Raw genomic sequence first — 57,671 nt, 5'->3', positions numbered from 1 at the left:
CTGCGTGAATAAGCACGGTCTGCCCTTGTTGCAAACCACCGCGATCATAAAGGCCGCCCCATGCAGTAATCAACACCAAAGGCAAGGCAGCGGCTTCTGCGAACGACAGGTTGTTAGGCATCAAGCTGACCCAACGTTCATCAAGCACGTTATATTCGGCATAATTGCCCTGCTCCCGACCCAAACCGCCATGACAAAACCAGACTTTATCGCCCAGTTTAAACTTGCTTGCCAATAATCCGGTCTCAACCACTATTCCAGCACCATCACAACCCAACACCGTAGGTAAAGGCAGGTCGTAAAAAATGCCATTCCGCCTGATTTTGGTGTCAACAGGATTAATCCCAGCCGCAGCGAGCTTAACCTTGATGTGCGTGGGTTTTGTTATTTGGGGTTCAGGAATATCCTGATATTGGAGGACATCGGGACTGCCTGTCGCTGTCATGACGATTGCTTTCATGGTGTGTTGCCTGTCTGCTGTGTTGAATTTAACATTAGGAAGATTACGCTAAACATCACTCACCCATTGCTGCCGATAATCTTGATAAGTATGCTGTTTTATAAGCCTTATCTGTTCGCCATTGGTCATATAAATATCAGGCAGATTATACCCATTAAACTGATTGGCTTTAACCAAGCTGTAAGCACCAAGGTTTTTAAAAACAAGCTTATCACCTATTAACACTGGTTGATTAAAGCGGTATTCTCCAAAAATATCACCTGCCAGGCACGTACTGCCTGCCAATATAACCGGATATGTTCCCTCTGGATCATGTTCGGCTAATTCCGGTTGGCGTTGATATTCAAATACTTGGGGATTGTGATTGACGGAGGTATCTAATATTGCAATTGCTTTACCATCGCTGTTAAAGCAATCAAGTACAGTAGCCAGTAAATAACCCGCCTTACCTACAATGGCATTGCCGGGTTCGATAATGACATCTACATCAAATTTCTGTTTTAACTGGGTCGCCTGCTCGATAAAGCCGCTGTTATCAGCAATTTGATCGAACAAATAGCCGCCGCCCAGATTCAGCCAATCAAGGTTAGCTAACTGATTACCCATTAGCTGTCGTAGCTTATCCATAGTTTGCAGCAGTGGCGCATAATCCGGCGCAGAAAAAACAGTATGAAAATGCAAGCCTTTAATTTTATTTACAATATCAGAGTTTAGAACCTCACTAATATCTGCGCCCAATTTTGAATATTGCCTACAAGGGTCGTAACGATCATCCTCCGTAAATGAGAGTTTCGGATTAATCCTAAGACCAATTGATGCTTGCTTTGGGTCAACGCTTGCTAATCGCCGGAATTGGCTAAGGGAATTTGCACTGATGTGTGTGCAAAGTGAAGTCAATTCAGCCATTTCATCTGACCTGATTCCCGGTGTCGTAAGATGAATGCTGCCCTGCCCTGCCAGGATTTCATCAGCCAGTAGGGCTTCAAACAATGAACTCACCGAAAAACCATCGATATAAGGTTTTGCCAGTTTCATAACCGCTGATAAAGGTAAAGATTTTATGGAATACAATACCTTACAACCACTACGTTCCCGAAGCATTGCCAATGCCTTCAAAGCCTTAAGCACCTCAGCTTCATCCACCACAAACGCAGGTGAACTAGGAACGCTGTCTTTTAAAGCCTGAATATTCATTATTAAAACGTATCGCCTTATACAACATGAAAACTGCGCTGGATAATACACGGAATTGGTGTGAAAGCGAGTGGGAATAACATTTGACGGATAGTTTCACAAGGTCTCTAGCTTTGAAAAATAGCGGCTTGTTCAGCTATAGTTAATAATCATGGGGTAAATTGACAACCAGTAACCACTGCTTAGTATCTTGTTTTGGGCTACACTAAACTTGAGATAAGGCTGTTTATCCCCAAGAAAACAAATAACCCTTTGATTTTTCATTTACTTACTACTTAGAGAACGCACCATGATAAACAAAAAATTATTAGCGATAAGCATAAGTTCAGTATTGTTAACGGCTTGTGTAACCGATCCTTACACAGGTCAATCCACTATCGGCAACACTGCCAAAGGAGCCGGTATCGGCGCTGTTTTAGGCGGCGCAACCGGCACGGCATTTGGTGGTAATGACCTTAAAAATGCTGGCTGGGGCGCGCTAGCAGGTGGTGCAGTCGGCGCAGCGGTCGGCGCGTATATGGATCATCAACAACAAGCCATGCAACAATCGCTGAAAGGTACGGGTATTGAAGTGCAACGGACGGCTGAAAACACCCTTAACCTAACCATGCCCAGCAGCATTACATTTGGCTTTAATTCTGCCCAATTAACGCCTGACGCACAAAATGCGCTGAATTCAGTAGCGAACGTATTGAATCAATATCCTGCCTCGACCATCAATGTCACAGGACATACAGACGACATCGGTAGCGATAGCTATAATCAGAAATTATCCGAGCAACGTGCATCTAGTGTTGCGGGTTATTTGTCTCAGCATAACGTGAATTCTAGCCGCCTCGCCCAGCAAGGTATGGGTGAACGTATGCCTAAATTCCCAAATACCGACGAAAACAATCGCGGACAAAATCGCCGTGTAGAATTGGCGATTGTCGCCAATAATAATGCCGGAGCAACTCAAGGTGGTCAGCAAGGCGCACCCCAACAACAAGGCTATCCTCAGCAGCAGGGATACCCACAGCAGCAACAGCAACAACCGCAGAGTTATCCCCAACAACAGCAACAGGGGTATCCACAGCAACAACAAAGCTATCCGCAACAACAAGGCTACCCTCAGCAGCAGGGCTATCCTCAGCAACAAAGTTATCCACAACAAGGGTATCCTCAGCAGAACTACCCACAACAGGGTTATCCACGCTAACGGCTAGTTTTGACATTAGGAGTGCGTAAATAATAACTTACGCACTCCTTACTATCCGCCGCTTTTCCACATCCAAAAATAATTGCTACATAACCTGATAGCTTCCGCATTTGAGGTTTCATCTTCTGCTTTCAAATCTGTCGTATACACAGCAAAATATTGCTTTACAGTGACCTGATTAAAGTCCCACAATATTCGTTTTTTATTCACTTTGGACATGGCAATCGAAACACTACAAGCTCCCGCAAGCCCCGCAAAATCTGAATCTGCGGTTGACAAAAACCCAGAATCACTAGCACCTCTCGACATCGAAGAATTTGATGCCTCTGCCGGTGAAGACGATTTAGCTTTGCCTCCAGAAAACGATCTGACAAATAACAAAGTAGCCGTCCGCCGTAAAATCGAATTGTACTGGGAAAAAAAACGCTTACAGGAGCAACTGGGCGATTTCGGTGAGATAGATTTTGATTTTTAAGGCTGTTTCTTCACTAGTCATTCAACAATTTCCACGGCAAAATCCAATATGACCGCCACCCAAGAAATCACCCTCTTCCATTCGCCCAATACCCGCTCCACTGGCGTACTCATCCTGCTCGAAGAACTCGGTGCTAAATACCAATTGCATGTCCTCAACATGAAAGCAGGCGAGCAACGCAAAGCGGAATACCTGGCGATTAATCCGATGGGGAAAGTGCCAGCAATAAAACATGGTGATGCTATCATTACCGAGCAAGTGGCGGTGTTCTTATATCTTGCTGATTTATATCCAGAAGCTGGTCTCGCGCCGCTAATTGGCGATCCCCTGCGTGGGCCTTACCTGCGCTGGATGGTGTTTTATGGCTCATGCTTTGAGCCAGCACTTATGGATCGTTCGCAAAATCGGAAACCTGCACCGCAATCAACGTCACCGTACGGTGATTTTGACACTATGTTCAAAACCCTGACCGGTCAACTCGGCAAAGGTGAGTATCTTTTAGGCGACAAGTTTACCGCTGCCGATGTGCTGTGGGGTACAGCACTGACCTGGGTAACACTATTTAAGCTGGTGCCGATCTCGCCAACCATCCAAGCTTACATTGACAGAGTTAATACACGCCCTTCTGTAGTGTGGGTAAGGGAGAAAAATGCGGAACTGGTCGCCACCCAGGGTTAATCCAGTAAAGCTCAAGCGTCATCTTATTGCTTTTTCTTCTGCCATAACTGGCGGATGTCATCGACCATCACATACAACGACGATATCAAGATGTGATAACCGCATTCAATCGGCTTAACTGCACTCTTTAAGCATAGATTTTGTTTTGTGCTAACCTTAATTACATTACTTTAAAGCCAATCTAACTCCACAATGGAGCAGTATAAACTGCCTTAATGATCCACACTGATGACCACCATCCCCATGTATTGCTCATAGACGACGACCAAACCTTGCATTTGTGGGCGCACCGTAATCTTTCTGAGACTGAATTTACGTTAACCTCTTGTTTTGGTGGCAAAGAAGGTATAGATGCCTTCATGGAATATGCGCCGACTATTGTCATCATCGACATAGAAATGCCTGAAATGGATGGCTTTGCAACCTGCGCGGCAATACGCAGCTTGCCGAATGGCAAAAATATCCCCGTGGTAATGATGACGGTAACGGAAGATGCCGAAAAAATAGCCCACGCGTATGCCTCGGGTGCGACCGATTTTGTAGTAAAACCCATCAATTGGAAGGTGCTGACCCAACGCTTGCGGTACATGGTAAAAGCCAGTCGCAATATTTATAAGCTCGAACAAAGCGAACTGCGGCTTACAAAAGCCAAAAAAATGGCACACTTAGGCTATTGGGAATGGCAAATCGACAGCAATATCTCGTATTGGTCGGATGAGTTTTACGACATGATCGGGCTTCGTAAGGAGCATTTCATCCCTGATAACCTCAGCTACAAAGATTATATCCTTGAGGCGGATAAAGCGTATGTCGTTGAGCAGTTACAGAATGTTATTAAAACCAAACAACCGACCACTTTTGAATGTCGTGTTGTTACCGCAACCAGTCAACAACGCTTCATCTCACAACACATTGAACCTGTTGAGGATCATAAAGGTAACTTAATCAGCCTGATAGGCACCGTTCAAGACATAACAGAACGTAAAGAACAAGAAAACAAAATCCGCCATCTGGCTTATTACGATGAAGTTACCCAGCTACCTAACCGAGTATTCTTCCTAAAGTTTTTAGCGAAAACCCTGGAGCTGTCACAACGGAACAACCGTAATTTTGCGGTTTTGTTTTTAGACCTAGACGGCTTTAAAGGCGTTAATGACACCTACGGACATCAAGCTGGTGACCAGCTTTTACTGGAAATATCCAAGCGTTTGACGGAAGGCTTACGATGCTCTGACTTAGCCTCACGGTATTTCGACCACTTTGACCACAAAGTTGATGTCGCCCGTTTAGGTGGTGATGAATTTACCATACTGCTCAATGAATTAACCCGTCCTGAAGATGCCGCCACCGTAGCAGAGCGGATTCAACGCTGGATTACTGAACCGGTGGCATTGGGAGATCGGCTGATTCATATCGGTGTAAGCATAGGCATTGCGGTGTACCCATACGATGGTGAAGATGCCGATACCTTGCTAAAAAACGCCGATATTGCCATGTATCATGCCAAAAAACTGGGCAAAGGTAATTACCAGTTTTTCCATGAAGCGATGGCGATCAAAGCCAAAAAACGGCTGGAAATGGAAACCTATATGCACCATGCCGTTGCCAAAAACGAGTTGCGCTTACATTATCAGCCGGTTGTCGATGTAACAACCGGTCAACTTATTGGCGCAGAAGCACTACTCCGTTGGGAAAGCCCACAACTGGGGTTTTTGCCACCCAATGATTTTATTTCCTTAGCAGAAGAAAACGGCATGATTAATCCATTTGGCGAATGGGCAATCCGCGAGACCTGCCGCCAATATCAAGTCTGGAAACAACAGGGCATGGGCGACTTGACCATTGCCATTAACCTGAGCAGCCTACAATTTAATCAATCTTCCTTTGTTGCTATGGTCGCCGGAATCATCAACGAATATGAGGTAAATCCCGCCTTTTTGACGTTTGAATTAACAGAAAGCATGATTATGGCTGACACCGACAATATGTTGGCTAAACTCAACGCATTGAAAAGCTTAGGTGTAAAGCTGGCGATAGATGATTTTGGCACGGGTTACTCATCGTTACGTTATCTCAATCGGTTTCCACTGGATTCATTAAAAATTGACCGATCTTTTGTAAAAGAATTACCCGTTAGTGCCGATGCTGTCGCCATAGTAAGTGCGATTTTGGCATTAGCCAAAGCACTTAATTTAAGTACGATTGCGGAAGGTGTTGAAACCAGTCAACAAAACACCTTTCTGCAAAACACTACTTGCGATGCCGTGCAAGGCTTTTATTTCTCAAAGCCCATGCCAGTCGAAGAATTTCAGAACTATTGGCTGCAACAAAACAACCCTGTTCCATAAACCGAATATGTTTGGAATCAATAGCATTAATGCTTATTTTCGTCACGCTACATTACGTACCAAGCTGACATTAGCGATTGGTTCTGCTGCTATTCTTGCATTAATTTTCGTCACCAGCGCACTGTCCATCAGGGAATACTTCAGTCGCAGGCAGCAAACAGAACAAGATCTATCGTCTCTTGCCAGTATCGTCGCTTGGAATAGTAAAGCCGCATTAGCTTTTAAAAACCTTGATTCGGCGAATGAATCACTGCAATCTTTGAAAAATCAACCTAGCGTTGTCTCAGCTACGTTGTATGACGGCGACGGAAACCTAATTGCTGCTTACATCACCGCTAACGCCGCAAAAGAACATGAAAAAACATCAACTTTGCAAGCTATTCAACTGGTTAAGGATGATGTATCCATAAAATTACCTAAGCCATCTTTGTTGGAATCCTTAAAGAAAAGCTTTGGCAACGCTTCACGAAAACCTATGCAAGCCGGTTATTCTGAAGTGACTGTCTATGACCAACAAGATCATCTGCACGTATTTCGACCCATTTTTATGGACAATGAGCTTATTGGCATATTGCATTTAATGGACAATCTCAGCCGATTAAAGAGCTTTTTAAGCAGTTTTTTCCTGATAACAGGCCTTATTGTGTTTTTTACGTTACTGGTCGTTTTGTATATTTCAACCCGTTTGCAGCATATTTTTTCAGATCCCTTGCTGGATTTGATGCAAGCCATGCGTTCGGTCGCCCGTGACAAAACCTTCACCAGCCGTGTCATTAAAACGACTAATGATGAATTCGGGCAATTAGTCGATGTTTACAATGAAATGCTAGGTGAAATTCATAACAGGGACGAATTACTGGCATGGCAGCGCGAAATGCTAACGGTACAAGTGCAAGAACGCACGGCTGAATTATCAAATAAGAACATTGAATTACAACGTGCTGCTGCTGATGCTTGGGATGCAAAAGAAGAAGCCGAAGCCGCCAACCGGGCAAAATCTCAGTTTCTAGCCAATATGAGCCATGAAATCAGAACGCCGATGAATGCCGTCCTCGGCATGGCGGATTTTTTATGTCATAGCGACTTAGGAGATGAACAACGCCGTTCTGTTGAAGTCATGAAGCAATCTTCAACGCTATTGCTCTGTGTTATCAACGATATTCTGGATTTCTCCAAGATAGAATCTGGAAAATTGGTATTGTCCTTACAAAACTTTGTGTGTCATGATTTATTCCGTGATAGCTTTGAAATATTACAACTTGAAGCAAAATCAAAAGACTTGACGTATCGGCTACAAATCAACACCGAGCTACCGGAAGTGCTGACTGGCGATTCACTCAGGTTAAGCCAGATTTTGGTGAACTTACTCAGCAATGCCATTAAATTTACCGCTCAGGGCGAGGTGACTCTAAGCGTATCCAGTAAACCGCTCACAGGATCTAATGTGCGCTTGTACTGCGAGGTAACAGATACGGGAATCGGCATTAATCCAGATAAGCTCAACCTAATTTTTGATGCTTTTTCCCAAGCCGACAACACAATGACCCGCGTTTACCGAGGTACGGGGTTAGGGCTTGCCATCTCTAAGCAGTTAATCCAGTTGATGCAAGGGCAAATTGGCGTTAACAGCCAACCCGGTATCGGTTCAACGTTCTGGTTTTGGGTGGATTTGAAAAAATCGAAAGCATCACCAAAATCCTATAAAACAAATGCTAATTATCGCTTTAAAGCCAAACTGTTAGTGGCTGAGGATTATCCTGCCAACCAATTGGTCGTACAGCGGTTTCTGGAAGATCTCGGCTGTCAGGTACATTTAGTCAATAACGGCTTTGAAGCGCTAAAAGCATTGAAGAAACAGCACTTTGATCTTGTATTTATGGATTGCCAAATGCCTTTTATGGACGGATATCAAGCCACTGAGGAAATTCGTCTTAATGAGTTAAATTCAGCCTCCGGCAACCATATTCCGATTATCGCCTTAACTGCTCACGCATTACACGAGGATGAAGCCAAATGTAAAGACGCTGGCATGGATGAATGGGTCACCAAGCCTTTCACCCGTCAGGATTTAAGCAAAACACTACAGAAATGGTTACCTAAAAAATTGATTATTGCCGATCAACCCGCCCTAGAAACGGACATCAAAACCCTGGTAAAAGCCAGCAACTTGATAGAAGACACGACTGCAATCAATATGAAATTTTTTACGCAGCAGTTCAAATTGGATAATGTTGACGACTTGGCTTTTATTACTTCTCTAACGGAAGCATTTCAACAAAATGCCGCTCAAACACTCAGCAATCTACAACTCAGCATAGAAAATGAAGATGCCGAGCAAATCCGCAAACTGGCGCACGGCTTGAAATCTCTCAGCACTAACGTTGGTAGCGGCAAGCTCACTGAATTATGCAAGACGATGGAACAAGCCGGAAAACAAAATGATCTCAATGATACCCAAACACTACTTGAATCAATGAAGCAGGAGTATTTAAGGGTGCTGACAGAATTAAATGCGCTGTGTGCAAAAGCGTAAATCACTTTGCTAATTTCCGACAAACAAAAAGCCATTCTTGCCTTACTTGCGGACGGGCAATTTCATTCAGGCACAGTATTGGCTGAAGCCTTGCATATCAGCCGTTCAGCGATCTGGAAACAACTAAGTGGTTTAGCTGACCTGGGCTTGCAACATTCCGCCGTGAGCGGCAAAGGTTACCGACTGGAAAGACCATTGGAATTGCTGGATGAAAGCAAAATTTTGGCAACTATTGACGAACCGACTCGCGCACCAATAAGTTCTTTTGAAATTTTTGACCAAATCCCTTCCACCAACACGTATTTAGTGGAACGCGCCCTGGACAATGCACCTTCAGGCGCTATCTGCTTTGCCGAGCAACAAACCGCAGGTAAAGGACGGCGTGGACGGCACTGGGTTTCACCGTTCGGCAGCAATATTTATATGTCGATACTTTGGCGTTTCCAAACCAGTCCAATGGCGATTTCAGGCCTGAGCCTTGCCATTGGTGTCGCCGTTATCCGAACGCTTAAACTCCATTATGATGATGTTTTCCGTTTAAAATGGCCTAATGATATTTATTATCAAGATAAAAAACTCGGCGGTATTTTGGTTGAAGTCTCAGGTGAATCTGATGGCCCTTGCGCGGCAGTTATAGGCCTGGGTTTAAACATCTACTTACCGGAAACCGAGGCCGCAGAAATTACCCAGCAATGGACTGACCTGACTCAAATCACAGGACTACAACAACTCAACAGAAATGCGTTGGCAACAACCTTACTAAATCAGTTAATTCTCGTTATTGCTGAATTTGAAGACCTTGGTATCGCTGCTTATCTGGACGAATGGCGGCAATACGATTGCCTCAAAGACAAACCCGCAACGCTGTTCATCGGGCAACACAGCTATGAAGGCATTGTAAAAGGCATTGATAATAACGGGCTGTTGCTGCTTGAACTTGCTGACGGTAGGATTCAGGCTTTTGCTTCTGGTGAAGTCAGTTTTAGTAACAATAGCTTATGAATTTATTGATCGATATGGGCAATACTCGGCTCAAATGGGCGACGGTTAATAACCTCGATTTTATTCCAGGAAACCCTATTGCCAATACAGCGATTACTCGTAAAGCACTCATCATATTATGGCAAGCCATTCAACCACCCAATCAACTAGCTATTTCTTCTGTTGGTGCGAGTCAACTGTACGACTTAGTCATATCAGTAGCAAACCAGCTCTGGCCTGGAATAACCATTATCCGAGCAATATCTGAGGCGACAGCATTCGGTGTTTGTAATGCTTACCAAGAGCCGGGAAAGCTAGGCATTGACCGTTGGTTAAGCATGATTGCGGGCTTCCAACTCTATCCAAAAGCACTCTGCATAGTCGATTGCGGTACGGCTATAACCCTAGATGTCATCGATAATTCAGGGCAACATCTAGGTGGCTTGATTTGTCCAGGTCTGCGATTAATGAAAGAATCTCTTGCAAAAGGCACTGAAAATCTTCAACTAAGCGAAACCGCGTTCCCGTTTGGGCTGGCAACAAATACCGATGCCGCCATCCATAACGGCACTTTATCAGGTGCTTGTGGGCTTATCGAATTTGTATTAAAAACCCAACCTGACACTACGCAGTTACTGTTAACAGGCGGCGATGCAGAAGCGATTGCCGCCCACATTTCCAGGCTCGCTATTATCGACCCTGACTTGGTACTGCTTGGCCTTGCCTTAATGTTACATAAGCCATCATGAAAATACTTTGCCTGTTAGTCATTCTAGCAAATATTTTTTTGCTAACGTGGGAATACAAAAACGGCACTTTCTTGTCCCGTAAGAAAAACCCTGAACAACACGCCATCAAAGGAAAAGAACCAATTCTCTTGTTACACGAGCTGAAAAAAGAAACGCATTCTGTATTGCCAAACAAAAATCAGGTAAAGCGGGTGGATTTATACAAACCTGATAATAATCAAATCAGGGAAATGCAGGACAATATAGAACACACAAACACGGCAACAGCCAAGCAAGACGAATACCCCCAAGTCCAGTTACCTTAGAAGATTTATTTGACCTGTAAACATAAGGTATTGCGTCTCTTTTTATTCCATCACCAGTGCTAAACCCTGCTAGGATGAAAATTTTGAATAACGCAGGTAAATAGTCAGAAAAAACTGCGTTCCGAAAATCAAGGTTGCAATTAACAAATGAATGGGCTGTGCTACAGGCGGTACACCTAGCCTATCAAGGCAAACTCCTGCAATGATCGCCGTAACGATCAGCCCGATAAGCAGTAAACTTACCTTATAAATAAAGGTAGCCCTGTCAAATCGCTGGAAAATTTTCCAACATACCCATGCGTTCGTAAACAAAATAATCGACGAAAACGAACGATGCACATAAAAAATGATGGGGAAATCATCACGCCAGTATTGGCGATCAATATAAGCGTGGTCATTGGCAATCAGATCCACCGCCTCTCGGACTTGCGTCCCCATGACCACCTGCAATAAGGTCATCAACATAGCCACAACCAGCACTTTAGTGAATTTATCGGGTAACACGCTTATATCTAAATAACCCCAACACGCCTTTTGCGAACGTGCAAGAATGTAGATAAGCAAAGCAACGATGAATAAGGCCAGCAGCATGTGCAAAGTAATAATCACGGGCTTGAGATTACTGGCAACGACGGTTGAACCCAACCAACCCTGAAAACCGACCAGTCCAAAAACCGCCAATGATAAATAGAAAACAGCCTTATCACCTTTGAGATAAATGCGCGAACGCCAAGCCGTCAAAAAAATCAGAATACCAATAGTGACCCCTGCTAGGCGATTGAGGTATTCCGTCCAGGTTTTTATGGGATTGAACCGGGTATTCTCATAACCTATGGCATAACGCTCATGGTAATCAGGCGGTAACTGAGATTCTTCAGTCGGTGGAATCCACTGCCCAAAACAGGTCGGCCAGTCAGGACAGCCCATTCCGGCACCAGAAGCTCGGACGATTCCGCCAACCAATATCAAGAAATAGACTGCAATGATGGTTAGGATTGCTAAACGGCGAAAAGACTGGACTGCTTGTTGGTCAATCATGTGTTAAAAGGCAATAGCTTGAGTTGGGCTTGCGTATCATCTTGCAAACCGAGATTATCGTAGGTGGGTTCGGCGACCTGTAGAATAACCAGCATTTTGCAGCCCTGTTGATCTAACTGCGCCAGCAGCACTTTTCCTGCGACTTCTTGTTCTTCGCTGCCTCTATTGACTATGCTTGAGTTAGGTTCTGGTAATGCGGAAGTTTGACATTCTGCAAGAAACATCTCACGTTTAGACTTGCCAAGATAATGTGTACGGGCAACGATTTCCTGTCCGGTATAACACCCCTTGTTGAAGCTTATACCGCCTAATTTGTCGAGATTAAGCATTTGCGGAATAAATTCTTCCGAGGTTGCCTTCGTTACCCAAGGAATGCCGGAGACAATATCGAGATAACGCCATTCATCTGAACTGCCGACACGAAAACCTTGAGAATCAACTTGTTCTGACCAAAAATGTATTGCATTATCGGTATCTGCTATTAACAGTTTACGTCTCGTCGATCCAGAAAAATTGACCGAGATAATGTCTTTCTGTATCTCTGTTAAAAAAGCGTGATCAGGTTTCTCCGGCTCAGATATGCCCAACAGACAACGCTCATCGGTAACATCCGTAATCTTGACATCAGAACGCAATACATACATCTGCAACCGTTTTTTGACGGTTTCCAACAATTCTACTGGCAGTATCAAAAGAAACGCATCCGCTGTTTTCACCAGCAAAAACGTAGCAATCACCCTGCCCTTTGGATTACACATCGCCGCCAAACTACTTTTAGCTTCGTTGATGTCATTAATATTACAGGTAATTTGTCCCTGCAATAATTTAGCTGCATCCTTGCCCATCACCGACAATATGGCAAACTGGGTTAATGGGTAAATGCTATTCTCGCCAGAATTTGCTGCCTCTGCGAAAGCTATTTTAGTTTCATCACTCACTGAGTTCTGTTGACTCAGTAAAAATGTTTTCCAATTTTTGTTCATACAGCGTTATTTGTTAAGAGTAGAGTAAGCACAACTGATTAGATACAATACCAAAATTAAAGCCAACCACCTATTACCTGCGCGTCTACCACCGCATTCATATCCCCGTGGGGGCAAAATTGTTTGAATGGGTGATGGCAATCAGTAATCGCATCATCATAAATCAGGATAAACGGGTCGTTCTGGCGCAAACACCACCTGACAGTTCAGATGCTCATCACGATAGAATGGTTGGTGCTGACCGCGCGATTAGTCAATTCCGGCGGATTCATGCCCAAATGTTAACGAAGAATACCACTGGGGATGCTGATGTAATGAAGCACGATAATACTTTTTTATAATCAATAACTAATGCTAAACATTAAGTACGCTGGTTTGGTTATATACCAACCTTCTTGCCGGAACAACACACATCCTGGCTTAACTAGATTGGATAAATAGGTAACTATTTTGTCTGCTCAGTAATCATGGATTCCTGTGGATGTATCCTACTACCAATGCCGTGTGGCTTAATAACGCCAGTCAGCAACAATATACAAACAAAAAGAAATAGCAGCATAGACAAGCCAATCCGAACCGTTAATGCTTTAGCGGTCTTCTGAGACGATCCTTCATCCTTATGTGTAGCAAGAAGATACAGTGCTGACCCTAAGCTGAAAATTATCATCAGAAAAACGACAATAAGAATAATTTTGATCATTTTGAAAGGTACAGATTAGCCAACATTGACGGCTATTCTCGGTTATTCAGGTCGGATTTCCAATAGCTACCGATAAATAGACGCAAGTAAGAGGTACATATTCGGCAAATCACGCTTATTGTCGTGACTTTGTAGGATATTCATAGCACAACAACCAGCGGATGATGACTATCGCTAAAATCAGCATGTTTGCCACACTCAAGCCTACTGACAGTAACACATAACCTAATGATGTTATTGAGCCACCTGACATGATAGGTGAAAGTGCAGACGCTGCACCAGGAGGATGAAGGCAACGAAGTAGCAGCATAGCAAGAACACTACCGCTAACTGCAAAAGCCGATGCGAACACCATATCTGAAACCAAATGTGAGCAAGCAATACCGATGAGTATCGATACTAATTGTCCACCGACCAGCGGCCAAGGTTGTGCAAGCGGACTGTTGGGAGTAACAAATACAATTACGGCTGAAGCCCCCATAGAAGCGGTGAGCATCGGATAGGCACTGAATAAGCTGAATTGCTGCGACACCCAAGAAACAATGAGTATTACACTGAAACACGAAATCACAGAGAACAGCTTTCCTTTATGGCTTAAATTGACCGGATCAACCGGAACGAGGTTCATCGGGGTTATTGCTCAATGCGTAGAAATCAGGAAAGCATCGGCATAAATGTCCGCGATTGCTGCGCCTTTGAGAAAGACCTGTTTTTTCATTTGATTGACCATTTCAGGATGACCGCACAGAAATACGCGCCAATTTTTTAGGTCAGGAATGCCGGATAAAGCAAGTTCATTGACTCGACCAGCCGCAAAACCTTTAGGTACGTGACTGCCCGATAGACATGGGGTGTAATGGAAATTGGGGTGCTGCTCGGCAAGCTGGTGCATTTCGTCAATCCGGTACAAGTCTTCCACCTCACGGCTACCGTGGAAAAGATGGATAGGGCCGGTATGCCCATTAGCCAACGCGTCGGTCAGGATACCTGCCAATGGTGCCAAGCCAGTACCCGTCCCAACCAGCAGTAGACCTTGTTCACGCCGTTCTGGCAGATAAAAGCAATGCCCGTGCGGTTCCGAAACAGCAATTGAATCACCTACGTTGATTTCATCATGCAGCCATGCGCTGAATATGCCACCGGGCAAACGTCGGATATGGAATTCCAGCGTATTCGATTGTTCCGGGATGTTGGCGGTTGAATAGCTCCGGGTCAGGCCATCGCTGCGCTGCAAATTAACAAACTGTCCAGCATTAAATTCAAAGGCATCCTCAAACGCTATGATTAATAGAATAGTATTCCTGTTCAGCATTTTATTGACTACCACTGTACCCATTCGATAAAACTCCGACTGGTCGGGAAGCCTTATCTGCATGTCCTGCTCTGGGTAGCATTGACAGGCCAGAAAATAATTCTGTTTTATCAGGGTATTTTTTAAACCGGACTGGGCAGCCGGCGGCGGTGTTACATCGGTGCTGCGTACCATGCAGCTATGGCAGGTGCCTTTTTTACAGGCGAAGGACAGATTAATATTTTCCCGCAACAGTGCATCGAGAACAGTCTCTTCGGGTTGGCAGGCATAATTGATTTGGTCGATGGTTAACGTATACATAGTGCGTACCTTGTATGCAAGCCCCAAGGACGACCTGCTGACCGCCCTTGTGACTGATTATAGTAGTGCGGGGAGTCGCTATTTTTGCGAAAGCTTGTTTTGAGGACGTCCTGTCCAAACAAGCGGCAAAAACTTAACGCGACCGCCAATGCCTGCGGCTGCCCCAGCCGTCCTGCTACCCTCGTTCCATACCCAACAAGGGGTATGGAACATCGGTGCGCAATGACTCGACGCGATGTCGTAAAGCTGTGCATTTTCACGCCGCAAACAGCGCTTCGTGAAAACACACAGCACTATCGCTTCTGGGGACTAAAAATCTTCACTCCGCTAACGCTACGTTTCCAGGATTTTCAGCGGTTGATCGGCGGTGATAAGCCATCAAATACGGCTTATCACCAGACTGGATCGGCAGAAACAGGTATTTTCTTGTTTAACTTAGCGAGATCGAGCGTACAAATCCAACTCCCGCTTTGTTGGCGTTGGCGTTAAGAACAACCAACAAAACCTCCATTAAAATTAAGCATCAACCGCTTTTGGTTTGGCACGTCTGGACGTTGTACTGATTCTTTTCTTGCTCTTATCTACTTTTTTGGCGGTATCGTCAGCTTTGTATTTGGCAGAACCCGTGTCGGTATCAGCTCCGCTGCCAAGCTTTGAAATATTAAGTGCTTGTCCGACGACTCTGACTTTCTTCAATTCGTTAAACAATTCTTTGGGCATACCAGCGGGTAATTCCACCGTGCTGTAGTCTTCTTCAATTTTGATACGGGCAATATGGTCGCCGTCGATGCCAGTTTCATTGGCGATAGCTCCGACGATATTGCCAGGTTTTACGCCGTGGGCGTGACCGACTTCAATGCGGTAAGTTTCCATTTCAATGTTTGCACCACCAGCGCGACGCGGTTTGCGTTCTGTTTGTGGACGTTCAAAGCGATCCGGCCTGTCTGATCTTTCTGACCTATCTGATCTGGGCGGTCTGCTGTCCCTGCTCTCTCTATCGTCTCGGCTGTCTTTAGGTCGTTTGGGCAGGTTTTGCATTAATAAAGGCGTGTCACCTTGCACCAGCTTGGCTAAGGCAGAAGCAATATCCAGTGCGGTAACATTATGTTCTTGCTCGTATTGTTCAATAAGTTGGCTGAAAAAGCTCAATTCTTCGGCAGCTAAGGTATCAGTAATGTTTTGTTTAAAACGGGAGATGCGCTTATTGTTAATGACTTCTGTCGATGGCAAACCCATCTCTTCCACTTTTTGTTTGGTGGCTTTTTCGATGTTGAACAGCAGCTTGCGTTCTCTAGGTGCGATAAACAAAATTGCATCGCCTGTGCGTCCGGCACGACCTGTTCTGCCGATACGATGGATATAGGATTCGGTATCGTAAGGAATGTCGTAGTTGACGACGTGGGTAATGCGATCTACATCCAGTCCACGAGCGGCAACATCGGTGGCGATCAAAATATCCAGCTTGCCGTTTTTAAGGTGGTTGATCGCCCGCTCCCTCAGTGCTTGCGACATATCACCGTTGATGGGAGACGCTGAGTAACCACGAGCTTCCAGCTTTTCGGCGAGTTCTACCGTGGCTGTTTTTGTCCTGACGAATATAATCATGCCGTCAAAGGTTTCGGCTTCCAGGATGCGGGTCAGCGCATCCAGCTTATGTACGCCGCTGACCAACCAAAAACGCTGACGGATATTTTCTGCGGAAGCTGTCGTCACTTTAATGGTGACTTCTTCGGGTTCGTGCAGGTATTTCTGGGCTATTTTGCGAATAACCGATGGCATAGTTGCGGAAAACAGGGCGATTTGCTTCTTTTCTGGCAATTGATCCAAAATCCATTCGACATCGTCAATAAATCCCATCCTTAGCATTTCATCGGCTTCATCAAGCACCAGAACGCTAAGATTATTTAGCAGCAATGTGCCACGGCGCATGTGATCCATGACCCGACCCGGAGTGCCGACGACGACATGAGCGCCACGCTTGAGTGAGCGTAGCTGTGTGCTGTAATCCTGTCCGCCGTAAATAGGCAAGACGTGAAAGCCCTTTAGATGTGCGGCGTAACGTTGAAACGCTTCTGCCACCTGGATCGCCAGTTCCCGCGTTGGTGCTAATACTAGGGCTTGAGGATCTTTCTTTTTGAGATCAATACGAGACAATATGGGTAACGCAAAAGCGGCAGTTTTTCCTGTGCCGGTTTGAGCTTGCCCCAACACATCTTTGCCGAGTAGCATGTGTGGGATGACCCGCGCTTGTATCGGCGAAGGGGTTTCATAGCCGACATCATCCAGTACTTTAAGCACCGGTTCAATCAAATCTAAATCATGGAAGGAGGGTATAGGAAAGACATCGTTGGACATTAATTTACCTGTTGGTAGAGGGAGGATGCGCGGTAGCGCGATAAGCTATGATACACAGTCGAATCATTCAAGTGGGCTACGGTCGATTAGCCAAGGCTTGGCAAATTCAAGTCCATTTACCAGATTAACAGGGGGAAGGAGCAGAATTGATTGTCGGCACGAATAACCTAGCTCTAAAGCTATATCGGCATTATACAATAGTTTGGGTGATTTTTACTAACTTATGTCCACTAGTGCCAAAACAAACGCGGTTAGCATTTTGATAGGCTGATATGAAAGCTTAGTTTGTCGCATCAGCTACAGTTGTGTAGAAGAGAGCTGTCACGCATCGAATAAACCGCTCAAAGAATCAAAATGCTCTTTGGGGGGAGAAGTTTGTTATTGTGAGCCTTAAAAATCGCGTATATATCGGCAACGTAGTGCTATGGGAATTCTTGCCACGATAACTTCATCCAGCATAGAATGCAGTATTTAGTTTAATAATTGGAGATTTTATGTCAGATACAATTTGGTTTAGAACAGGTGAAGCCACGGTGTTTGCCAGTGATGGACAAGGTACAGATGCCATGCCGGAAATACTAATCGGCAGTGTCAAAGGTCCCGCAGGAAATGCGTTTGCCACCTTAATGGGACAAACAGAAGGGCATACTCGCATGTTTGCTATTCGTGCCTGTAATCAGCAAGTGCGGCCTGCTACGATAATTGTTCCCAAAGTCACGATCAAGTCTGCGGCTTACGTCAACTTGTTCGGTGGCCCGGTACAATCTGCTGTGGCTGATGCGGTGTTGGATAGTGTGATTGCTGGTGTTATCCAAAAAGAGCTAGCCAATGACTTGTGCATTATCGCCATGCTGTGGATTGCGCCGGAATGTGCCACCAACCCTGATTTGGACAGAAAAGACCTATACCGCACCAATTACGAAGCGATGAAGCTTGCTATCAGCCGTGCCATGAGCAACTCGCCCAGCATTGATGAGCTAATCGCTAATCGCCATAAAATCGTTCATGAAATGTACGATCCAGAAACCGGTGAATCGCAGTGGTGAGAAAAAACACAGGCGAAAGACTAAAGGCACAAGGCGAAAATCGCCTTGTTTTTGCTTTTGCCTTGCACCTTTAGCCTTTAGCCTTGTGCCTATGTCGCCTAGGTATGAAGCCTGCCCTGAATGCGACTTATTGTTGAAACCAGCCGCCCCTGAACATGGCGAGAAGGCGCACTGTCCGCGTTGCGGTTATTTATTGCAACGACCACGTAAGCACAGCATAGAGCGGACATTGGCATTATCACTCGCCGGACTCATATTAATAGTACCCGCTAACTTGTTACCGATGGTCGGTATCAAGATTTTCGGCAATAGCCACGACGGTACGTTGTGGTCGGGCGTATTGGCGTTGCTTAAAGAAGATATGTGGGCGGTGGCGGTCTTGGTTTTGATTTCCAGCGTTTTGCTGCCGTTGGTCAATTTGGGTTTGGCGTTTTTGATAAGCTTTCATTTGTTTATACAAAAAGCTAACTTTCACCTATTCCATTGGATGCGCTGGCTGCAACATCTTAATGAATGGGCGATGCTGGAAGTGTATGCGTTGGGGATTATCGTGGCTTGCGTTAAACTGGCGGGTATGGCGGAACTTAGATTTGGCTTCGGTTTGTATGCTTTTATTGCTTTGCTTATCGTTAATACCCTGCTGTCCAATGAGTTGGATAGCTATCTGTTTTGGCGGCGCATTGCTCAATTAAGCAAAAAGCCATGACCATCAAACCCCTAAATACCGCACAAAAACAAGGATTTATCCGTTGTCATGAGTGCGGCAATTTAATAAAATCACTCGCAGAAACCTTGTGTCCCGTTTGTGGACATTCTGTTACCTCACGTAAACCACACAGTGTGCAACATACTATCGCCTTAATTATCAGTGCTTTATGCTTGTACATTCCAGCTAATATTTTCCCCATTATGTCCGTAACCCAGCTTGGTGTAGCTGAAACCCATACCATCATCGGCGGAATTGTGGCATTAATCCACAGTGATATGCTCCCGATTGCTTTGCTGGTGCTGGTCGCCAGCATCCTCGTACCCTTGATGAAATTGCTGGGATTGAGCTTATTGTTGCTGTGCGTACATTACCAATGGCAGGTCAACGCCCGATTATTTACTCGCCTGTACCGTGTCATCGCTTTTGTCGGGCGTTGGTCTATGCTGGATATTTTCATGATTTCCATACTGGTTGCCTTGGTCGATTTGGGTGGTGTAGCGCAAGTTATCGCAGGACCTGCTGCCACGGCATTTGCGGCGGTCGTCGTGCTGACTATGTTTGCGGCAAAAAGTTTTGATCCACGGCTTATTTGGGACCATCAGTTCAGTTATGAATAACTCTAGCGAAGAAGTCGATGCAACAGACATCACCTTGAGCAAAAAGCCAGGACTGCCGCTGGTTTGGTTTTTGCCGATTATTGCTTTACTGGTCAGTGCCTGGCTGATCTACAAATCTGCCGCAGAAAAAGGTGAGATTATCACTGTCAACTTTCCAACGGCTGAAGGCTTGGAAGTCGATAAGACCAAAATACGCTATCTGGATGTAGAAATTGGCAAAGTCACTGCTATTTCAATCAACGATGACTTAAAAACCATCCAAGTCAGCGCCCAGATGAACAGCAATGCAACGGAATATCTCAAGGATGGCACCAGCTTTTGGGTGGTAAAGCCGCAGGTAGGACTGGGCGGCGTGTCTGGACTGGGTACATTGCTATCTGGAGCGTATATTGAACTAAGACCTGGCAATGGTAAACAGCAATTCCACTTTACCGGATTGACGATTCCGCCGATCATGAAAAGCCAAGTCGATGGCAGGCGATTTATATTGGAAACCAATAACTTGGGTTCTATGCGCCCTGGTACACCCATTAATTTTCATGGCATTCCAGTTGGCGAAGTATTGAGCCATAAACTCTCCGATGAAGCCAATGCCATCCGCTTGAGCATCTTCATTAATGCGCCTTACGATCAGTTCGTCAGAAAAAACACCCGATTTTGGATAGATAGCGGGGTGGACTTATCCGCCAGTGCAGATGGTTTCAAAATCAGGACTGGACCGTTAGTCTCGTTGCTTAGTGGTGGCATTGCTTTCCGTGCATCAGGCAAGGATAAGCTTACCGAAGTCGAACCTGAACATAGCCTGTTTCAGCTCTACGATACTTACGACGAATCCACCCAAATGACGTATACCAACACATTAAAATATGTGATGCACTTTAATGGTTCAGTGCGTGGCCTAACCGTAGGTGCGCCTGTGCAATTGCGCGGCATCCCGATTGGTAGAGTCATTGATATTAGCTTGGAGCTAGACAAGAAAACCGCAGAAATCCATGTGCCGGTCATCGTAGAACTCGAGCCAGACCGCATCGAATCCATTAATGACGATAACAAAGTCAGCGACAAAGACGTAATGGCGCAACTCATCAACAAAGGATTACGCGCCCAGTTGCAGACCGGTAGTTTAGTCACCGGTCAATTGCTGATCGACCTGGACTTTCATCCTGAAAGTAAAATACTCGCCAGCAACGATCATCACAGTGATTATCCCGAATTCCCGACTACGGCAAGTTCTTTTGAGGAATTTACCCATTCTGCCCAAACGATTATGGATAAGATCGCTAAATTACCGTTGGATAAATTGACTGTGGAAATGAACAAAACCTTGGTATCACTGCAAGATACCTCAAAAGCAGCAACCGGAATGCTTATCTCAGCAAATGGTACTTTAGTGACAGCTAAAGAAACACTGGGCAATGCTAGTGGCACGATTAAATCAGCTCAGGGGGTGCTGGGTAATCTGGAGCCTGGCTCGACAGGCTATTATGAATTCCACAAAATGCTCCAGGAATTCACCCAAGCGGCTCGTTCCATGAAGCAACTGACCGATTATCTGGAACAACACCCTGAATCCTTAATTCGCGGCAAAGACGAGGATAAAGATGATTAAATCAGTGTTCACAATTGTATTAGGTGTTTTATTATCAGGATGCGTTCGCGCGCCTACTGTGCAGTTCTATGTCCTTGAACCACTGAGCCAGTCAGCTCCATCAACCGTAGAAACCAGCAGGCAACGTACCATTGGGATTGGTCCAGTAACTGTTCCTATTCTATTGGAACATAACCAAATTATTACTCGATCCTCAAACAACACCGTACAAATCGCGGAATTTCAGCAATGGGCATCACCCTTACAAGATAACCTGCTGCAAGCCTTAACCCGTAATTTGTCCACTTTGCAGCCCAACAACATCATCCATACTTATCCTTGGAGCATACATGGCACGGTAGATTTACAAGTCATCATAGACATAATCCGCTTTGATACTACCCCTGGCGAATCAGCCAATCTGGAAGCCAATTGGACAATAAAAAACGAATCCAGTCATGACATCTTAAAAAATGGTCATTCGCTTATCAAGCATTCACTGTCTGATTCGTCTTATCCAGCAACAGTCCGCGCACTTAGTAGAATTCTAGGAGAATTTAGCCGGGAATTATCACTGGAATTGCTTAAGGCTGAAAATCATAGCTAATGACATAAACAATTTGTGTTTTGAAATTTCCAGCTACACTGATGATGTGTACGCGTTAATAAGCAACGCAAATTCATTTAAGTTTATCTTAATAAGCCCACCATGCCAGTTTTCGTAGCGCTTTGTCTTATTTTGGCCGTTATTGTGCAAACCAAAAGCCCATTACAGGGCGTGTTGGTTTCGCCTGTATTTATGTACGTGGGTTTGACGATTGCTATTGCAACGATAATCGGTAATTTTTTTAAAAAGCTGCCCGAAACAATCAGCTACGATCTTTTTGCTAGTAGTATCTTATTTGCGTGGTTTGCCTATTGGAAACCGTTGTTTGTTACCGATTCGCCAATATTCTTTTTCTTTCCCATTTATTTCACTTTAATCATTGCTTTTGCGACCTTATTTTTCATTGAACAGCGTCATAAAATTGATCGCGATAGCCTTCAACGTATGCAAGCTATTGCTGACTCAGGCGTAGTTGATCCCTGGCTAGTGATGATTTGCGTTACGGTCACGCTTTATTTTGAAAATCGCTTTATTCAATACCCAACGATGATGACCTTGTTGACGATGCGCTATGCTTTATCCGGTTGTCTTAAAAAGTAGGCGCAAGACTAAAAAACAGCAGACCTTGCGCCTTTAGCCTATTTTTCTTTCTTCAAATACGTCTCCGCAAAATTAGCGGCAGTTAACGGTTGATCGAAATAATAACCTTGGAATATTGAACAACCTTTCTCTTTTAGGAACGCCAGTTGCTCGGCAGTTTCCACGCCTTCTGCAATAACCTGAATATTCAAGTGTTTTGCCATGCTGATGATGGTTTCTACGATAACTGCATCGCTGGAATCGCTCAGGATGTCCCTAACAAAGCCTCTGTCGATTTTTAACACATCTAACGGTAGCTTTTTCAGGTACACCAAGGAAGAATAACCGGTTCCGAAATCATCCACGGCAATCGACACCCCCAGAGCTTTAAGGGCTTTCATTTTATCAACGGTGTCTTGAATATCGACAATCATGACACTTTCGGTCAACTCAATCCCCAAGCGGTTAGGCGCTATGCCAATGCTTTCAATCGCAAACTTGACTTGATTCACGAAATCTTGCTGCCTGAATTGCCGTGAGCTCACGTTGATAGATACGTACGGCAAGATTCCAAGCCCGGCATCTTCCCACATTTTAATCTGGCTACACGCTTCCAAAAGCACCCATTTGCCGATAGTCAGGATGAGATTGCTTTCTTCAGCAACGGGAATAAAATCGGCTGGCGACAACCGCCCTTTAAGCTTATCTTCCCAGCGAATTAAGGCTTCAGCACCCACCATATTGCCATTTGCATCCATTAACGGATGGTAACAAAGGATAAACCGTCCCTGGGCAATGGCTCCTCGTAGGTCATTTTCCAGACTTAAACGCAAATCCGCAGCAACCTGCATACTGGGCTGGAAAAAGTTAATGGCATTGCGTCCACTGGATTTTGACCGATACATGGCGGTATCCGCTTGCTGTAATACGGCATCGGGATTTTCCTGGTTCTCAGGGAACAGCGCGATGCCAATGCTGGTGCCAATTTGATGCTGATATTGACCCAATACAAACGGGGTATTGAGTTGCTCCCGAATTTTTTCAGCCACAACCATCGCATGGTCACCGGCTGCTGCTAATGTTTCCGAATTAGCATGTAATAACACCACAAACTCATCTCCGCCTAAGCGGGCTGGGGTGTCTTCTTCCCGAAGTACCAAAGCGAGACGACTACCGACTTGTATCAATAACTCATCGCCGACCAGATGACCTTGTGAATCATTCAAAATCTTAAAATGATCTAAATCAAGGTATAACACGGCACCGAACTGCTTGTGCCTTCTGGCAATGGCTATTTCCTGGTCAAATCGATCCAATAATAAGCGTCTATTAGGCAGGCTGGTTAATGGATCGTAAAAAGCCATGCTATGAATCTTGTCTTCCGCATCTTTCTTTTCGGTAATATCTGAGAACACAGACACATAATGGCTCACTTCGCCCAGGTCATTCCTAACTGCCGTCACCGTTTGCCACTCCGGGTAAATCTCGCCATTCTTACGACGATTCCAGATTTCACCCTCAAACTTATCGTTAGTTAATAGCTGCTCCCAATAATCTTGGAAAAACGTCAGGTCATGCCGCCCTGATTTCAAAAACCTGGGATTTTCCCCGATGACTTGCGGTGCCGAAAACCCCGTAATCTGAGTAAATGCCTTGTTAACTCGCAAAATATTGGCATCCTTATCGGTAATCATAATACCCTGTTGGCTTTCAAAGGTATTCGCAGCTAGGCGTAATTGCTCTTCTGAGTGCTTTTGCCGAGTGATGTCGATCATAAAACCGTACAACTCGGTAATCACCCCCGCCTCGACTACCATTGTTGCAACGTCACGCAACCAGACGATATGACCATCTGCGGCTATCATGCGATATTCCAAATCGGTGCTGTTATTTTTGGTGCTTAAACTGCCTCGCGCACAGGCATTTAACACAGTTTCCTTATCATCTTCATGGAGGTGTTTCTGCCAAAAATCAGGTTCATCCAGCCATTGTTTGACGGGGTAACCTAAAATGCTATCCGCTTCGGCACTGACAAACACAAACCTGAACGTCACCGGATCTGCCCGCCATACGACTGCCGATTGGGTTTGCACCAATTTCCTGAATTGCCGCTCCCGCGCAGCCAATTTGCGATTACTGCGTTTAAGTTCCAGCGTCCGTTTATCAACTTGAGTAGCAACAAATTCGGTATGCCCCGTCAACACCAGCAAACCGATACTCATGAGTCCGGTCAAAAACATCCCACCTACCAATAATTGCCACGGAGACCAAGAATAATATTCCGCCAGGAAACTTTTATTAGGTGCAACTTGCAAAAACCAATTTTGATTACCTAACGCTATGGTTTCCAGCTTGCTTAGGTTAAGTGGATCGACGATTGCTTCGTCATTATTCAGTCCAAAAATGGATTCAAACGTGGGCTTACTAACATCATCGGTCAATCTAACAATGATATGTTTGTAATTACCTCGGCGCATCGCATCATACAAGTAGGCTTTAATATCAAAAATCCCGACCACCACGCCTTTAACACATTCACAGGTATTAGGCCCCGTTTCGAAACGGGGCACAGCAACCAGATACTGTTGTTTGCCCATTAGGGTGACGATGTCCTGCTTGATATTTAGCGTATTAACTAGCTCGGGAATGGCATTAAAGTCAGTGGAATGGCTATTCTGATTAGCCTCAGCATATTGACTCACGAAACGATACGCTTGGTTTTGCCTTACCGCCTTTAACCATTCAATGCGAGCCAAATCAGGATGTTTTTTTAAATCGGTTTGTGCATTAAAGCGAAAATATGTTTCGTTTACGTTATTGAGGGTAAGCACATCCTTGAGGCGATCCAACACATTCAAATGGATAGAAAATTCATCATGCAAAGCATATTTAACGGCTTCCATTTGATTACTAATGAGCTTATTTAACCGCTCTAGCTCCTTCCCTTGAGCATAGAAATAACCCATTGCAACGACCATAAACACAACAATCAGCGGCAATCCCAAAGAAAGCAAACGCTGATGCCATATTCGATGTGATTTATTAAAAATAATAAAAAATAAGGGGGTAAACACCGCGATACCTGAACAGTCACCCAACCACCACATCAAAAAAGTGAAGCCAATGTCTTGTTCGGTAATAGTATTCGTTAACAGCAACCCCGCTGTGCTAATAGCTGTTGGCAAAAAAGAAGCTGTCGGACCCGCTAAAAAAAAGAACAATACGTTTAATCGTAAGGAAACCAGCTCATTAGGGAAGTCAGCGTAGCGTTTGACAAGAAGGCAACCTAGCCATGAACGTAAGACGCTGCTCAGTGGACTAAGGAAAAAAATCAATTGCTTGACTGGTGTATCAGCCGTATTGAACATTTCATAATGCAGTAACAAATCAGCTAGATAAATGCCCGGTAGCACTGCATTGCCCCACAATAACACCGCACCTAGCCCGATACCCGCAGGCGGCCATACTGCGGCCACATGACTTTGCGACCAAGCCAAGGGAAACGCTAACCGACCTGCTACGTAAAACAACACCGTAGTGAGTGCGATAGTTTGCCAATTTTTTAACCGGCTATTGAGCAAGGCAGCAATAAACATCATTAAATTAAACTTCTTAGCCCGTTAGTGGTTAATTTTTGAGTGAGTACGAATCAGTATGCAGCACTGTAAAAAGCCCTGCTAGCTCGATTATTGGGCGTACAGAATGTCAGCTTTTAGCCATAAAAATCCTGATTGGATTATATATGAAATAAGCCATTCCTAAGGTACTTTGTCTAATAATGTGATTGTGTTCGCTATTTTTGTTGCAGAATAGGTGCGTCAAAAGCCAGCATTAATTCATACCATAAGAACACTACGAAATAGCTGTTAACCCTGTAAAATAGCCAATTTTTTACCAAGAAATAACATGCGTACATCCCAGTTTCCACTTAATACTGTAAAAGAAATACCTGCCGATGCTGTCGTTATCAGCCACCAACTGATGCTACGAGCCGGATTAATCCGTAAACTCGCCGCAGGGCTTTATACTTGGCTTCCATTAGGTCTTCGTGTACTCAGGAAAGTTGAGGCGATAGTACGCGAAGAAATGGATAAGGCGGGTGCACTTGAAGTGCTAATGCCAGCCTTGCAACCTGCTGAATTATGGCAAGAAACCGGTCGTTGGGAAAAATACGGTCCAGAACTGGCGCGATTAAAAGACCGCCACGACCGCGATTTTTGCCTTGGCCCTACACACGAGGAGATTATTACCGATCTGGCACGTAACGAGATCAAAAGTTACAAGCAATTGCCCATCAATTATTACCAAATTCAAACTAAATTTCGTGATGAAATCCGTCCACGTTTTGGCGTGATGCGCTGCCGTGAATTCATCATGAAAGATGCGTATTCCTTCCACTTAAGCCAGGAATCACTTGATGAAACCTACGCCGTCATGCACCAAACCTATACCACGATATTTACCCGCTTTGGCTTGAAGTTTCGTGCCGTCATCGCGGATTCAGGTTCAATTGGCGGCGCGGTATCCCATGAGTTTCATGTCTTGGCTGAATCGGGCGAAGATGCCATTGCCTTTTCTGATGAAGGCGATTATGCCGCCAATGTCGAAAAAGCCGAAGCTGTCATGCCAGTTGGCAACCGTGATGCTGCCAGTGCAGAATTCACCAAGGCTAGCACACCCGATCAGCATAGCATTGAAGAAGTCAGTCAATTTTTAACCATTCCTGTCCAACAGTGCCTGAAAACACTGATTGTAAAAGGTGATGATGACACGCTGGTTGCTCTGTTACTGAGAGGAGACCACGAGCTGAATCCACTCAAAGTGGAAAAAATAGACGGTATTTTCGCGCCGCTCACCTTCGCAAATGATGCGGAAATCAACCAAAACTGCCATTGCAAACCGGGTTCTATTGGACCTATCAATTTAACCATGAAGATCATCGCTGACCGCAGTGTGACCTTAATGGCTAATTTTGTCTGTGGTGCTAATGAAGATGGACAACATTTCACCGGAGTCAACTGGGGACGTGACCTACCCTTCCCTGCACAAATTGAAGACCTTCGCACGGTAGTTGAAGGCGACATCAGCCCGGATGGCTTAGGTAAAATAGAAATTGCACGGGGAATTGAAGTCGGCCATATCTTTCAACTCGGCACAAAATATAGTGCTGCTATGAAAGCGGACGTTATCAACGAAAACGGTAAAAACCAGACGATGATAATGGGTTGTTACGGAATTGGCGTTTCCCGCGTGGTCGCATCAGCCATTGAGCAAAACCATGATGCACGAGGCATCTTATGGCCTGCCAGCCTTGCGCCTTTCCAAGTGGCTATCTGCCCCATGAACATGCACAAATCAGAACGCCTGAAAACCGCCGCCGAACAACTCTATCAGAATTTGTTAAAAGTGGGTATTGAGGTATTGTTTGATGACCGCAAGGTACGAGCCGGTTTCATGTTCTCTGATATGGAACTGATAGGTATTCCACACTGTATCATCATCAGCGATAAGGGTTTGGATACGGGTTTGGTGGAATATAAAGCGAGAACCGTAGAGCAAAATCAGGAAATTCCGTTTACTGACCTTATGGGGTTTTTGCAAGCTAAACTTGCTGAAAACGCGGTTTAATCTGTTTGTGAAGTTTGTAAGCTGAAATCCAGCCGATAAATCAGTGATTGATCTATCGGCTAGGTTTGTTTATGTGTTACTGCGACTTAGGTTGAGCTTTAATAGAAACATCCGCATTTGCTTGCAAGCTAGCTAGCATTGCATTAAATTCTGACTGACCAAATGCCTTGGCGAGATTCTTCTTAGCCAATTGCATCTGTTTCTTATCATCATCGCTAATAACACCCAAGGCGACTTTTTTCAGACTGACCACAACCTGTTCACCAGTAGGTAGCCCAACAGTAAAAGTCGTTGCTTTACCAGCAACTGGCTTTGCTGCTTTAAAAATCGCATCGCTAAGTTGTTCTGGTAAAGCGTTCTTGCTACGCGTCAAGCCAATTGACTCTTTTACAGCCAACTTAAGCTCGGCAGCTACTTTCTGGATAGTTTCTCCAGCTTGTACTCGTTGCTTGATCTTATTTGCCTGTTCAATCGTTTGCTTGCTGGCCTTATCGCTATTGAGTGCAGCAATCACATCTTGTTTGACGGCATTTAGCTCGCGTACTGCGGCTGGTTTGCGCTCGAGCAGCCGTAATACAACCAAACGATCCGCACCTAATTCAATCGGCGCACTATTATTGCCTTGCAATACTTCCTCAGAAAATGCAGCATCACGAATTTTTTGCTCTGCGGCGATTTTATCGCCTTTGTCTTTGGCAAATAATCCCGACTTGTTAACGGTAAGGCTAAGTGCTTCAGATACAGTCAACAAATTATCTGGATTTTCATAGCTCATTTGAGTCAGCTTTTCACCCGCTTCGTAAAAGGCATTTTCAGCCTGAGCCTTTTGATAGGCTTTGGTGACTTCGTTCTTAACGGTTTCAAAAGACTTAACGTCGCCAGCGACTAACTCGGTCACTTTGATCAAATGATAACCAAATGAAGACTTGACTGGTTTAGACACTTCACCTGCTTTTAAGGCACTTGCCACTTCTTCAAATGATTTTTCCATACTACCTACGATGAACAAACCTAAATCGCCGCCCTTTTTAGCGGTGAGTTTATCATCGGACACCTCCGCAGCTATTGCAGCAAAGTCTTTACTCTTCAAATCTTGTTGCGCTTTTACAGCTTTTGCCAACGCTGTTTTGTCATCGGTTTTTGCATTGACGGCAAACAGAATATGGCTGATTTTGCGCCGTTCTGGTGTGCTGTATTGTTCTTTTTGTTCTTCATAATAAGCACGGAGCTTATCGTCGGTCACTTCAATTTTTTTAGCAATGTCTCCCAACGAAAGTTCTACGTACTCTACAGAAACCTGCTCTGGTATTTTGTACTCAGCTTGATGCTGCTGGTAATAAGCTGCAATATCTTGGTCACTGGGTTGTGTCGTTATTTTTTCAACAGCGACGGTTACATAATCGACATCGCGTTGTTGATTTTGAATTTTGAAGAAATTATCAATCGCATATTGCGTCGCAAAACTGCTGTCAATGATACTACGCTGAAATTGCTCCATAATCAGCGCGCTTTTAATTTTGTTCACAAACTCAGCCGATGACATTCTTTGTGAAGTAAGCAGCGATTTATAGCGCTTGTCATCAAATTTGCCATCGGTTTGAAAATACGGCAAGGTTTCGATAAAGGCTCGTGTGCTAGAATCGGTTGCGACCAATCCTTCTGCATGTGCGTACTGCAATAACACTTCATCTTTAATTAGTTTATCCAACGATTGCTGCTTTAAAAGCTGCTCATCAACCGTCATGCCCTGAAAATTCTGGGCGTATTGTTCGTAAGCTTTGTTGACATCACGCTGATAAAAATCTTTATCACCAACGGATGCAACCGCCGCTTCCTTACCCGTATCTACGTAATTTTGAATACCCCATAACGCAAACGGTACACATATTACTATCAAGATGATCCAAGCAAAGGTGCCTTGCGCCTTTTCTCTAATTGTCGTCAGCATGAACTCAATCCCAAAGAAGCTATATTATCTAAGTAAGTACTGGTTTTATCAGCACTCCCCAGAAAACCCTATTAAAAAAAAAGCCCCGAACCTATCGGAACGGGGCTTTATATTTGGCGGAGCGGACGGGGCTCGAACCCGCGACCACCGGCGTGACAGGCCGGTATTCTAACCAACTGAACTACCGCTCCAAAGTCTGGTGGGTGCTGAGGGGTTCGAACCCCCGACCCTCGCCTTGTAAGGGCGATGCTCTCCCAGCTGAGCTAAGCACCCGACTAAAGACGACTATTTTATAGCATCTTTAAGAGTTTTACCAGCCTTAAATGACGGGATTTTTGCTGCTTGAATGGTTATCTCACGCCCTGTTTGAGGATTGCGTCCTAAACGTTCAGCCCTTTCTTTTACAAGATAAGTACCAAAACCAACCAACGTTACAGAGTCGCCTCTGCTTAATGCACCAGTTACTGAACTGATAAAACCTTCCAAAGCACGGCCAGAATCAGCCTTCGATAATCCTGAAGACTCTGCAATAGCATCAATAAGTTCCGATTTATTCATTTATTCCCCCTTAGGAAAGTGAGTATTTAGTTAGGAAAGTGTACGTAGTTTTTATGTTGCAAGAACAGTGTTTTGATTCTTATAGTGGCTCAATCGATTACATAAGAATAAACCCAGGGTATTTATAACAACTGCCTTCGCACAGTGTCAAGCATTAAAGATCAGTGTATCTTGCATCCTGACCATTTAATACCCACACGCACTGTTTCAGTGCGCTATTACACCAGGACTAGGTTTGATTTTGACCGTGTCAGTTTCGCCTTTAGCTTGCTCGTCACTGGCGATTTTCACCAACGGACTAGGCATATACTGCAAGGCTACTTCCAGCACTTCATCTATCCATTGCACCGGTTTTATAAGCAAATTCTGCTTAATATTTTCGGGTATCTCAACCAAATCTTTTTCATTTTCAGCAGGGATTAAAACTGTAGTAATGCCGCCCCGATGGGCAGCCAACAGCTTTTCCTTTAACCCACCAATCGGTAATACTTGGCCGCGTAAGGTGATTTCCCCCGTCATGGCGACATTAGCGCGAACCGGAATTTTGGTAAGCGCCGAAACAATTGCCGTACACATGGCAATCCCCGCGCTAGGGCCATCTTTCGGTGTCGCCCCTTCCGGTACGTGAATATGAATATCATTCTTTTGAAAGATTTCGTTATCCAGCCCCAGTATGTCGGAACGACTCCTGACCACTGTCATAGCGGCCTCGATAGATTCCTTCATCACGTCGCCTAACTTGCCGGTGGCCGACTGTTTGCCCTTACCTGGGGTAACCGCCGTCTCTATAGTCAACATCTCCCCGCCCACTTCAGTCCAGGCCAATCCGGTGACTTGTCCAATTTGATCCTGCTCTTCGGCAAGACCATAATGATAGCGTTTGACTCCCAAGTAGTTATTCAGGTTTTCGGGTGTGATAACTGTTTTTTCCTGACTAGGCGCAAGCAACAAATTTTTCACGACTTTGCGGCATATTTTTGAAATATCGCGCTCAAGACTACGTACCCCAGCCTCGCGGGAGTAATAACGGATCATATCCCTGACTGCTGTTTCAGTAATTTCAATTTCGCGCTCTTTCAAGCCATTATTTTTTATCTGCTTTTGAATTAGGTACTTGAGTGCTATGTTTATTTTTTCATCTTCAGTATAACCGGCAATCCTTATTACTTCCATCCTGTCCAACAAGGCAGGCGGGATGTTCATGGTATTGGCTGTAGCAACAAACATCACATCAGACAAATCAAAATCGACTTCCAGATAATGATCAGAGAAAGTGTGATTTTGCTCTGGATCAAGCACTTCCAGTAAGGCTGATGCAGGATCGCCACGGAAATCAGCCGCCATCTTGTCAATTTCATCCAGCAAAAATAAGGGATTTCGGGTTTTGACTTTTGCCATGCTCTGCAAGATTTTGCCTGGCATGGAGCCAATATACGTGCGCCGATGACCGCGAATTTCCGCTTCATCTCGAACGCCACCCAAGGCCATCCGCACATACTTACGGTTAGTCGCTCTGGCGATGGATTCGCCTAACGAGGTTTTGCCAACCCCAGGCGGCCCAACTAAACATAATATCGGTCCTTTAAGCTGTTTAACGCGTTGTTGCACCGCAAGATACTCCAAGATGCGTTCTTTAACCTTTTCCAGTCCGTAATGCTCAGATTCAAGAATTTGCTCGGCATCTTTCAGCACCCGTGTGACCTTGGTTTTTTTCTTCCACGGCACATTCACCATCCAGTCGATGTAATTCCTTACAACCGTGGCTTCGGCGGACATCGGCGACATCAACTTAAGTTTATTTAGCTCTGTGTTGGCTTTGGTTTTCGCTTCTTTAGACATGCCAGCTTCTTCGATCTTGTTTTCCAAGTCTTCGATCTCGTTAGGCACATCGTCCATATCACCCAATTCCTTTTGGATGGCTTTCATCTGTTCGTTGAGATAATACTCCCGTTGGTTTTTTTCCATTTGCTGCTTTACGCGCACCCGGATTTTCTTTTCCATTTCCAGAATATCAACTTCACCTTCCATGAGTGCCATCAGCACTTCCAGGCGTTGCTCAATGTCGGCGGTTTCGAGTATCACTTGTTTTTCGTGGATTTTGATGGCGATGTGTGCCGCCATCGTATCAGCAAGTCGGCTAGGGTCATCAACGCCACTCAATACATTCAGCACTTCGGGCGGAATTTTGTTATTGAATTTAACGTACTGATCGAAGGTATTCATGACCGTGCGCTTTAAGGCATCCAGCTTTTGCTCGGAAATAAGCAGAATGTCATTAATTTTTGACACGGTAGCTGATATAAAGCCATCGGTTTCTTTATAGCTCAGGACTTGGCTACGTTCGCTACCTTCTACCAACACCTTAACGGTACCATCCGGCAGTTTCAATAGCTGTAAGATATTAGCTAAAGTGCCAACTTCATACAAATCGGTAAAATCTGGCTCATCGACTCCGGCTTCTTTCTGCGCGACCAGCAAAATTTGCTTGTTTTCCAGCATGGCGGCATTCAATGCGTCGATGGATTTCTGCCTGCCAACAAACAAAGGAATGACCATGTGGGGATACACGACCACATCCCTTAGCGGCAATACGGGAACTAAAATTTCTGATTCTTTCATCTTCTGTGCTTCCATTAATGGAACAAAACGTGCGTTAGCTGTGATTATGGGGATGTTATTTCAAATAGCAACAATGAAATTGTATTAGCGAGATGGGCGTAGCAATATTTTTACATTTTTCGCGGATTGCAGGTCGGCAAAAACAAAAAAGGAGCTTTAAACTGCAAAGCTCCTTATCTGAGTTCCTGATGAACCGCTGCGTTTAAGCCTTTATTTTTTCCGTCTCGTAAACCAGATACGGCTCGGCTTCGCCCATAATAACGCCTTCATCGACCACGACCTTGCTGATATTATCGGCAGATGGCAGTTCGTACATGGTGTTGAGGAGGACATTCTCGACAATGGTTCTTAACCCCCTGGCACCGGTTTTCCGTTCCATGGATTTACGTGCTATAGCACCAAGTGAGTCTTCTCTAAACTCTAACTCTGCACCTTCCATCTCAAACAAATGTTGATATTGCTTGATTAAGGCATTTTTGGGTTCGGTTAAGATTTTGATTAAAGCGGCTTCATCCAGTTCATCTAATGTAGCAACCACAGGTAATCGACCCACAAATTCAGGGATCAAACCATATTTAATCAGGTCTTCCGACTCAACATCAGCGAAAAGTTGCCCGACATTTTTGCTTTCATCTTTCGTTTTAACATCGGCAGAGAAACCAATGCCGCCTTTTTCGGAACGTGCCTTGATGACTTTATCCAAGCCAGCAAACGCGCCACCGACGATAAACAGGATATTAGCGGTGTTGACTTGCAAAAACTCTTGTTGTGGATGTTTACGTCCGCCTTGCGGTGGCACTGAAGCAATCGTGCCTTCGATCAGCTTTAATAAGGCCTGTTGTACGCCTTCGCCAGACACGTCGCGGGTAATGGAGGGATTGTCAGATTTGCGTGATATTTTGTCGATTTCATCAATATACACGATGCCCGTTTCGGCTTTTTCGACATCGTAATCGCATTTTTGCAAAATCTTTTGGATAATGTTTTCGACATCTTCACCAACATAGCCAGCTTCGGTCAACGTCGTCGCATCAGCGATGGTAAATGGCACATCCAGCAGCCTAGCCAAAGTTTCAGCCAATAAGGTCTTGCCAGATCCGGTTGGACCAATCAGCAAAATATTGCTTTTTGCCAGTTCTACCCCGTCTTTTTTGGTCTTATTCCGTAGCCTTTTATAATGATTGTAAACAGCCACTGCCAGAATTTTCTTAGCGCGTTCTTGCCCTATCACGTAGCTATCAAGCTCTTCTTTGATTTGCTTGGGCTTGGGCAGCTCGCCGCCGTAAAAGGAAGATGACTTATCCAGCAATTCATCTTTGATGATGTCGTTGCATAAATCAACGCATTCGTCACAGATGTAAACTGACGGCCCTGCGATCAGCTTTCTGACTTCTTGCTGGCTTTTGCCGCAAAATGAACAATAAAGCAGCTTGTCGTCGTCCTTGCTGTGTTTGTCATTACTCATAGTTTTGGACTCCTGAAAAGGCCCATACCAATATGATTATCATCTTTCACTAAAATCACTAAATCCGAATGTTTTGTCACTGTTGTATATTGCTTAAACGGGTGCAATAGTTCTATTCGACAAAACTTTATCAATTAAACCGTAGCTGACCGCATCTTCGGGGCTTAAAAAATTATCCCTGTCGGTATCAATTGCCACTTTTTCTACTGGCTGCCCAGTATGATGCGATAAAACCTTGTTCAATTTGTCTCTGATTAGCAATATTTCCCGCGCATGAATGTCAATATCTGACGCTTGCCCCTGAAAACCACCCAAAGGCTGGTGGATCATCATGCGTGAATGCGGTAAGCAATAACGCTTACCTTTAGCGCCACCGGTCAATAGCAAAGCACCCATACTGGCTGCTTGACCAATACACATGGTACTGACATCGGGCTTGATGAACTGCATGGTGTCGTAAATTGACATACCCGCAGTTACCGAGCCACCTGGCGAATTGATATATAGATGTATATCTTTGTCGGGATTTTCCGACTCCAGAAACAGCAACTGCGCTACCACCAGATTAGCCATATAGTCTTCAACCTGACCGATCAGGAAGATGACGCGTTCTTTTAACAGTCTGGAGTAAATATCAAAACTGCGTTCACCGCGCGCGGTTTGCTCTATGACAATCGGCACTAAGGTACCGGCAGCTTGCGGCGATATAATCTGGTTTATGTTGTTGTGTTTGTTATACATTAATTATGTGTTTAGCGTTGATTTGCATCCATAATATCACTAAAACCTACGGTTTCATCAGATATTTTTGACTGTGAAACCAGCCATTCGACGGTCTGATCCTCTAACACCATTTGCTGAACACTCTGCAAACGGCTCTTATCCGAGTAGTACCATGATACATAAGCCTCCGGTTGTTCGTAGCTTTTCGCCATATCTTCTATTGTCGTGCGTACTTTTTCGTCGTCAACTTTAATTTCTTTAATATGGATGATTTCACCCAAAATCAACCCTAAAGCTACGCGCCGCTGCGCCTGATCTTTAAACATTTCCTTAGGCAACTGCAAATCTGCCTGTTTTAATTTATTTCTTTTGGCAGATTCAAGATACGGCTTCATTAATGTTTGAATTTCTTCGTCGATCAAGATGTTAGGAACAGGCGGCTGGATTTTTTCGTACAAGGCCTCCAATACCGAATTTTTCAATTTGCCATGTAGCGCTTGGGTAAGTTCTCGCTGCATATTGGTTTTTATATCGTCACGAAAGGTAGCCAATAAGCCATCTTGAGTGCCATAAGCCTTGATGAACTCTTCATCAACCGCTGGCAATATTGGCTCTTCTACCTTAAAAGTCTCAACGTCAAAATCGGCGGCTTTGCCAGCCAGTTTTGCATTGCTGTAATCTTCTGGGAAGGTGACCAAAAAGGTTTTGCCATCGTCTTTTTTAAGACCCATCAGATTATCTTCAAAGCCAGGAATCATTTGCTTTGCGCCGATTTCCACTTGAAAATCTTGCACCCTGCCTTCGGTAAAATTTTCGCCTTCACACACACCTGAAAAAGCTATCGTAATGCGATCTTTACTCTGGGAAGCCCGTTCAACTTCATTCCAGGTTTTTTTCTGTGTCTGCAATTTTTCGATCATCGCATCAACATCGCTTTCCTCTACCGACGCAGAAGTGCGCGTTATTGCCAAACCTTCAATGCCTTCCAAGGAAATCTCAGGATAAACCTCAAACTCGGCGATATATTTGAAGCCTTCGGTTTCATCCAAATCATGAATTTTGGGTTGACCAGCAGGATTTAACTTTTGGTCACGCAAAGCATCATAATAGGTGGATTGAATTAAATCCCCAGCCACTTCACCGCGTACCTTTTCGCCATACATTTTGTTGACGACGTGCTGCGGCACTTTGCCTGGGCGGAAACCATCAATCTTGACCTGACGAGACAAAGTTTTTAAACGCTCGGCCATTTTTTCCTGAACGACAGCTTCAGGTACGATAACAGTCATTTTTCTGCTTAATTCGGATGTCTTCTCGACAGAAACTTGCATGGGTTTACCTCAACAAACGGTTTGGATTTTTACGGGAATGCCGAAACTCGGCGTATTTATTATAGACAAGCAAAGCTCAGACTAGCTTACTTAAGCAATTAGTGGTGCGAATGGGGAGACTCGAACTCCCACAGGCTGCCCTACTGGAACCTAAATCCAGCGCGTCTACCAATTTCGCCACATTCGCACATGATCGAGCCGTGCATTATAGTGGTTAGCAAGATTGGCAACAAGCGATAACTTCCAAGTTTGGCAGTTATGGTGTTCAATAAGCAACCGACACCTTAAATCCTAACTGGCGAATTTCTTCCGCAACCGCATTCAAAACATCGGGTAATATCGCTGCCAATTGACTGGCTTCCGGCTGCATAGATGGTCTTGCCAAGGTATAAAGCAGGATTTCTTTAACCTCAGTCGTCGCACTGATGATTTTTAAAGCCTCCAAATATGCCAGCTTTTCTTTAACAGGCCAGCCCTGCCCAGCGTAATCAAATAGGCAAGTTTGTAATTTTGTCGTACACAACTCGGATGAAATTCTGATATTTTCCAGGCTGCTTTTAACCGATTGTGTGGCTTCGTTAATCAGCACCCTACCCTCTTTGGTGGTGCTATCAAACTTAAACCATACCTCACCGCCATAGCTATGCAAGGCTTTCAGCCCTTTCCTCACTTTTTGTTGATGTATCAAGCTGCCATTGGTGATCAACACAAAACGGCTTTTCGGTAACACGCCGTTTTCTGTTGCGACATTTCCTATCAGATCAATGATTTGAGCGAAATTTTTAACACTGGTTGGCTCACCATTACCTGAAATCGCTATATCTTTAATGACGCGATTGTCAGTTTCCACTTGAAAACGCTGGTAGAAATCACCCTGCTGGACATCGTTAAGAAACCCCCTCAACTCCTCTTCTAGTAAAGGTAAGTCCAGATCAGGTGCTGCACCCTTGATTAAATCTGGCACTTGGCAATAAACACAACGCCAATTGCAGGCATTGTTAGTGTTGAAATTGATGCCCACTGACAGTCCGCCAGCACGCCTGGAAAGCACAGGGTAGACGTATTTTAGACCTGCTATGTCGCGATCGTGGTTGCTAGTGGTTAGTAAGGACGAATTATTGTTATTTGAGATATGCTCTATCTCCTTCTGATTCATAAAATAAAACCCAACAAATCGAAGCCCTAACTGTTGGGCTTCACTATTGCTCAAATCAACCAAAAAAATTACTTTTCCTCAATCACCTGAAAAAACGTCTCGTTTTCCTTAATCATCCCCAATTCATCCCGCGCCCTTTCTTCAATGGCTTCCTGACCTTTCCGTAAATCCAGTACCTCAGCATAAAGCGCATCGTTACGCTCTTTCTTTTCTTTGGTCTTTTCTTTTAGGACATCAAGGCGGGCTTGGTATTCCTTTATTTGGGCAATACTGCCATCACCTACCCATAAGCGGTATTGCAGGTGGATTATCAGCAAGATAATGATGGCTATGATGTATTTCATGGGTCAGACCAAAGGCTCAAGGCGAAAGCGGCAAGTTCCTTTTCCCTTGAGGGACGACCGCCAGGGATGGCGGGGCTGCAACCGTTCCATACGGTTGCCAGCATTCTCCACATCCCGGTGGGTCAAGTGCGGCGACAGGTAGGGAGCTTGCGCCGCAAAAGTTAGGATGAGGGGATTAAAACACAAATTTTTATTCTCCTCATCCCAACCCTCTCCAGCAGGAGAAGGAGCTTTCTTTATATAACTTAACGTCATTTGCCTTTGGCCTTGTGCCTTTCGCCTTGGTTTTTAAAGCATCTTAAACGCACTACGCCCTGCATATATCGCCGCACTTCCCAGCTCTTCTTCAATCTTCATCAGGCGGTTGTATTTGGCAACACGGTCTGAACGGCTGAGTGAGCCGGTTTTGATTTGGCCAGTACCGGTTGCAACGGCTAAATCGGCAATCGTGGTATCTTCGGTTTCGCCGGATCGGTGTGACATGACGGCGGTATATCCGGCTTTGTGCGCCATATCAACGGCAGCAAAAGTTTCTGTTAACGTACCAATTTGGTTGACTTTAATCAGGATTGAATTGGCAATATTTCTTTCGATGCCTTTCTTCAAAATGGCAGGATTAGTTACGAATAAATCATCACCAACCAATTGGATGCGGTTGCCGAGTTTCTCGGTCATTAATTTCCAACCATCCCAGTCGTTTTCATCGAAACCGTCTTCGATGCTGATGATGGGGTAACGATTAACCCAATCGACGAAGAAATCCGCCATTTGCGCTGACGAATAGGTTTTACTTTCTGAGACAAGATCATAAATGCCGTCATGGTAGTATTCAGAAGCGGCGGCATCCAAGCCTAAGTAAATGTCTTTACCTGGCTTGTAACCGGCTTGTTCGATGGCTTGCAGGATAACGCTGATGGCTTCTTCATTAGATGACAAGTTTGGCGCAAAGCCGCCTTCATCACCGACTGTGGTTGCCAAACCTTTAGATTTCAAAACTTTCGCCAAGTTATGGAATACTTCCGCACCATAACGGATGGCTTCGCGGAAGTTAGGCGCACCGACAGGCAAGATCATGAATTCTTGCAGGTCAACGCTGTTATCAGCGTGCGAACCGCCATTGATGATGTTCATCATCGGCACGGGTAAAATGAACTCGCCGGATTTGTTGAAATGCTTATATAAAGGTTGTCCGGCTTCTTTTGCAGAGGCATGAGCCGCCGCCATTGATACTGCCAACATGGCGTTTGCGCCTAAACGCGCTTTCGTATCAGTGCCATCAAGAGCGATCATTTTATTGTCAAGAGCAGCTTGATCAGCGGCATCCAACCCAACAACGGCAGAACGGATTTCAGTAAGGACGTTATTAACTGCGTTTAACACGCCTTTGCCCAAGTAACGGGCTTTGTCGCCGTCGCGTAATTCGATGGCTTCGCGTTCTCCGGTTGATGCGCCAGAGGGCACCATCGCGCTGCCCACTATGCCTGATGCCAGGATGACATCAGCTTCTACGGTTGGGTTACCGCGTGAATCTAAAATTTCTCTTGCACGTATTTCTTTAATGACTGCCATAAGGTTTCCTATAAGGTTGTTTCTATCAAGGGGGTTGATTTAACCGCCCTGTCGATGGTTAATAAGACTTCTAATAATTCTTGCATTCTGTGTAACGGCCAGGAGTTAGGGCCGTCGCTTTTTGCTTCCGCTGGGTTCGGATGGGTTTCCATAAACAGTCCGGCAATGCCAACCGCCGTTGCCGCTCGCGCCAATACAGGGACGAATTCACGTTGTCCACCTGAGTGCGTACCTTGTCCGCCGGGTAGTTGTACAGAATGGGTGGCATCAAACACGACGGGGCAGCCTGTATCACGCATAACTGCGAGTGAGCGCATGTCAGATACCAGATTGTTATAACCAAAGGATACGCCACGCTCGCAAACCATGATCTGCTCATTGCCAGTAGCCTTGGCTTTCTTGGCGACATGCACCATATCCCACGGCGCTAAAAACTGACCTTTTTTGATATTGACCGCAATCCCTTGTGAAGCTACAGCTTGGATAAAATTGGTTTGTCTGCACAAGAACGCGGGTGTCTGCATCACATCAACCACAGATGCGACTTCTGCAAGCGGCGTATCTTCGTGGACATCCGTTAAAACGGGTACGCCAATCTGTTTTTTAACGTTACTCAATATGTTCAAGCCCGTTTCCAGACCCAATCCCCTAAAGGTTTCGTGCGAAGAGCGGTTTGCCTTATCGAACGAGGATTTGTAGATGAAGGGAATATTTAAAGCTGTCGTCAATTCTTTGAGATAACCTGCGGTATCTATAGCCAATTGCTCGCTTTCTATCACACAAGGCCCTGCGATCAAAAAAAATGGTTGGTCTAATCCTACTTCAAAACCGCATAGCTTCATTGAACTGTTTCCTTTTTATGTTGTGCCGCCGCCATTACAAAACCGGAAAACAGCGGATGGCCTCTTCTGGGTGTCGAGGTAAATTCAGGATGGAATTGACAAGCCAAAAACCAAGGATGATTAGGAATTTCGATGACTTCCACCAAGCGACCATCAATAGACTTGCCCGAAAAACGTAACCCTGCTTGTTCCAATCTTTCAATATATTGATTGTTAAATTCGTAGCGGTGGCGATGTCTTTCAGTAATCACATCTTTTTGGTACATTTGATAAGCCAGAGAATCCGGTTTTAATCGGCACTGTTGACCGCCCAAGCGCATTGACCCACCCAAATCGGATTGCTCATCACGGATTTCCAACTGTCCGCTTTCATCCATCCACTCGGTAATCAAGCCAATGACCGGATGGGGAGACTTAGGCAAAAACTCTGTACTGTGTGCGCCTTCCAGCCCCGCCACATCCCTGGCAAACTCTATGACGGCGACTTGCATACCCAAGCAAATGCCCAAATAAGGAATCTTGTTCTCACGTGCATACCGGACTGTGGCAATTTTACCTTCTATGCCACGTTCACCAAAACCGCCAGGCACCAGGATCGCATCGACATCTTTTAGACTGGCAATGCCTTCATCTTCTATCATTTCTGAATCAATGTAAGTGATATTGACTTTATTACGCGTAGAGATACCCGCATGGGTAAGGGCTTCATTTAACGATTTGTACGCATCGGAATGATCGACATATTTGCCGACAATGGCAATCTTTACTTCGGACGTTGGGTGCGCCAAGGCCTCGACAACCTGCTGCCATTCGGACAAATCGGCGGGCGGCACATTCAGCCTTAGCTTGTTGACGACAATCTCATCCAAGCCTTGCTCATGGAGGAGGAGCGGAATTCGGTAAATGGAATCGGCATCCACGGCGGAGATAACCGCCTTTTCTTCGACATTCGTGAACAGCGCGATTTTACGGCGGTCGCTTTCGGGGATGGGTTGCTCAGAGCGGCACATCAAAATGTCCGGCTGGATACCGATGGAACGCAACTCTTTGACCGAATGCTGGGTCGGTTTGGTCTTGATCTCCCCAGCAGAGCGGATATAAGGTACCAGGGTAAGATGAATGAACAAAGCCCGTTCTGCACCCAGTTCCACCCGCATTTGCCGGATGGCTTCTAGGAATGGTAGGGATTCAATATCGCCGACTGTGCCGCCAATCTCAATCAGCGCGATGTCCATACCTTCTGCACTCTGATAAATGCGGTTTTTGATTTCATCGGTAATATGTGGAATAACCTGGACAGTCGCCCCCAGGTATTCACCTCTACGTTCTCTGCGTAGGACGCTGTCGTAAACCTGACCTGCCGTGAAACTGTTTTTTCGGGTCAATGTGGTTTTCAGAAAACGTTCATAATGACCCAAATCCAGATCGGTTTCCGCGCCATCTTCAGTGACAAACACCTCGCCGTGCTGAAACGGGCTCATCGTACCTGGATCGACGTTGATATAAGGGTCAAGCTTGGTCATGGTAACTGTCAGCCCCCGTGCCTCCAGGATTGCCGCCAAGGAGGATGCAGCAATACCTTTGCCCAGCGATGACACCACGCCGCCAGTGATAAATATGTATTTGGTCATGAAAAAATGATAAGACTTCGGGATTTAGCCGATGTGCTGCTTGAAATGCCTATTTTAATCGACATCGGGCGTGTCGTCATTGCCTTTTGGATTTATTTTGCGTTGGATGATGCGTAAACAGGGTTCTTTCATCTCACAATAAAATTCAGCATTAACCCAATGTTCGCCGACTGCCGCCAGTTTGCTATCCAGATAAATCAAAGGAATCATAATCCTTTCCCACGGCGGAATCCCGATCTCCTGAAAAAGTTTCTTTAAGTCATGATGGCCTTTACGCCCAGGTAATTCAATGGTTTCACCACCGGAACGAAAGCTTACAGTAATACTTGAATTTCGCCATTGCTCAACGGGTATGCCGCTGGCTGATTCCAAGATTTCATAAGCCCAATTATCTGTTATCTGCAATAAGACTGTATCGGAAGGCCAAACAAATTGATCTTCTAACTTTTGTGGCGAAGGTTTCAGACAATAAACTGAATCGCGGTATCGGCGAATACATCGACCTTGTGTCGATAAGACAGGATCAGCATCTTCCCTAGCGGCGATAACTTCTCCAAGTATCCGTTGCACGACATCCTCGCTGGGCATTTTTAAACCCAGACACTGAAACCATTGCCTGATAATTGATGGCTGTTGCAATGCCGGATAGCTTTGCAATCGGTTAATGGATAAGGTGTTATCGCTAGGACTTAAAACCATTGTTAACCCGTCGTTGGCAACTGCATCCAATAAGTCTTGTGCATTCGCGCAATGCCTAGCCGAACGAGAAACCGTAAGGTCTAAAGAAGGCCAGCGTTGCTTAAGTTTGGGAATAATGTCATTCCGCAGGAAATTGCGGTCGAAATGCGTGCGCTGATTGCTGGGGTCTTCAATCCATTGTAATCCGTGACTTTTTGCGTATTCGATAATCGCGGCTTTGAAAAAACCCAGCAATGGCCTTATTAACCTACCCTCGCCAAACGCCATGTTATCCGGCATACCGGACAAACCTTTAAGCCCGCTGCCACGAAACAATTGCAACAACACAGTTTCCAATTGGTCTTCGGCATGTTGGGCGACGAGCAACACATCATCCTTAGCCAACAACGGTTTCAAGGCGGCATAACGGGCATTACGGGCGGCTTCTTCTGGGCTTTCTCCAAGCTTTGCTTCGGCATGAATTGTCAAACTGAGAAAATTTACCCCAAGGTCATGGCAAACTTGCCCGCAGTGTTTGCCCCAGTTTTCCGCCCCAGCTTGCAAACCGTGATTGATGTAAACGGCGGTTATTTTGGGCTTTTGGTTTTCAACAGACGCACACAAATGCAGCAACACATGGGAGTCTATGCCGCCGCTGTAGGCGATATAAATGTTTTGGGCGGCGAGTAATTGCAGATTGTGGGTGAGTTTGTGAACACCTTTAAGACAATTATCTGAAGTATGAGGTTGGGTATTGGTATTCATCCTAATCTATTGGATTTATAGTATGTCACTTACGCGACGGTTTGTTTAAATGCCAGTTCCCGCACTGGCAAGCGGGTTACTTTTCTTTGTGCGGACAAAGTTAGTAGGATGCGTTGTACGCACCTTTTTTGGTGCATGGAATGCACCCTACTTGACTCAATGTGTTACAGGATTTTCCATGCATCCTAACCCGACATTTCAATGCTAAACGTCATTTGTTGGGTTGCGACGCGCCTAAACCTTAGCTCGTAGATACGAACCGCATCGTTCGTGTTTCGTGAATGATGCGGTTCACTTTGTTCACCACATCCTACAATTACCCGCCCTATCCCGTTATGCCGCGCCGAGCATCGGAGCATTTATCGGGAATAGCCCGTTAGGGGTGCGGCAGGGATGCCGCACGTTGCCGGAGGGACAGGGAAGTCCCTTCCGGCAACCCCGGTAAATGCGAGAAGCGCAGGAAGCAAGCGGCATCCGGGTCGCCTTTTCTTTGGATACTTTCTTTTGGCGAAGCAAAAGAAAGTACCTCGTCCGTGGGTACGAGAACCCACATTAAAATAGCCGTCGCGTTAGCGACACCATATTGCGTTCATCCTTCGACAAGCTCAGGACGAACGGTTATTTTTTATTAATTTCATGGTACGACAGGCTCACCACGAACGGCTTTGTAATTTATCTATCGTCTTGATAGGTACACAATGCGTACCCTACATCTACTTAACAACTTCCTCAACAAACGCCCCAAAGCCCATCAAACGTTGGTAACGCGTTGCCAGCAGATCATCCAGCGTTTGTTGTTGCAGGTAGGTCAAGTGCCTGACCAGCACTTCCTTCAAGCTCTCGGCGATGGCGGGGTAATTGCGGTGTGCACCGCCTAACGGCTCCCTGACGACTTCATCCAGCAAGCCCAGTTCGCGGATACGGTCTGAAGTGATGCCCATTGCTTCTGCCGCCAACTGTGCCTTATCCGCGCTTTTCCATAAAATAGACGCGCAACCTTCGGGCGAGATCACGGAATACGTGCTGTATTCCAGCATAATCAGGCGGTCTCCCACACCAATCGCCAACGCGCCGCCAGAACCACCCTCCCCTGTTACGGTACAGATGATGGGCGTTTTTAGTTTGGACATTTCAAACAAATTCCTAGCGATGGCTTCACTTTGCCCACGTTCTTCCGCACCAATACCCGGATATGCACCAGGTGTGTCGATCAGACAGATAATTGGCAACCTAAACCGTTCCGCCATCTTCATAATCCGTAATGCTTTGCGATAACCTTCTGGTCTTGGCATTCCAAAATTGCGGTAGATTTTTTGTTTTGTGTCGCGGCCTTTTTGATGTCCGATAACCATCACGGGCTGACCGTCCAATCTCGCCATGCCACAAACAATAGCAGGATCGTCAGCGTAAGCACGATCACCATGCAATTCATGGAAATCGGTAAAGATATGTTCAATATAATCCAGTGTATAAGGCCGCCATGGATGCCGCGAAAGCTGGGAAATCTGCCAATCAGAAAGGGTAGCAAAGATGGATTCAGTCAGGGCTTCGCATCTTTCTTCAAGCTGCGCTAAGGCTTCCGAGATATTGATGTTATTGTCGGATTCGACATTGCGAAGCTCACGGATTTTAGCTTCCAGTTCGGCGATAGGTTGTTCAAAATCAAGAAATTTCAGGTCCATTTAGACTTTTTAGCGTGTAGTTTTAAGATTAAAACGTAGATTTTATAGAAATTTACTAATTAATTCTAAATAAATCCCAGTTTCTTTTGCTTGGACGTTTTGTGATAGCCTTTCGGCATGATCGCCATACGGACTGCTTGAATAAGTTTAATCAAGTCCTCAGCCCATTACTCCAGCCACTCAATGACATGGTCTTCCAAATCATCCGCTTGCGATTCTGCAACCGCGAAACTTCTGATGGAAACCCCAGCATTTATAACGCTGCTCGGTTTGCCTGAAACCAAAGGATGCCAATCGGCTAGTTCTTTGCCTTCCGCAACTAAACGATAAGCGCAGGTTGACGGCAGCCAGCTAAATTCGGCAACATCATGCTGTTTTAGATCAAGACATTCAGGGACTAAGCGGGTACGTTCAGGATAATTCTTACAACGGCAGGTGGTCAAATCTAATAGCCGACATGCAACGTTGGTATAGTAAACCTTGCCAGTATCTTCATCTTCTAGCTTATGTAGACAGCACTTACCGCAACCGTCACATAACGATTCCCACTCTTCATGGGTCATTTCAGTTAAGGTTTTGGTTTTCCAAAAACGCAAGTGCAAACTAGCCCAGAAAACTCAAAAGGTAAATTGAGGTATCTTAATCATTAGCTTGTGGAATTCACGAAGGGAACAACTCAATTGCGAAGTGTCTGTTAGAACTAAGCATCGTTAGTTCTAGGATGATGGACAAAATTTGGCGGAGAAGCAGGGATTCGAACCCTGGGAGGGGATAAACCCTCAACGGTTTTCAAGACCGCCGCATTCGACCGCTCTGCCACCTCTCCGAAGCCGCATAGTGTAACCTAATGAGGTTAAAAATCAATCGAAACTTAGTTGATACCTTGCTGTAATAACGACTTTACTTGCGATATTTGCGATTAACTTGCAATGGCTTTCAATCTTGAATTGAAAAGATTGTTATCAAAGATAAGTTTTAGATACGGAAATATACTTGACTCCAGTTAATAATAATGATTATCATTACTATCAGTGGCGTATTGACCTCTCCTAGCCTAGCCTAGCCACTGCTAGCTTAACGCGACTGATCCACACTCAGTCGCGTTATTTTTTCCCATTTTAAAATACGGAATATGTTATGTCCGACCAACTTGATTCTATAACGACTGCGGATGTCAGCCATTTACATGCTGCCACTTGTTTGGCGATAACACAATTTACGCAAGGACGGAGATGCCCTTGCCTTGCTAACCGAATTGTCCTGCTATTGCAATATCTGGCGACGCATCCCGAGTTGCCGTTAACTTCAACCAGCAAAGAGTTGTATTTGAATTTGTTGGATTACTGGCAGCAGGTCAATAGGGAGCTTAAACTACACCACCAACAAGAATTAGCTTTGGTTTTCCATTAACTTGTGGCGTTCGAGAACCAAATTGCCCAAAGTTGAGCATCACTGCATCAAAACTTCCAAACCTGCGTTTTCGGTGATGTCCTTAACATTAGGTTTAGCTACCCGAAACAAGTTTACAAAATCAAACAGTTGAGTATCTGCCAATTGTGATGGCGCAACGTTTTGAAGGCTGGTGAAGATAGTTTCCAAGCGACCGGGGAATTGCCTGTCCCAGGCTTTTAACATGACCTTCATGGCTTTCCTCTGTAGGTTTTCTTGCGAACCGCACAGATTACACGGGATGATGGGGTAATTCCTGAATGCGGAAAAACGCTCGATGTCTTTTTCGCGGCAATACGCTAATGGGCGGATGACAATATTTTTTTTGTCATCACTAAGCAACTTAGGTGGCATGGCTTTCAGTTTGCCACCGTAAAAGATATTCAAAAAGAAAGTTTCCAGAATGTCATCACGATGATGACCTAAGGCGATTTTGGTGATGCCATTAGCTTCTGCGTAACCATATAGCGTACCACGCCGCAATCTTGAACATAGCCCACAAGTGGTCGCGCCTTCTGGTATCACGCGCTTAACCACGCTATAAGTGTCTTTTTCGATGATGTGATAAGGCACGCCGATGGATTCCAGGTAATCAGGCAGGACGTGTTCAGGAAATCCTGGTTGTTTTTGGTCGAGGTTGACGGCGATCAATTCAAAATTGACTGGCGCAGTCTTCTGTAAATTCAACAAGATGTCGAGCAAGGTGTAAGAATCCTTGCCGCCCGACAAGCACACCATGACCTTATCACTCTCCTCGATCATGTTGTAGTCGGCAATCGCATCACCGACATAGTGGCGCAAGCGTTTTTGTAGCTTATTGAATTGGGTGCGGGATTTTTGGGTTGGGTCGGTCATAATTGGTTTGGGGATATTCGATAAACGGTATCTACGAGCTACTGCAATGAATGACCCTTGGTTCAGTCAAAATACGAATAAACTATCACTCCAAGAGATGGAACCACTATAATTTTTGTTTCACCGTTAACGCTAGCAGAATAATAAGATCCAGTTTTCTTTCCAGCAGTAATAATACTTCCGAGCAATTCGTGTTCACCACAATAAAACCAAGACCCCTCATTGTACCAACCTTCTGGCACAGGTGTTTCACTCCATGCTGAATAGTGGTTATTCCCATATTTATGAAGAATTCTTGCTTTTGTAGCATTCTCGAAAAATTTCAACCTCTCGGAATTAATTCTCGAAACTGTAGAATCAGATATTTTAAAAATTGCTAAACCACAAGCAATTTCTTCGTGTGATAACAAAGTGTCAGCAATTTTAAATTCGACAGGCATAGACTCCTCGAAAAACAGTCTGCTTGACTCATGGAATATCATAACCGCTAGAGCACACAGAATAGAAACAATCGTTAAACCGACAATAAGCTTCCGTGAACTCATAGCTATTCCTGTTTTTATAATGCTCAACGAACTAAGTTGAGCTGTAGCTGAGCGTGTAGGTGGGTTGGGTTGGGGGCTCGCACATATCGGCAAGGGTTATGCAAAACGGAGGCGTGGGCGAACTGTAACCCAACGATACAGCCTGGAAGATTGAATTATTTTTGATTGTTTTCATTTCCAGGCTGATTTCCACCACTTATCCTCGATTTTATCCACAAAGGGTTTCTTCGCATTGGCAGCACGGCAATAACGGAGGCGACATCACCATTAACATCATAATAAATTACGTACGGAAAACGCTTTGACAGCATCCGATAAAAGCCATATTCTTTCCTGTGGATACCTGCAAAAATAACTAACGACTCAATATCCGATAACAGGCTATCCCAGAAATAATCCCCTACATTTTTGCCGTGTTTATTGTAAAACTTGCGGCCTTCATCAAGATCGTTTTTAGCATCAGTAAGTATTTGAATACGTTTAGCATTCATCCGCCTTATTTTGACCTTAATTCTTCAATGCTTAGGTATTCGGCTCTGCCTTCTTCAATTTTCAGCTTTCTGTCGGTAAGAATAGTTTGATGCCATTTTGGCGATTCTATTTCTGAATCCTCATGGATAAGCGAATCCCAAATGGCTTCCATAGTTTGGAGCTTTTCAGCTTTACTCATTCCGGTAATTTCAATCGTACTCATGGTGTTTACGCCTTTATGGAGAACCTCTCCTTCAACCATTAAACCGCTGAAAAATCAACGTCGCATTCGTTCCACCAAAGCCAAAACTATTGGACATAATGGTGTTCAAGGTGACGTTATCTTGCCGTTCCCGCACGATGGGGATGCCTTCCGCACCGAGATCGAGGTCGGTGATGTTGGCGGAGACGCTGAGGAAGTTATTTTCCATCATCAACAAGGAATAAATCGCTTCGTTAACCCCCGCAGCACCTAAGGCGTGTCCGGTCAGGGATTTGGTGGAACTGACCCAAGGCACGTTTTCTGCGCCGAATACCGCACGTAAGGCTTCCAATTCTTTGGTATCGCCAACTGGCGTACTGGTGCCGTGGGCGTTGATGTAGTCGATTTTGTCATGTACGGTCGCCATCGCCTGCTGCATACACCTAACCGCACCTTCCCCAGATGGCTGCACCATATCGTAGCCGTCGGAGGTTGCGCCGTAGCCTGTCAGTTCAGCATAGATTTTCGCGCCACGGGCTTTGGCGTGTTCCAATTCTTCCATCACCAGCACACCGCCGCCGCCGGAAATCACAAATCCGTCGCGGTTAACATCGTAAGGACGTGATGCAGTATCCGGCGCATCGTTGTATTTGGATGACAATGCACCCATCGCATCAAATAATAAGGAAAGCGTCCAATGCAGCTCTTCACCGCCGCCAGCAAACACGATGTCTTGTTTACCCAATTGGATTAATTCCGAGGCATGGCCGATGCAGTGTGCGCTGGTGGAACAGGCTGAGGTAATCGAATAGTTAACACCCTTAATTTTAAAGGGTGTCGCCAAACACGCGGTATTGGTGCTGGACATGCTGCGGGTGACCATATACGGCCCGACTTTCTTGATGCCCTTCTCACGCAAAATATCCGCTGCATCGACCTGATTCGATGTCGAAGGCCCACCCGAACCCATCACCAAGCCGGTACGGACATTGCTTACGTCATTATCAGCCAAACCTGCATCGGCAATCGCTTGCTGCATGGCGATATAGTTGAACGCCGCGCCATCGCCCATAAAGCGTTTCACTTTGCGGTCAATGAATTCGTCCTGGTCGATGTTGATCGCGCCGTGGACATGGCTGCGGAAGCCCATTTCCTGATAAACATCCGCAAACACAATACCTGATCGCCCTTGCTTTAAGGAATCAAGGACTTCGGCCTTGTTGTTGCCAATGCTGGAGACGATGCCTAAGCCAGTTACCACAACCCGTTTCATAACTACCCCTAAAAATCCGACAAGGAAGTAAACAAACCAACACGCAAATCAGTAGCTTCGTAGATGACCTTGCCATCGACTTCCATCGTGGCATCGGCAATGCCCATATAGAGCTTACGCATGATTAACCGTTTCATATCAAGCCGATAAGTCACTTTTTTAGCCGTCGGTAAAACTTGACCTGTAAATTTGACTTCACCCACGCCTAACGCACGGCCTTTACCTGGCCCGCCCATCCAGCACAGGAAGAATCCCACGAGCTGCCACATGGCGTCCAGCCCCAAACAACCTGGCATGACGGGATCGCCTTGGAAATGACAGGCAAAAAACCACAAATCGGGATGTATGTCCAACTCGGCAATGATCTGGCCTTTACCGTACTTGCCGCCTTCATCGGTAATCAGGGTAATCCTGTCCATCATGAGCATCGGCGGCAACGGCAATTGCGCGTTGGCGGGCCCGTATAGCTCTCCCCTGCCCGATTTCAGCAACTCTTCATAGGTTAATCTATGCTGTTTCGACATAACGATATTCCGCACCTTGTTGGCTATAATTTTTATAAAAGCACTGTATTATCGTACAGACACCGGAAAAAATCAGCTCAAATTTTAGCCAGTTGCATTATGGCGTGACATCCCGCAATAAGTTCTTCAACTTGAGACTGCCTTTTTTTAGCCGCTGCTGATAAATAATCGAGTAAGAAAGTACAGTCGATACGTATTTACGGGTTTCTTTGAAGGGGATGGTTTCTATCCAGATATCAGCAGGAACGGCAGTCGTGATAGGTAACCATTTTTTTGCGCGATTAGGCCCGGCATTATAAGCCGCGCTCGCTAAGGCAACATGACCACCGAAACGATTTAGCAAATCCCTAAAGTAATAACCGCCATAATTTATATTCAGCTCAGGCTTGAATAAATTGTTATCAGATTGCCACGGTTCATGCAGCGATTGGGCAATCGTCATAGCTGTTTTTGGCATCAGCTGCATCAGACCTTTTGCACCCGCAGACGATACTGCATTTTTATCCATCATACTTTCCTGCCGCATCAAACCGAATAGCAAAGCGGCATCAAGCCCATGTTTTTCGGCGCTACTTTGCACCTCGTTAAGATACAAAACCGGAAACCGCAACGCCATATCATCCCAATAATCAGCTTTTACTAAGGTTGTGATGGCGATTTGATCCCACTGCCATTGCTGCGCCAATTTCGCTGCCGCCAACAACTTTTCCTTGGATAATTTTTTTATCGCAAACTGCCATTGCCGACGTGCTTCCAAATCCTTGCTTAGCCATTTGAATTCCCAACAGGCTTTAAAATCAGGCTGTTCCGAAAGTTGCTCAAGCTCATTTTTCGCCAACTTTACGGGCAGATCAATGATTTGATAAGGTAGGTTGGCAGTATCGGCGGCCAGAAAACCGTAAAAACTCCTATCTTTAGCTAATGCAGCATACGCAGCGTTCGCCTCCTGCTTCTTGCCGATTTCCCGCAATGCGCGTGCTTGCCAATATTGCCACTTGGGTTCTTGGCGTTCGGCAAAGGTCAATCCCGACAACGCGCTGTTAACATGCGACCAATTTTGCTCAAGCAACGCCGCGCGTACTTTGGCGGCCCTGCCTTCTTCATCGGGGAGCAATACTTTATCTAAGTGGCTATATGAGCGATTGTCCTTTTTAGCAAGTAACGCCAAGCCTAACTTGCGCTCTACACGCTGGACACTTTCAGCAGCGATAACAAAATCTGGTTTTTTTGCATCCCAAACCATAATCGCCCTATCCAGATCAGAATTTGCTAACCTAACGACAGCATGGGCAAACAGTCGGCCTGTTTGGGCAGTTTTCTCCAGCCAAAACCGGCTTTCATCAATCGACTCAGGCTTTTGATGAAGTTGTAACCACAACTCAGCACTTTTTCGATCAGTTTTCTTCAAAAAAAGCATTGTTGATTGTGCTACGGCGAGATTATTGTCCTGTAGCGCCGACTCAAACCGCCGCCAAATCAGGTCGGACGTTAACAGGGCTGAGTTTGCTAGTGCGGAAAAAAGTGGTTGGCATTTTGTCTCTATGGATTTTCCTAAAATCCAAAGCCGTTTTGCCTCTCCCAAGGCCTGTTGCTGCTTACCTGTTTGGTATTGCGCCCAAAGAAACTGGCAATCATCAGCGCTATCCTCGGCTACTTCATAATGCTTAACAAAATCGTTCCAACGTTCGTTTTCTGCCAAATAATCTAGCCACTTAGAACGTAATGAAGACGCGTAACGGGTATCTTTATAAGTCGATAAAAAAGCCAGTACCTGATCGGTTTGATCTATGTGGTCTTTCAGCCATTGATATTTTAAGTAAGGAAACAACGGATAATCTGTCAAACTTTCGCTAAGCGCCAGAAATCCGGTTTCGTTCTTTTCAGACAGGTATTTCTCGGCTTGTAAGAAAGCCTGACGCTGGTCATTGAGCTTATCGCTCAAGGCAACAGATGGCAGCAACAATAAGCTGCACATCCAGGCAACAATTTTTAAGTAATTTAGGTTCATAAAGAAATATTTAAACATCCCCCGACGCATGGACGACAAACTGCTCCTGCGTTTGCTGCATTCAGTACGTCTTGTACTTCAGCAATAGCGGAGAGCTTGTCGAAGGACTTAACCAAATATTGGTTTACTGAGTTCAACTAGGATTTACGACAATTTCATTCCAAAAACGCCCGTATTCCAGCAATCCCTTGCGCTCCTGCTCTCTGCGCGATAAGTAAATCAGATCCAGCCAATCCACCCAAAGCATAAACGGGTAGATTACTATTAGCAACCAACTCAGCAAATTGATCCCAACCCAAAACCTCAGCATCGGGATGTGTTGGGGTCGGCAACACCGGTGCTAGCACGACAAAATCAACCCCTATTTTTTGGGCATGACTTAGCTCATCAAAATTATGGCAAGATGCAGCCACCCACCGTTTATTTTCAGGCCGCTGCTCGCAAGCCAGCAAATCCGCACTGGTTAAATGAAGCCCATCAACTTCAAAATCTTCGGCATTTTTAACCGAAGAATTCAACAACAACCAAGTCTTATGGGCTTTGCATAAAGGATAGGCTTGTTCAAGAAACGCGCTAACCTCTTCAAGAAGCAAGGTTTTTAACCGTGCCTGGATCAGCTTAATGCCTTTATCCAGCATTTTCATTACGTTAATAAGCAAAAGCGCGGGATCGGCATCATCCAGAATGGCATAATAGTATGGCAATCGGGCTGCGGCAATAATCGAACGGTTGGCTGCTGGAAAAGCGTAGTTGACCAAATCATCAGGATTCACCCACAAAAACGGCTGACCTTCGCAGCTCTTTACCTCGCCGTCATACTGCTCAACAGTGAAAACAAGAAGCTGCACGGCTAAATCGGGGTAATGATGGTTGATTGTAATTAACGGTGTTGCCGCTTGAATAGTAATATCCAGTTCTTCCTTGAGTTCCCGCATTAAGGCTTGCTCAATGGTTTCAGATGCCCCAATCTTGCCACCGGGAAACTCCCATAAGCCGCCTTGATTTAGGTTTGCATCCCGAAGTGAAATCAATACTTGTCCCGATGGATTTTTGATTACGCCGACGGCGACTTGCAGAGGGTTCATGCTATTTGAATTAGATCGGGTCAAAAGTCACGTAGATACTGTTATCCATATTACGGTCTTTAATGTTTCAGATAGGTATTTGTACGTATATTCTTACAGTATCTTATGTGATAACATCAAATTGGCTGAAATATAATTTTCAGCCATTTAATTTTAAGATTTTGAAGCGCTGATTAAATTTGGGTGTTTCTCATGCAAATGCCTAATTTATATTGCTATTTTTAACAAGTGATGGCGCAATCGTTTGCGTCTAAAAATCAATGGAGAAAACTATGAAAACAAACACTATGAAGCTTTTTTTCCGTAAAGCACTTATGCTTACGTCACTCGTACTAGCGGGGGGGGGTAGTCCTATCCAATAATGCGATGGCAGCGAACTTAGTCGCCAACCCAAGCTTTGAAGCCTTCACGGGCATCTTCGCCGGGGACGGAGGAAGCCAACTTGTTTCGAGTTCCACCACGCTAACCAGTTGGAGTATTACCAACAATGAGATCGCAGTTCTTAAGAATCCAAATTTATACAACCTAACCCCTTCCGACGGTAACAATTTCCTCGACCTCACAGGATATACTAGCGCAGGTTTTCCGAAAGGGGTTTCACAAACCCTGAACAGCCTAATAGTAGGGCAAACCTACCAATTTGCAATGGACTTGGGAATTCGGAACGGAGCTTGCGTATCAGGTGGCAACAATTGTACTGGCCCTATCCAAGTGAACGCCAGTATTGGAAGTGCCAGTCAAACATTCACACACAACTCCTTAAGCCCAGGAAACATCTGGGGAACATACGGTTTTGATTTCACAGCCACCAATACAAACATGCTGCTCACTATCCTTGGAAGTAGCATACCTCCTGACAACTTTTACATTGGCCTCGATAATGTCTCAGTGAACGCGATTCAGAATCCGAGTGCCGTTCCTGTGCCTGCTGCGGTGTGGCTGTTTAGTACAGGCCTGCTGACACTTATTGGCGCGCTGAAGAAACGCCAATTGAGTTTCGCCTGACTCGGCGTGTTGAGAGAAGCATACTCCGCATGGGCTTCATTTACCGCTCAAAGGTAATAACCCGTAAGTTGCGCCAAATGTAGAAGCGTTGGGTTGCCTGCTATTTGGTAACCTAACTTTCTAGAGCTTCATAAATGTAAAGATTCCTTGCGCGTTGTAATCCGCCATTGCAACGATCATTAGAGTTGGTGAATACAACGCGCCCACAGCACAATCATAATAACGGAAACACCGTGTGTTTGTGCGTCTAATCCGCCCTTTATTCAACCTACGGATTTCATATCCTTATTTGGAAGACATCCGAAGACATCCTAAGTCCTATACTCCGCATTAATCTTCACATAATCATAAGAAAAATCACAAGTCAACACTTCCTGGATCGCTTGTCCTCGTCCTAGTTTGACGGTGATGGTAATTTCTTCTTGAGCCATTACCCGCTGCCCGGCGGCTTCAGTGTAATCATCGGCGCAACCACCATTCCTGACGATGCAGACATCATCCAGAAAAAGCTGTACGTCTTCCAGCACCATATTCTCGACTCCTGAACGACCTACTGCCGCCAATATCCGTCCCCAATTAGGATCGCTCGCGAAAAAAGCGGTCTTCACCAAGGGCGAATGGGCGATGGTTTTGCCGACACGCACGGCTTCTTCATTGCTTTGGGCTTGTTCGACGACTATCCGCATCAATTTGGTCGCGCCTTCGCCGTCGCGTATTATTAATTCCGCCAATTGTTTGCAAACCGACATAATGGCATCGGCAAAAACCTGATAATTCTCGGTATTCGCGGTTATTTCAGGTGCGGATGTGCAGCCGCTTGCCATCAGCACACAGGCATCGTTGGTGGACGTATCGCCATCAACTGTTATAAGGTTGAAAGATTGCTCCACAGCCGCATCCAAACATTGTTGCAACAAGGGCTGGGCAATTTTGGCATCGGTGGCGATAAACGCCAGCATAGTTGCCATGTCTGGCTGGATCATCCCTGCGCCTTTGGAAATGCCGTTAATGGTAACGGAATGACCTTCCAATATAATCGCCTGGGTTACACCCTTGGGAAAGGTATCGGTGGTCATAATGGCGTGGGCGGCTTTGTCCCACAAGTCAGTGCTTAGTTGTTCAAAAGCGGCGGGTAAAGCGGCGGTTATCTTTGCTACAGGTAAAGTCTGACCGATTACCCCAGTCGAAAATGGCAACACCTGATTAGCCTGACCGCCAACTAAGTTGGCAGCACTGATACAGGATGTAATGGCATCTCCCATGCCCTGCCTACCCGTCCCGGCATTAGCATTGCCAGAATTAATCAGCAACCAACGAGGCTGATGCGCCATATTGGCTTTCGCCACATGCACTGGAGCAGCACAAAAGGCGTTGCGGGTGAATACAGCGGCGCAAGTAGCACCTTCCGCCATTTCGATCAGCAGCAAATCATCCCTAACGGTTTGCTTAATCCCTGCGTTGGTAGCTCCTAGTTTAATGCCAGAAATTTCCGGCATTGTGGGGAAATTGTTTAGTCCTACTGCCATGATGTTAATTTCTCTTTAAAACTGTAAGTTTTTGTAAATATTCGTAAAAATGATCTTGCTCCACTCTAGCAGACACGCCACTAAGCAACTTTTTGGTATCATTCGCTTCCAATGCAACTGATCCGAGATAGCCTAAGTTTAAGCAAAATTGTTTGCGATTGTAATACACATCGATACACTCGAACACCCCATGCTAGGCATCTGTCCGAGTTTTAAGGCATTCACCATACACCGCTTTGACCGACGTTGTGGTTTCAGCCTTTCATCGCGGTGTTATCGTAACAATCGCCTTTTTTGGTGCTACCCTTATTTTTGGATTTCCATTAGGTATTTTGGTTTTAGAGATTATTCGTTTAGCCAAGTGTCTGCTCGCGTGGGCAAGATCAACCAAGAAGACAAAGAAAACCAAGAAATCTACAGTCATATTTTAGTGTTCTGCGGCTTTTGGTTTTCACCTCAAAGCAAAATGTGTATTTAGGATGCTAAAATGAAAAAAGTAGGCAAAGAAAATATTTTGTGTATAATACTCGGCTACGCTGGTGTAGCTCAGTTGGTAGAGCAGCTGATTTGTAATCAGCCGGTCGCGGGTTCGAGTCCCATCGCCAGCTCCATATAAAACAAGCCCTTACGAGCAATCTAAGGGCTTTATTATTGCCTGCTGAAAAATTAATAAGCACATAATAAGCAGCTGGGATAAAACCACGTCAAAAATAGACATTCATCAGGCACAAAAAAACCGCATTGTTAGCGACATTCATAAAAAATGCCGCTCCAATACAACCAATCTATTTTTAATGCTCATTAAATTGCCCTAGGCTCTGCAAATGGTGATTGTCTTTACCTCAATGCCTTGTAATCTGTACGCTTCAACCTTGCCCATCATTTCTTGATAAAGTTTCAGATTGTATGATTCTGTTGGGATCATAATAATCGGTGGTAATAACCGTTCTTTATTGATGGCCTGTTCCAGCTTAACCAGCCTGTTTTTAATGCTCATTCTGCGTTCTCCAATGCTTCAATACGTTTTTCCAGGT

General features: G+C 45.1%; 52 protein-coding genes and 5 tRNA genes (1 of these 57 running past the window's edge). 20 read left to right on the top strand and 37 right to left on the bottom strand.

The annotated features are described in order from the left end of the window. Positions 1-460 carry the beginning of a zinc-dependent alcohol dehydrogenase family protein gene (locus tag AC1YY3_RS06845; protein ID WP_481824107.1) on the bottom strand. It extends 542 nt beyond the left edge of the window, so only the first 460 of its 1,002 coding nucleotides appear in the window; the start codon lies at positions 458-460; its stop codon lies off the left edge, out of view. 48 nt (positions 461-508) lie between these two features. Continuing rightward, positions 509-1,654: a type III PLP-dependent enzyme domain-containing protein gene (locus AC1YY3_RS06840; RefSeq protein ID WP_481824106.1), complete on the bottom strand. Its 1,146-nt coding sequence runs from the start codon at positions 1,652-1,654 to the stop codon at positions 509-511. 292 nt (positions 1,655-1,946) lie between these two features. On the opposite strand from AC1YY3_RS06840, the gene AC1YY3_RS06835 reads away from it, so the two are divergent. The 8 genes from AC1YY3_RS06835 to AC1YY3_RS06800 all read left to right on the top strand — a co-directional run bounded on the left by AC1YY3_RS06835 (position 1,947) and on the right by AC1YY3_RS06800 (position 10,921). After that, positions 1,947-2,852, top strand: coding sequence for a YiaD family glycine zipper/OmpA-like lipoprotein (locus tag AC1YY3_RS06835; protein WP_481824128.1), 906 nt, complete (start codon positions 1,947-1,949; stop codon positions 2,850-2,852). Positions 2,853-3,069: 217 nt separating this feature from the next. Then, positions 3,070-3,327, top strand: coding sequence for a PA3496 family putative envelope integrity protein (locus tag AC1YY3_RS06830; protein ID WP_481824105.1), 258 nt, complete (start codon positions 3,070-3,072; stop codon positions 3,325-3,327). Between the two features lie 48 nt (positions 3,328-3,375). After that, on the top strand, positions 3,376-4,005 hold the full coding sequence (locus AC1YY3_RS06825; RefSeq protein WP_481824104.1) for a glutathione S-transferase family protein: 630 nt from the start codon (positions 3,376-3,378) through the stop codon (positions 4,003-4,005). Between the two features lie 215 nt (positions 4,006-4,220). Beyond that, complete coding sequence (locus tag AC1YY3_RS06820; RefSeq protein ID WP_481824103.1) at positions 4,221-6,353, top strand: EAL domain-containing protein; 2,133 nt, start codon at positions 4,221-4,223, stop codon at positions 6,351-6,353. A 7-nt stretch (positions 6,354-6,360) separates the two neighbouring features. Next, positions 6,361-8,886: an ATP-binding protein gene (locus AC1YY3_RS06815; protein ID WP_481824102.1), complete on the top strand. Its 2,526-nt coding sequence runs from the start codon at positions 6,361-6,363 to the stop codon at positions 8,884-8,886. 6 nt (positions 8,887-8,892) lie between these two features. Next, the gene (gene birA, locus AC1YY3_RS06810) at positions 8,893-9,888 is read left to right on the top strand and encodes a bifunctional biotin--[acetyl-CoA-carboxylase] ligase/biotin operon repressor BirA (RefSeq protein WP_481824101.1); all 996 of its coding nucleotides are present in this window, start codon (positions 8,893-8,895) and stop codon (positions 9,886-9,888) included. Beyond that, on the top strand, positions 9,885-10,616 hold the full coding sequence (locus AC1YY3_RS06805; RefSeq protein WP_481824100.1) for a type III pantothenate kinase: 732 nt from the start codon (positions 9,885-9,887) through the stop codon (positions 10,614-10,616). The genes birA and AC1YY3_RS06805 overlap by 4 nt, the downstream gene beginning before the upstream one ends. Further along, positions 10,613-10,921, top strand: coding sequence for a hypothetical protein (locus AC1YY3_RS06800; RefSeq protein ID WP_481824099.1), 309 nt, complete (start codon positions 10,613-10,615; stop codon positions 10,919-10,921). The genes AC1YY3_RS06805 and AC1YY3_RS06800 overlap by 4 nt, the downstream gene beginning before the upstream one ends. Before the next feature lie 69 nt (positions 10,922-10,990). On the opposite strand, the gene AC1YY3_RS06795 is transcribed toward AC1YY3_RS06800, so the two are convergent. Both AC1YY3_RS06795 and ygfZ read right to left on the bottom strand, forming a co-directional pair. Beyond that, positions 10,991-11,959 carry a COX15/CtaA family protein gene (locus AC1YY3_RS06795; RefSeq protein ID WP_481824098.1) on the bottom strand — a complete coding sequence of 323 codons (969 nt, stop codon included), beginning with the start codon at positions 11,957-11,959 and terminating at the stop codon, positions 10,991-10,993. After that, positions 11,956-12,942: a CAF17-like 4Fe-4S cluster assembly/insertion protein YgfZ gene (gene ygfZ, locus AC1YY3_RS06790; protein WP_482194379.1), complete on the bottom strand. Its 987-nt coding sequence runs from the start codon at positions 12,940-12,942 to the stop codon at positions 11,956-11,958. Before ygfZ ends, AC1YY3_RS06795 begins: the two co-directional genes overlap by 4 nt. Positions 12,943-12,989: 47 nt before the next feature. On the opposite strand from ygfZ, the gene AC1YY3_RS06785 reads away from it, so the two are divergent. Next, positions 12,990-13,283 (top strand): SRPBCC family protein, encoded by a 294-nt coding sequence (locus AC1YY3_RS06785; RefSeq protein ID WP_481824127.1) that lies wholly within the window; start codon positions 12,990-12,992, stop codon positions 13,281-13,283. Positions 13,284-13,387: 104 nt separating this feature from the next. Here AC1YY3_RS06785 and AC1YY3_RS06780 read toward each other — a convergent pair whose 3' ends face one another. From AC1YY3_RS06780 to AC1YY3_RS06770, 3 genes are all read right to left on the bottom strand, one after another. Continuing rightward, positions 13,388-13,642, bottom strand: a complete 255-nt coding sequence (locus tag AC1YY3_RS06780; protein ID WP_481824096.1) for a twin transmembrane helix small protein — start codon at positions 13,640-13,642, stop codon at positions 13,388-13,390. A gap of 115 nt (positions 13,643-13,757) precedes the next feature. Beyond that, positions 13,758-14,270: an HPP family protein gene (locus AC1YY3_RS06775; protein ID WP_481824095.1), complete on the bottom strand. Its 513-nt coding sequence runs from the start codon at positions 14,268-14,270 to the stop codon at positions 13,758-13,760. A 12-nt stretch (positions 14,271-14,282) separates the two neighbouring features. Further along, complete coding sequence (locus AC1YY3_RS06770) at positions 14,283-15,254, bottom strand: 2Fe-2S iron-sulfur cluster-binding protein (RefSeq protein WP_481824094.1); 972 nt, start codon at positions 15,252-15,254, stop codon at positions 14,283-14,285. Positions 15,255-15,476: 222 nt separating this feature from the next. On the opposite strand from AC1YY3_RS06770, the gene AC1YY3_RS06765 reads away from it, so the two are divergent. Continuing rightward, positions 15,477-15,743, top strand: coding sequence for a hypothetical protein (locus AC1YY3_RS06765; RefSeq protein ID WP_481824351.1), 267 nt, complete (start codon positions 15,477-15,479; stop codon positions 15,741-15,743). 27 nt (positions 15,744-15,770) lie between these two features. Here the strand turns inward: AC1YY3_RS06765 and AC1YY3_RS06760 are convergent, their stop codons facing one another. Beyond that, on the bottom strand, positions 15,771-17,609 hold the full coding sequence (locus tag AC1YY3_RS06760) for a DEAD/DEAH box helicase (RefSeq protein WP_481824350.1): 1,839 nt from the start codon (positions 17,607-17,609) through the stop codon (positions 15,771-15,773). 494 nt (positions 17,610-18,103) lie between these two features. Here AC1YY3_RS06760 and fae point away from each other — a divergent pair, with 494 nt between their 5' ends. The 6 genes from fae to AC1YY3_RS06730 all read left to right on the top strand — a co-directional run bounded on the left by fae (position 18,104) and on the right by AC1YY3_RS06730 (position 22,776). Further along, positions 18,104-18,655: a formaldehyde-activating enzyme gene (gene fae, locus AC1YY3_RS06755; RefSeq protein ID WP_481824349.1), complete on the top strand. Its 552-nt coding sequence runs from the start codon at positions 18,104-18,106 to the stop codon at positions 18,653-18,655. Positions 18,656-18,746: 91 nt separating this feature from the next. Further along, on the top strand, positions 18,747-19,361 hold the full coding sequence (locus AC1YY3_RS06750) for a paraquat-inducible protein A (RefSeq protein ID WP_481824348.1): 615 nt from the start codon (positions 18,747-18,749) through the stop codon (positions 19,359-19,361). A gap of 2 nt (positions 19,362-19,363) precedes the next feature. Then, positions 19,364-19,981, top strand: a complete 618-nt coding sequence (locus tag AC1YY3_RS06745) for a paraquat-inducible protein A (protein ID WP_481824355.1) — start codon at positions 19,364-19,366, stop codon at positions 19,979-19,981. Next, complete coding sequence (locus tag AC1YY3_RS06740) at positions 19,974-21,590, top strand: PqiB family protein (RefSeq protein WP_481824347.1); 1,617 nt, start codon at positions 19,974-19,976, stop codon at positions 21,588-21,590. Before AC1YY3_RS06745 ends, AC1YY3_RS06740 begins: the two co-directional genes overlap by 8 nt. Continuing rightward, the gene (locus tag AC1YY3_RS06735) at positions 21,583-22,176 is read left to right on the top strand and encodes a PqiC family protein (protein ID WP_481824346.1); all 594 of its coding nucleotides are present in this window, start codon (positions 21,583-21,585) and stop codon (positions 22,174-22,176) included. The genes AC1YY3_RS06740 and AC1YY3_RS06735 overlap by 8 nt, the downstream gene beginning before the upstream one ends. Positions 22,177-22,278: 102 nt before the next feature. Continuing rightward, on the top strand, positions 22,279-22,776 hold the full coding sequence (locus AC1YY3_RS06730) for a hypothetical protein (RefSeq protein ID WP_481824345.1): 498 nt from the start codon (positions 22,279-22,281) through the stop codon (positions 22,774-22,776). 38 nt (positions 22,777-22,814) lie between these two features. On the opposite strand, the gene AC1YY3_RS06725 is transcribed toward AC1YY3_RS06730, so the two are convergent. Continuing rightward, positions 22,815-26,354 (bottom strand): bifunctional diguanylate cyclase/phosphodiesterase, encoded by a 3,540-nt coding sequence (locus AC1YY3_RS06725; protein ID WP_481824344.1) that lies wholly within the window; start codon positions 26,352-26,354, stop codon positions 22,815-22,817. Between the two features lie 307 nt (positions 26,355-26,661). On the opposite strand from AC1YY3_RS06725, the gene AC1YY3_RS06720 reads away from it, so the two are divergent. Continuing rightward, positions 26,662-28,383 carry a proline--tRNA ligase gene (locus AC1YY3_RS06720; RefSeq protein ID WP_481824343.1) on the top strand — a complete coding sequence of 574 codons (1,722 nt, stop codon included), beginning with the start codon at positions 26,662-26,664 and terminating at the stop codon, positions 28,381-28,383. 76 nt (positions 28,384-28,459) lie between these two features. Here AC1YY3_RS06720 and AC1YY3_RS06715 read toward each other — a convergent pair whose 3' ends face one another. The 18 genes from AC1YY3_RS06715 to AC1YY3_RS06630 all read right to left on the bottom strand — a co-directional run bounded on the left by AC1YY3_RS06715 (position 28,460) and on the right by AC1YY3_RS06630 (position 46,520). Continuing rightward, positions 28,460-30,331: a SurA N-terminal domain-containing protein gene (locus AC1YY3_RS06715; protein ID WP_481824342.1), complete on the bottom strand. Its 1,872-nt coding sequence runs from the start codon at positions 30,329-30,331 to the stop codon at positions 28,460-28,462. A gap of 114 nt (positions 30,332-30,445) precedes the next feature. Continuing rightward, a tRNA-Asp gene (locus tag AC1YY3_RS06710) sits at positions 30,446-30,522 on the bottom strand. A 6-nt stretch (positions 30,523-30,528) separates the two neighbouring features. Beyond that, positions 30,529-30,604: transfer RNA gene (locus AC1YY3_RS06705), tRNA-Val, on the bottom strand. A gap of 12 nt (positions 30,605-30,616) precedes the next feature. Beyond that, the gene (locus tag AC1YY3_RS06700; RefSeq protein WP_481824341.1) at positions 30,617-30,889 is read right to left on the bottom strand and encodes an HU family DNA-binding protein; all 273 of its coding nucleotides are present in this window, start codon (positions 30,887-30,889) and stop codon (positions 30,617-30,619) included. A gap of 207 nt (positions 30,890-31,096) precedes the next feature. Continuing rightward, positions 31,097-33,523, bottom strand: a complete 2,427-nt coding sequence (lon, locus tag AC1YY3_RS06695; RefSeq protein WP_482194378.1) for an endopeptidase La — start codon at positions 33,521-33,523, stop codon at positions 31,097-31,099. Positions 33,524-33,710: 187 nt separating this feature from the next. Next, positions 33,711-34,973, bottom strand: a complete 1,263-nt coding sequence (gene clpX / locus AC1YY3_RS06690) for an ATP-dependent Clp protease ATP-binding subunit ClpX (RefSeq protein ID WP_481824339.1) — start codon at positions 34,971-34,973, stop codon at positions 33,711-33,713. A gap of 93 nt (positions 34,974-35,066) precedes the next feature. Continuing rightward, positions 35,067-35,714: an ATP-dependent Clp endopeptidase proteolytic subunit ClpP gene (gene clpP / locus AC1YY3_RS06685; protein ID WP_481824338.1), complete on the bottom strand. Its 648-nt coding sequence runs from the start codon at positions 35,712-35,714 to the stop codon at positions 35,067-35,069. 11 nt (positions 35,715-35,725) lie between these two features. Then, positions 35,726-37,027 (bottom strand): trigger factor, encoded by a 1,302-nt coding sequence (tig, locus tag AC1YY3_RS06680; protein ID WP_481824337.1) that lies wholly within the window; start codon positions 37,025-37,027, stop codon positions 35,726-35,728. A 102-nt stretch (positions 37,028-37,129) separates the two neighbouring features. Continuing rightward, positions 37,130-37,214 (bottom strand) — tRNA-Leu (locus AC1YY3_RS06675). Between the two features lie 78 nt (positions 37,215-37,292). Then, positions 37,293-38,183, bottom strand: coding sequence for a radical SAM protein (locus AC1YY3_RS06670; RefSeq protein ID WP_481824336.1), 891 nt, complete (start codon positions 38,181-38,183; stop codon positions 37,293-37,295). Positions 38,184-38,251: 68 nt separating this feature from the next. Further along, positions 38,252-38,527, bottom strand: a complete 276-nt coding sequence (ftsB, locus tag AC1YY3_RS06665; protein WP_481824335.1) for a cell division protein FtsB — start codon at positions 38,525-38,527, stop codon at positions 38,252-38,254. Between the two features lie 288 nt (positions 38,528-38,815). Further along, positions 38,816-40,096, bottom strand: a complete 1,281-nt coding sequence (eno, locus tag AC1YY3_RS06660) for a phosphopyruvate hydratase (protein WP_481824334.1) — start codon at positions 40,094-40,096, stop codon at positions 38,816-38,818. Positions 40,097-40,104: 8 nt separating this feature from the next. Next, a complete protein-coding gene (gene kdsA, locus AC1YY3_RS06655; RefSeq protein ID WP_481824333.1) occupies positions 40,105-40,938 on the bottom strand; it encodes a 3-deoxy-8-phosphooctulonate synthase in 834 nt (277 codons plus the stop codon). Beyond that, on the bottom strand, positions 40,935-42,569 hold the full coding sequence (locus AC1YY3_RS06650) for a CTP synthase (protein ID WP_481824332.1): 1,635 nt from the start codon (positions 42,567-42,569) through the stop codon (positions 40,935-40,937). Before AC1YY3_RS06650 ends, kdsA begins: the two co-directional genes overlap by 4 nt. A 54-nt stretch (positions 42,570-42,623) precedes the next feature. After that, positions 42,624-44,012, bottom strand: coding sequence for a tRNA lysidine(34) synthetase TilS (gene tilS, locus AC1YY3_RS06645; protein WP_481824331.1), 1,389 nt, complete (start codon positions 44,010-44,012; stop codon positions 42,624-42,626). Between the two features lie 713 nt (positions 44,013-44,725). Continuing rightward, the gene (gene accA / locus AC1YY3_RS06640; protein ID WP_481824329.1) at positions 44,726-45,694 is read right to left on the bottom strand and encodes an acetyl-CoA carboxylase carboxyl transferase subunit alpha; all 969 of its coding nucleotides are present in this window, start codon (positions 45,692-45,694) and stop codon (positions 44,726-44,728) included. A 167-nt stretch (positions 45,695-45,861) separates the two neighbouring features. Beyond that, the gene (locus AC1YY3_RS06635) at positions 45,862-46,290 is read right to left on the bottom strand and encodes a YcgN family cysteine cluster protein (RefSeq protein WP_481824328.1); all 429 of its coding nucleotides are present in this window, start codon (positions 46,288-46,290) and stop codon (positions 45,862-45,864) included. A gap of 140 nt (positions 46,291-46,430) precedes the next feature. Further along, positions 46,431-46,520 (bottom strand) — tRNA-Ser (locus AC1YY3_RS06630). Positions 46,521-46,831: 311 nt separating this feature from the next. Between AC1YY3_RS06630 and AC1YY3_RS06625 the strand changes: the two genes are divergently transcribed. After that, positions 46,832-47,104: a hypothetical protein gene (locus tag AC1YY3_RS06625; protein WP_481824327.1), complete on the top strand. Its 273-nt coding sequence runs from the start codon at positions 46,832-46,834 to the stop codon at positions 47,102-47,104. Between the two features lie 39 nt (positions 47,105-47,143). Here AC1YY3_RS06625 and ttcA read toward each other — a convergent pair whose 3' ends face one another. The 8 genes from ttcA to AC1YY3_RS06585 form a co-directional block, all read right to left on the bottom strand. Then, complete coding sequence (gene ttcA, locus AC1YY3_RS06620) at positions 47,144-47,998, bottom strand: tRNA 2-thiocytidine(32) synthetase TtcA (RefSeq protein WP_481824326.1); 855 nt, start codon at positions 47,996-47,998, stop codon at positions 47,144-47,146. A 62-nt stretch (positions 47,999-48,060) separates the two neighbouring features. Beyond that, the gene (locus AC1YY3_RS06615) at positions 48,061-48,543 is read right to left on the bottom strand and encodes a hypothetical protein (RefSeq protein WP_482194377.1); all 483 of its coding nucleotides are present in this window, start codon (positions 48,541-48,543) and stop codon (positions 48,061-48,063) included. 155 nt (positions 48,544-48,698) lie between these two features. After that, complete coding sequence (locus AC1YY3_RS06610) at positions 48,699-49,034, bottom strand: type II toxin-antitoxin system RelE/ParE family toxin (RefSeq protein ID WP_481824324.1); 336 nt, start codon at positions 49,032-49,034, stop codon at positions 48,699-48,701. 5 nt (positions 49,035-49,039) lie between these two features. After that, the gene (locus tag AC1YY3_RS06605) at positions 49,040-49,237 is read right to left on the bottom strand and encodes an addiction module protein (RefSeq protein ID WP_481824323.1); all 198 of its coding nucleotides are present in this window, start codon (positions 49,235-49,237) and stop codon (positions 49,040-49,042) included. A 31-nt stretch (positions 49,238-49,268) separates the two neighbouring features. Then, positions 49,269-50,489 (bottom strand): beta-ketoacyl-ACP synthase I, encoded by a 1,221-nt coding sequence (gene fabB / locus AC1YY3_RS06600; RefSeq protein WP_481824322.1) that lies wholly within the window; start codon positions 50,487-50,489, stop codon positions 49,269-49,271. Positions 50,490-50,497: 8 nt separating this feature from the next. Then, positions 50,498-51,013 carry a 3-hydroxyacyl-[acyl-carrier-protein] dehydratase FabA gene (gene fabA / locus AC1YY3_RS06595; RefSeq protein ID WP_481824321.1) on the bottom strand — a complete coding sequence of 172 codons (516 nt, stop codon included), beginning with the start codon at positions 51,011-51,013 and terminating at the stop codon, positions 50,498-50,500. 97 nt (positions 51,014-51,110) lie between these two features. After that, the gene (locus AC1YY3_RS06590; protein ID WP_481824320.1) at positions 51,111-53,021 is read right to left on the bottom strand and encodes a lytic transglycosylase domain-containing protein; all 1,911 of its coding nucleotides are present in this window, start codon (positions 53,019-53,021) and stop codon (positions 51,111-51,113) included. A 155-nt stretch (positions 53,022-53,176) separates the two neighbouring features. Then, the gene (locus tag AC1YY3_RS06585) at positions 53,177-54,106 is read right to left on the bottom strand and encodes a Nudix family hydrolase (protein WP_481824319.1); all 930 of its coding nucleotides are present in this window, start codon (positions 54,104-54,106) and stop codon (positions 53,177-53,179) included. A gap of 366 nt (positions 54,107-54,472) precedes the next feature. Here AC1YY3_RS06585 and AC1YY3_RS06580 point away from each other — a divergent pair, with 366 nt between their 5' ends. Further along, positions 54,473-55,111 carry a DUF642 domain-containing protein gene (locus AC1YY3_RS06580; RefSeq protein ID WP_481824318.1) on the top strand — a complete coding sequence of 213 codons (639 nt, stop codon included), beginning with the start codon at positions 54,473-54,475 and terminating at the stop codon, positions 55,109-55,111. A 311-nt stretch (positions 55,112-55,422) separates the two neighbouring features. Here the strand turns inward: AC1YY3_RS06580 and argJ are convergent, their stop codons facing one another. Next, positions 55,423-56,637, bottom strand: a complete 1,215-nt coding sequence (gene argJ, locus AC1YY3_RS06575) for a bifunctional glutamate N-acetyltransferase/amino-acid acetyltransferase ArgJ (protein ID WP_481824317.1) — start codon at positions 56,635-56,637, stop codon at positions 55,423-55,425. A 535-nt stretch (positions 56,638-57,172) separates the two neighbouring features. Between argJ and AC1YY3_RS06570 the strand changes: the two genes are divergently transcribed. Continuing rightward, positions 57,173-57,248 (top strand) — tRNA-Thr (locus tag AC1YY3_RS06570). Between the two features lie 200 nt (positions 57,249-57,448). On the opposite strand, the gene AC1YY3_RS06565 is transcribed toward AC1YY3_RS06570, so the two are convergent. After that, positions 57,449-57,634, bottom strand: coding sequence for a hypothetical protein (locus AC1YY3_RS06565; protein WP_482194376.1), 186 nt, complete (start codon positions 57,632-57,634; stop codon positions 57,449-57,451). Positions 57,635-57,671: the final 37 nt, after the last annotated feature.

Source organism: Methyloglobulus sp. (assembly GCF_964779595.1).
This window is presented reverse-complemented; position numbering and strand designations above follow the sequence as displayed.

What these genes read in the sequence shown, in the direction of transcription:
- clpX (WP_481824339.1), bottom strand. Translation starts at nt 34,973, where the DNA reads ATGAGTAATGACAAACACAGCAAGGACGACGACAAGCTGCTTTATTGT.
- AC1YY3_RS06765 (WP_481824351.1), top strand. Translation starts at nt 15,477, where the DNA reads ATGACTCGACGCGATGTCGTAAAGCTGTGCATTTTCACGCCGCAAACA.
- accA (WP_481824329.1), bottom strand. Translation starts at nt 45,694, where the DNA reads ATGGACCTGAAATTTCTTGATTTTGAACAACCTATCGCCGAACTGGAA.
- AC1YY3_RS06590 (WP_481824320.1), bottom strand. Translation starts at nt 53,021, where the DNA reads ATGAACCTAAATTACTTAAAAATTGTTGCCTGGATGTGCAGCTTATTG.
- AC1YY3_RS06565 (WP_482194376.1), bottom strand. Translation starts at nt 57,634, where the DNA reads ATGAGCATTAAAAACAGGCTGGTTAAGCTGGAACAGGCCATCAATAAA.
- AC1YY3_RS06820 (WP_481824103.1), top strand. Translation starts at nt 4,221, where the DNA reads ATGATCCACACTGATGACCACCATCCCCATGTATTGCTCATAGACGAC.
- kdsA (WP_481824333.1), bottom strand. Translation starts at nt 40,938, where the DNA reads ATGAAGCTATGCGGTTTTGAAGTAGGATTAGACCAACCATTTTTTTTG.
- AC1YY3_RS06825 (WP_481824104.1), top strand. Translation starts at nt 3,376, where the DNA reads ATGACCGCCACCCAAGAAATCACCCTCTTCCATTCGCCCAATACCCGC.
- AC1YY3_RS06715 (WP_481824342.1), bottom strand. Translation starts at nt 30,331, where the DNA reads ATGCTGACGACAATTAGAGAAAAGGCGCAAGGCACCTTTGCTTGGATC.
- ftsB (WP_481824335.1), bottom strand. Translation starts at nt 38,527, where the DNA reads ATGAAATACATCATAGCCATCATTATCTTGCTGATAATCCACCTGCAA.
- AC1YY3_RS06585 (WP_481824319.1), bottom strand. Translation starts at nt 54,106, where the DNA reads ATGAACCCTCTGCAAGTCGCCGTCGGCGTAATCAAAAATCCATCGGGA.
- fabB (WP_481824322.1), bottom strand. Translation starts at nt 50,489, where the DNA reads ATGAAACGGGTTGTGGTAACTGGCTTAGGCATCGTCTCCAGCATTGGC.
- eno (WP_481824334.1), bottom strand. Translation starts at nt 40,096, where the DNA reads ATGGCAGTCATTAAAGAAATACGTGCAAGAGAAATTTTAGATTCACGC.
- AC1YY3_RS06815 (WP_481824102.1), top strand. Translation starts at nt 6,361, where the DNA reads ATGTTTGGAATCAATAGCATTAATGCTTATTTTCGTCACGCTACATTA.
- AC1YY3_RS06830 (WP_481824105.1), top strand. Translation starts at nt 3,070, where the DNA reads ATGGCAATCGAAACACTACAAGCTCCCGCAAGCCCCGCAAAATCTGAA.
- ttcA (WP_481824326.1), bottom strand. Translation starts at nt 47,998, where the DNA reads ATGACCGACCCAACCCAAAAATCCCGCACCCAATTCAATAAGCTACAA.
- AC1YY3_RS06670 (WP_481824336.1), bottom strand. Translation starts at nt 38,183, where the DNA reads ATGAATCAGAAGGAGATAGAGCATATCTCAAATAACAATAATTCGTCC.
- AC1YY3_RS06805 (WP_481824100.1), top strand. Translation starts at nt 9,885, where the DNA reads ATGAATTTATTGATCGATATGGGCAATACTCGGCTCAAATGGGCGACG.
- lon (WP_482194378.1), bottom strand. Translation starts at nt 33,523, where the DNA reads ATGGAAGCACAGAAGATGAAAGAATCAGAAATTTTAGTTCCCGTATTG.
- AC1YY3_RS06775 (WP_481824095.1), bottom strand. Translation starts at nt 14,270, where the DNA reads ATGAACCTCGTTCCGGTTGATCCGGTCAATTTAAGCCATAAAGGAAAG.
- fabA (WP_481824321.1), bottom strand. Translation starts at nt 51,013, where the DNA reads ATGTCGAAACAGCATAGATTAACCTATGAAGAGTTGCTGAAATCGGGC.
- AC1YY3_RS06735 (WP_481824346.1), top strand. Translation starts at nt 21,583, where the DNA reads ATGATTAAATCAGTGTTCACAATTGTATTAGGTGTTTTATTATCAGGA.
- clpP (WP_481824338.1), bottom strand. Translation starts at nt 35,714, where the DNA reads ATGTATAACAAACACAACAACATAAACCAGATTATATCGCCGCAAGCT.
- tilS (WP_481824331.1), bottom strand. Translation starts at nt 44,012, where the DNA reads ATGAATACCAATACCCAACCTCATACTTCAGATAATTGTCTTAAAGGT.
- AC1YY3_RS06580 (WP_481824318.1), top strand. Translation starts at nt 54,473, where the DNA reads ATGGCAGCGAACTTAGTCGCCAACCCAAGCTTTGAAGCCTTCACGGGC.
- AC1YY3_RS06800 (WP_481824099.1), top strand. Translation starts at nt 10,613, where the DNA reads ATGAAAATACTTTGCCTGTTAGTCATTCTAGCAAATATTTTTTTGCTA.
- AC1YY3_RS06795 (WP_481824098.1), bottom strand. Translation starts at nt 11,959, where the DNA reads ATGATTGACCAACAAGCAGTCCAGTCTTTTCGCCGTTTAGCAATCCTA.
- AC1YY3_RS06770 (WP_481824094.1), bottom strand. Translation starts at nt 15,254, where the DNA reads ATGTATACGTTAACCATCGACCAAATCAATTATGCCTGCCAACCCGAA.
- AC1YY3_RS06750 (WP_481824348.1), top strand. Translation starts at nt 18,747, where the DNA reads ATGTCGCCTAGGTATGAAGCCTGCCCTGAATGCGACTTATTGTTGAAA.
- AC1YY3_RS06700 (WP_481824341.1), bottom strand. Translation starts at nt 30,889, where the DNA reads ATGAATAAATCGGAACTTATTGATGCTATTGCAGAGTCTTCAGGATTA.
- AC1YY3_RS06740 (WP_481824347.1), top strand. Translation starts at nt 19,974, where the DNA reads ATGAATAACTCTAGCGAAGAAGTCGATGCAACAGACATCACCTTGAGC.
- AC1YY3_RS06780 (WP_481824096.1), bottom strand. Translation starts at nt 13,642, where the DNA reads ATGATCAAAATTATTCTTATTGTCGTTTTTCTGATGATAATTTTCAGC.
- ygfZ (WP_482194379.1), bottom strand. Translation starts at nt 12,942, where the DNA reads ATGAACAAAAATTGGAAAACATTTTTACTGAGTCAACAGAACTCAGTG.
- AC1YY3_RS06615 (WP_482194377.1), bottom strand. Translation starts at nt 48,543, where the DNA reads ATGAGTTCACGGAAGCTTATTGTCGGTTTAACGATTGTTTCTATTCTG.
- fae (WP_481824349.1), top strand. Translation starts at nt 18,104, where the DNA reads ATGTCAGATACAATTTGGTTTAGAACAGGTGAAGCCACGGTGTTTGCC.
- AC1YY3_RS06725 (WP_481824344.1), bottom strand. Translation starts at nt 26,354, where the DNA reads ATGATGTTTATTGCTGCCTTGCTCAATAGCCGGTTAAAAAATTGGCAA.
- AC1YY3_RS06625 (WP_481824327.1), top strand. Translation starts at nt 46,832, where the DNA reads ATGTCCGACCAACTTGATTCTATAACGACTGCGGATGTCAGCCATTTA.
- AC1YY3_RS06610 (WP_481824324.1), bottom strand. Translation starts at nt 49,034, where the DNA reads ATGAATGCTAAACGTATTCAAATACTTACTGATGCTAAAAACGATCTT.
- AC1YY3_RS06730 (WP_481824345.1), top strand. Translation starts at nt 22,279, where the DNA reads ATGCCAGTTTTCGTAGCGCTTTGTCTTATTTTGGCCGTTATTGTGCAA.
- AC1YY3_RS06605 (WP_481824323.1), bottom strand. Translation starts at nt 49,237, where the DNA reads ATGAGTACGATTGAAATTACCGGAATGAGTAAAGCTGAAAAGCTCCAA.
- AC1YY3_RS06650 (WP_481824332.1), bottom strand. Translation starts at nt 42,569, where the DNA reads ATGACCAAATACATATTTATCACTGGCGGCGTGGTGTCATCGCTGGGC.
- argJ (WP_481824317.1), bottom strand. Translation starts at nt 56,637, where the DNA reads ATGGCAGTAGGACTAAACAATTTCCCCACAATGCCGGAAATTTCTGGC.
- tig (WP_481824337.1), bottom strand. Translation starts at nt 37,027, where the DNA reads ATGCAAGTTTCTGTCGAGAAGACATCCGAATTAAGCAGAAAAATGACT.
- AC1YY3_RS06720 (WP_481824343.1), top strand. Translation starts at nt 26,662, where the DNA reads ATGCGTACATCCCAGTTTCCACTTAATACTGTAAAAGAAATACCTGCC.
- AC1YY3_RS06760 (WP_481824350.1), bottom strand. Translation starts at nt 17,609, where the DNA reads ATGTCCAACGATGTCTTTCCTATACCCTCCTTCCATGATTTAGATTTG.
- AC1YY3_RS06840 (WP_481824106.1), bottom strand. Translation starts at nt 1,654, where the DNA reads ATGAATATTCAGGCTTTAAAAGACAGCGTTCCTAGTTCACCTGCGTTT.